The following is a 54,975-nucleotide window of genomic DNA, read 5'->3' on the forward strand; positions in this document are numbered from 1 at the left end:
AACGCTTTCGTCGGCGATCAGCACTTCAGGCCGCATCGCCAGTGCCCGGGCAATGCCGATGCGTTGGCGCTGGCCTCCGGAAAACTGCCGGGGCTTGCGCTTGAGCGCGTCCCGTTTGAGCCCGACCTGTTCCAGCAAATCGCCGGCCTCGGTCCACGCATCCCTGGCTGACAACCCACGCAATTGCGCGGCACGGGCGATGATGTCGCCCACCCGGTGGCGCGGATTGAGCGAGCCGTAAGGGTCCTGGAAAATCATCTGGATGCGCCGCCGGTTGGCCGCCAGGGCCGAGCCGCGCAACGCGAGGAAATCCGTGTCGCCCACCCACACATGACCGCTGTCGCTGTCCACCAGGCGAATCGCCGCTTTGACCAGCGTGCTCTTGCCCGAGCCGGACTCGCCGACGATGGCCAGGGTCTTGCCCCGAGGCAGTTGCAGCGAGACATCTCTCAGCGCCGCCACCGAGCGGCCGCCGACGTTGTAGGTTTTGTTCAGGCGCTCGATGCGCAGCGCCAGTTCACCGTCGGCGCTGGGCACGTGCAGTTCCGGGTGCAGGGCCGGCACGGCGGCGATCAGTTTGCGCGTGTAAGGGTGCGCCGGAGCATTGAGTACCTGGTCGCGTTCGCCGATTTCCACCAGGCGTCCGCCTTCCATCACCGCGATGCGGTCGGCGATTTCCGCGACCACGCCGAAGTCGTGGGTGATGAACAGAATCCCGTGCTGGCCACGCCCGCGCAGTTCACGCACCAGTTTCAGCACTTGCGCCTGGGTGGTGACGTCGAGGGCCGTGGTCGGTTCGTCGGCGATCAACAGATCCGGGTTCATCGCCAGGGCCATGGCAATCACCACCCGCTGGCATTGGCCGCCGGAGAGTTGATGGGGAAAGCTGTTGGCGATCCGTGGCGGGTCCGGCAGATGGGTCGATTCGAGCAGCGCGAGCATGCGTTCGCGGCGCTCGGCGGCGGGCATCAGCGGGGCGTGGATGTCGAAGATTTCCTCGACCTGCTGGCCGATGCGGATCGCCGGGTTCAGCGCCGCCATCGGCTCCTGGAAAATCATCGCGATGCGGTTGCCGCGCAGCTGGCGCAGGACGTTCTCGGGCAGTCGGCAAATGTCGTCGCCGAGAAAATCGATCACGCCTTCGCTGTGGCGCAGGCCCTTGGCGTAGTCGCCCATGATCGCCGCCGAGAGCACCGATTTGCCGGAGCCGGACTCGCCGATCACACAGAGGATTTCGCCCTTGCGCACGTCGAAGCTGATGCCCTGGACCGCGTGGCTGCGGTCGGCGCCAGCGGGCAACTCGATGGAGAGATTCTCCACCTTCAAGACTTGTTGTTGATTCATGCTCAGCTCCTTGCGCCTTTCTGGGCGTGTTCGTCCAGACCGTCCGCCAACAGGCTCAGGCCCAGCATCAGGGTGGAGATGGCAATGCACGGGAAGATCACCAGGTGCGGGAACGCGATGGCCATGCTGCGGCCTTCGTTGATCATGCCGCCCCAGTCCGGGGTGGGCGGTGGCAGGCCGAGGCCGAGGAAGCCGAGGGCGCCGATCATGATCGCGGTGTAGCCGATGCGCAGGCAGAAATCGACGATCAGCGGGCCGCCGCAGTTGGGCAGGATTTCCACCAGCATGATGCGCAGCGAGCCTTCACCCTGGGTGATCGCGCTGAGCACGTAGTCCCGGGAGCGGATGTCGATGGTCAGGGCACGCATGATCCGGAAGATCGCCGGGGCACTGGTGAAGGTCACGGCGATCAGGATGTTCAGTGCCGAAGCACCGAGGGCGATGATGATCACGATGTACAGCACCAGCACCGGGAACGACAGCACGGTGTCGGCGACGTACGACAGGAACGCATCGACCTTGCCGTTGAAGTAACCGGCGCTCAGTCCCATGGCAATGCCCACGGCAAATGCGGTCAGCGTCGCCAGGATCGACCAGAACAACACGGTGCGCGTGCCCCAGACCAGCCGCGAAAGAATGTCCCGGCCAATCATGTCGGTGCCCAGCAGGAAGCTCATCCCGCTGTCATCCGCGGTCATCGGCGTCAGCAGTGGCGTGAAGCTTTCCAGCGGATCATGAGGTGCCAGCCACGGGGCAAACGTGGCGGTCAGGACCCAGCCGCCCACCAGCAGCAAACCGAGCAGGGCCAGGGGATGTTTGAACGAGTGCAGGAAGCTCATTGGCCACCTCCGCCAAGACTGCGCAGGGTGATGCGCGGGTTGAGCCAGGTGTAGGCCAGGTCGGAAAAGATTTTGGTCGCGCCGACCACCGCGCCGCTGATCATCGCGCAGGCTTCGATCAGGTAGACGTCGTGGTTCAGCGAAGCGGTGTACAGCAACGAGCCGAAGCCTTTGTAGGCGAAGAACACCTCGACCACGATCACGTTCGACAGCAGCCACGGGATGTACAGCATGATCACCGTGATCGGAGCGATGAGGACGTTGCGCAAGGCATGGCGCAGCACGATGCGCGAGGTCGATGCGCCTTTGAGGCGAGCGGTGCGGATGTACGGCGCCTGCATGACTTCGACCATCGAGGCGCGGGTGATGCGGGCCAGGTAACCGATGCCGAACAGGCACAGCACCATCAGCGGCAGGGCCAGCTCGGCGGCGTTGAAGCCATCGCTCATGCTGCTCACGCCCGGCAGCCAGTTGAGCCAGAACACGAAGATCGCCGAGACGAACACGGCACTGGCGAAGTCCGGAATCGAGGTGGTGACGATCGACAGGAACGACACCAGGCGGTCGATCGCCGAACCCTGGCGAATGCCGGCCAGAATGCCCAGGGTCAGCGCCACCGGCACTATCACCAGCAGGGCCAGCCCGGCGAGGATCAATGTTTGCCCGAGGTTGGGCAGCAGCAGGTCGATCACCGGCTCGCGAAAGTGCACCGAGGTGCCCCATTCGCCGCTGACGAAATCCTTCAGCCACACCAGGTAGCGCCACAGGAACGGCTGGTCGTAGCCATGTTCCACCAGCCACGTCGCGCGCTGGTCGGCGGCGGAGTAGGGGCCGAGAACGTTGATGGCGACGTCCTCGATGTTCAGTTCTAGGGCGACAAACACGATCAGCGACACCGACAACAGGGTCGCGACCAACGCCAGTAATTTGCGTAACAGAAACTCGGCCATGCTTGCAGGCTCCGGCTAATCAAGGGATGCCGGCCCGCCACACCTTTCGGTGGGCGGGCGCGTGAGAGGCTGCGCGTCAGGCGCTCAGCCAGACTTCATCCATTGGGTAGAAGTGCGAAGGGTGGACCTTGAAGCCCTGGACCTTTTTGCTGGTGGCGGTGAAGTTGTCACCCCAGAACGGCTGCACCATGACGCAGGCGTCTTGCAGGATGCGCTCGACTTCTTCCATGGCCACGGCCCGCTGTTTCGGGTCGACGATGCCCATGGCCTTGTCCAGCGCGTTGTCGAAGGCGGGGTCGCTGTAGTGGCTTTCGTTCCAGGCCGCACCGCTGCGGTAGGCCAGCTCCAGGGACATCACGCCCAGCGGGCGGTGAGCCCAGTAGGTCAGGCTGAACGCTGCTTTGTTCCAGATTGGCCAGTATTGAGTGGCCGGGATCACTTTGAGGTTGATGCGGATGCCGGCTTCGGCGCAGTTCTGTTGCAGGATCTGTGCGCAGTCCTGTTCGTAGCGGCCCTGGGTGTTACCGACGATCAGGTCGACGTCGATGCCGTTCGGAAAACCTGCCTCGGCAAGAAGCTTCTTCGCCGCCGCCACGTCCCGGTTTCGTTTGGGCAGTGCAAAGTATTCCGGGCTCGACGGTGCGACGTGATGGTCTTCGCCGAGCGTGCCCATGCCGCGATAGGCGATTTTCAGCATCTGCGCATTGTCGGCGCAGAGCACCACCGCTTTACGAATGCGCAAGTCGTCGAACGGTTTCTGGTCGCAAGCCATGCGCATGACGACGGTCTGCGCCGATTTGCAGGTCAGCAATTGCGCGCCCGGCAGACGTTTGGCCAGGTCGAGTTCGGCAACGGTCACGCGGTACAGCACGTCCACTTGCCCGGCCTGCAAGGCTGCCAGATGGGAGGAAATGTCGGTACCCATATCGATGTAGCGCAATTCGTCGAGGTTGGCCGGCTTGCGCCAGTAATCGGCGCGCTTGGCGAAGGTCGCCTGCTTGTTGACGGCAAACGACACCAGCTTGAAAGGACCGGTGCAGAGCGGGTTTTTCGCCCAGTCATCACCGGCCTTGAAGCTGCGGTGAACGATGGCACAGGTGAAGGCGTTGAGCATTTCCGGGATCGCCAGGATCGGCCGCTTGAGCACCAGGCGGAACTGGTAGTCACCGAGTTTTTCGAAGGCGCTGATGTCCTGGAACGCGGTGCGGTTGACCGACTTGGAGTCGGCGTCAATCCAGCGCTGGATGTTGTGCTGCACGTCGTCGACGTTGAACGTGTCGCCGTTGCTCCACTTCACGTCCTGACGCAGGTTGAAGGTCCAGGTCTTGAGGTCTTCGGACGGGCTCCAGCTCTCGGCCAGGTACGGGTGGGTGATGTTGTCGGCGTCTACCCAGGTCAGGAATTCCAGGGAGTTGCGCAGCAGGTTCGAGGCTTCGATCCAGGTGATCAGCATCGGGTCCTGGATTTCCTGGATGGCGCAGGCAAAACGCAACGTACCGCCCTGACGTGGCGGGATGGCCTCGGCGGCGTGGGCGGAATTGCCGAGCAGGGCGGAACCGAGGAAGGTGCTGGCGCTGGCGACGGTGATGCCGAGGAGGGCGGCGGTACGCAGGAATTGCCGGCGGTTGATCTCGCCACTGTTGACTTGGGTGCACAGGTCGCTGACTGCTGGATGCGGCTGAGCGCCGTCCAGAGTGATTAGCTCGTCGAGATGGGGCATGGGGCAGCTCTCATGTTGTTTTTATTTGAGATGGCCGCAGTTTTGTCATCGGCGCAAAGATCGACAAACGATAAATTCAACGCGCAAACGTTCGATAAATGCATGTTACTGGCGCGGGGCTATCTCAGAGCCTGAAATAGACAGGCTGGACGCAACCCCTGTAGGAGCGAGCCTGCTCGCGATAGCGGAGTATCTGACACTTAAATATTGACTGACACACCGCTATCGCGAGCAGGCTCGCTCCTACAGAAAAGCGGTTCGCGGTGCCGGGTGGATTGTCCTACACAACACAAATTTGCATGTTACTCAGGAAATTTCCTACAGGGCGTGGGATGCTTGTTACCTGGTCAGCCTTCCACGAGTGCCTTTCATGAAACGCAAAATGCCCGGTCTGAATGCCCTCAAAGCCTTCGAAGTGGCCGGCAGCACCGGCAGCTTCACCCGGGCTGCCGAGTTGCTCAATGTCACCCAGAGCGCCGTCAGCCGGCAGGTGCGCCAACTCGAAGAACAGCTGGGCGAAAACCTGCTGGAGCGGCGTCATCATCACCTCGACCTGACCAGCGCCGGACGGGTGTTGTTGCGGGCGCTGCACCAGTCGTTCGACAAGATCGAACTGACGGTGCGCAGCATCCAGCAGAAAACCCATTCCAATCGCCTGCACATCAACGCGCCGCCAACCTTCACCAACCGCTGGCTGATGCCGCGGCTGGGCCGGCTGCGGGAAAAGCATCCGGAACTGGAGTTGAGCATCACCACCCGTTTGCAGGACAGCCTGGCGGAAGCCAGTACGCTGGATTGCGCGATCCGTTTCGGCAACGGTGAATGGGACGGGCTGGACAGTTCGCTGCTGATCCAGGAACGGCACATCGCGGTGTGCGCGCCGACCTTGTATGCGCGGGAGTGGAGCGAGCAGGGCCTCGACCTCAACCGCCTGACCTTGCTGCACGTACTGGCCCGGGAAGACCAGCGCTACCTGACCTGGAAACACTGGCTGGACGCGGCGCGCATCACCGGGGTCGATACCCAGGGCGGCTACGAATTCGACCTGCTCGACCTGGCCATTCGCGCGGCCGTCGACGGGTTGGGCATCACCATCGCCGATTGGCACATGGTCGCCTCGGAACTGGCCAGCGGGCAGTTGACCCAGGTGCTGAATGTGCACGTGGACGGGCATCAATCGTACTGGCTGGTGACCCGGCCGGAACAAACGGAGATGCCGCAATTGCAGATGTTCAGCGAGTGGTTGCAGGAAGAAATCTGGCTGGCGCAACGACAGCTCGAGCCCTCGACTGCCGCCACCTGAAACACCATCACCCCCTGAAGGAGCGAGCCTGCTCGCGATGGTCGTCAACGATAACGCTGGGTGCCTGACTCCCCGCGGCGTTCTCGAATCCATCGCGAGCAGGCTCGCTCCTACAGGGGATCGCGCCGCTCACAGGGGTAATATGCGTTTTTCGAATGTTGCACCGCTCAATAAATCGTTTGTTCAACCCGCGTCGGATGCCAAGACTGCAAGCACTGGATAAAAACAACGATGGGCGATGCACATGCGACTCGAGCGAAACTTTGTAAACGGTCACTTCATTGAACCTGCCAGCGAAGCGCTGATCGCGGTGTACAACCCCGCGACTGAAGTGCTTTTAGGTCATGTTTCAGCGGCCACCGCCGATGAAGCGACCCACGCGGTCGACGCTGCCGCCACGGCCCAGAAAGTCTGGGGCAAGCTCACCAGCATCGAACGCGCCGAACACCTGCGCTCGTTTGCCGATGCGCTTGAAGCCTGTGCGGAAAACATCGGCAAGGCGCTGGCCGCCGAATCCGGCAAGAGCGTCGCCGACGCCAGCAACGAAGCCCGTTACGCCGCGCAGATCACCCGTTATCACGCCGAATGGGCGCGTCGCATTGAAGGCGAGATCATTCCCAGCGACACCCCGAATGAAAACCTGTTCCTGCACCGCGAGCCGATCGGCGTGGTCGCGTGCCTGATCCCGTTCAACTACCCGGTCTACACCCTGCTGCGCAAAATCGCCCCGGCGCTGATTGCCGGCAACACCGTGGTGGTGCGCCCGAGCAACAACACCCCGACGTCCGCGTTCGAAATCGCCAAGGCGGTGCAGCAATCCGGAATCCCGGCGGGTGTGATCAACATCCTGACCATGGACCACGCCACGGCCGCTGCGGTGTGCACGCACAAGGCCGTCGGTTTGATCACCCTGACCGGCAGCGTCAACGCCGGGCGCATCGTGCTCGATTACTGCAAGGCCAACATCGCCAAGCCGTCCCTGGAACTGGGCGGCAAGACCCCGGCGATCATCGAAGCCGACGCCGATCTGGAAAAGGCCGCCAGCGACATCATCGCGTCGAAGACCACCCACTGCGGCCAGTTGTGCACAGCGGTGGAGCGCGTCTACGTGCAGGAAAGCGTCTACGAACAATTCCTCGCGCTGCTCAAAAGCAAGATCAGCGCCGTGAAATTCGGTGATCGCGCCGCCGACGCCAGCCTGATGGGTCCGCTGGTCAACGCCAGTTCGCAGCAGAACATTCATGCCATGGTCGAGCGCGCCGTCGCCGACGGTGCTGTACTGGAAACAGGCGGTTTCATCCCGCAGGGCAGCGGTCATTTCTACCCGCCAACCCTGCTCAGCGGTTGCCGTCAGGACATGGAAATCATCCAGGAAGAAATCTTCGGCCCGGTGCTGCCGGTGCTCAAGTACCGCGACATCGACGAAGCGCTGGCCATGGCCAACGATCATCAGTTCGGCCTGTCGTCGGTGCTGTACACCGAGAACTACCGCACCACGATGAAAGTCGCCAACGCCATCGAGGCGGGCGAGCTGTACGTCAATCGCACCCCGGCCGACCCGTACCAGGGCTTCCACGCCGGCTGGAAACGCTCGGGCCTGGGCGGCGACGACGGCAAACACGGCATGCTCGAGTTCACCCAGACCCGCCTGGTGGTCATGAAGTATTGATCCACCCGCAACACGCCTCACGCCACACCCATAAAAACAATTATTTGGGGCGCCCGGACCACCGGGCTGCCCGAGGTCACACAGATGTCCAAGCCTGCAACCACTGTTGCCGCTGTTCAGGGTTCGAACGCGGGTTCAAAAAGCCACAGTGACAAGGGAAGTCGTTACGTCCAGCTGATGCTGCTGGTGCTCGCCGCAGGGGCGATCTACCCGATCCTCTATCTGCGTCAGGTCTACCAGACCACCATGCTCGAAGTGTTCCAGATCAACCACAGCGAGCTGGGTTATCTGTACTCGATGCTCGGCACGATTTTCCTCCTGAGTTATCTGCCGAGCGGCTGGCTGGCCGACCGCATCGCCCCGCGTTTCCTGATTTTCTTCTCGCTGGTCGCCACCGGTGCCCTGGGCCTGTGGTATTCCACCGCGCCCTCGATGACCGGGTTGATGATCATCTTCGGTTGCTGGGGTTTGACCACCGGCCTGACGTTCTGGGCCTCGGTGCTCAAGCGCGTGAAAATGATCGCCCACCACACGGAACAAGGTCGCTTTTTCGGCATCCTCGACGGCGGCCGCGGGTTGGTTGAAGCCCTGTTGGCGACCGTTGCGCTGGGCCTGTTCGCCTTCGCCACCGAAACCCGTGGCGAGTCCGCCGCCGAAGGATTCAAGCACGTGGTCTACCTCTACGCCTTCACCTGTATCGCCATCGGTTGTGTGCTGGTGCTGATCAAGGACCCGAAGTCCATGGAAGACACAGCGGCGGTGGAGAAGGGCAAGTACAACCTGCTCAGCGACCTGGCCACCCTGGTGAAAATCCCCGAGCTGTGGCTGGTCACGGCCATCGTGTTCTGCGGTTATCACATTTTCTGGGCCACCTACAGTTTCTCCGATTACCTGCAGGGCGGCGGCATGACCGCGGTCATGGCCGGCACCATCACCACCATCAAGCTGTGGATGCGTCCGATTGGCGGCATCGGCGGCGGCTGGCTCGGTGACAAGTTCTCGAACATCTCGGTGTTGGTCGTTGCCTTGTTGCTGGCATCGCTGGCGATGATCGGCCTGATCGTGTTCCCGGCGCTCAACAGCATGGGCCTGCTGATCGGCACGGTGATTTTCATCGGCCTGATGACCTACGCCATTCGCGGTCTGTACTGGGCGATCCTCGACACCTGCAACATTCCGCTGCGCATTACCGGCCTGGCGATCGGCATCGTCTCGGTGGTCGGTTACTTGCCCGACGCCTTCATTCCCTTGATCAACGGCTACCTCACCGAACATTTCCCCGGTGCCTTTGGTTACAAGCTGTATTTCGGCTACATCGCGTTCGTCGGCCTGCTCGGGACCCTGGCGGCCCTGACCCTGCGTGCCCGAATCAATCGTCAATCTTTGAAAAAAACAGGTGCCTGAGATGAAAATCGTCGCCCTTGAAACCCATATCGTCGCCGTACCGCCACCGCACATCGGCGGCATGTACTGGCTGTTCGTCAAGCTGAAAACCGATTGCGGCATCGAAGGCGTGGGCGAGATCTACGCCGCGACCTTCGGCCCGAAAGCCATGCTGCCGATCATCGAAGACGTGTTTGAACGCTACCTGCTCAACCACGATCCGCATCACATCGAGCGCTTCTTCCGCCAGGCCTATTCGAGCGGTTTCACCCAGCGTCCGGACCTGACCATGATGGGCGTGGTCAGCGGCCTGGAGATGGCCTGCTGGGACATCATCGGTAAAGCGGCGAACAAGCCGGTCTACGAGTTGCTGGGCGGCAAGGTCAACGAGCGCCTGCGTTCCTACACCTACCTGTACCCGGTCAACAGCAAGGGCGAGTACGACTACGACGACCCGGACCTGGCCGCCGAGTGCGCCATCGAGAACATGAACAAAGGCTTCACCGCCGTGAAGTTCGACCCGGCCGGCCCGTACACCGCGTACTCCGGCCACCAGATCTCGCTGGAAGTGCTGGAACGCTGCGAAACCTTCTGCCGCAAGATCCGCGAAGCGGTGGGCGACAAGTGCGATCTGCTGTTCGGCACCCATGGGCAGATGGTGCCGTCCTCGGCGATCCGTCTGGCCAAGCGCCTGGAAAAGTACGACCCGCTGTGGTTCGAAGAGCCGGTGCCGCCAGGCCAGGAAGAGGCCATGGCGCAGGTCGCGGCCAAGACCATCATCCCGATTGCCACCGGCGAACGGCTGACCACCAAGTATGAATTCTTCAAGCTGTTGCAGGCCGGCGGTGCGTCGATTCTGCAGATGAACGTCGCGCGCTGCGGCGGTCTGCTGGAAGCCAAGAAGATCGCGAGCATGGCCGAAGCCTATTACGCACAGATCGCGCCGCATCTCTACAACGGGCCGATTGGCGCGGCGGCGAGTTTCCAGCTGGCCACCTGCACGCCGAACTTCCTGATCCAGGAAAGCATCATGACCTGGGGCGGGTTCCATGCCGAAGTCCTGACCAAGCCGCTGCAATGGGAAGACGGCTACATCATTCCGTCCACCGAGCCGGGCCTGGGTGTCGAGCTGAACATGGACGTGGTGCGCAAGCATTCGCCGTACACCGGCGAGCGTCTGCACCTGCAAATGGCGCCGACCCCGGCAGACGTCAAAGACACATCGCCAGCCCGAGGCTGACGGTAGTGCCTCCTGTAGGAGCGAGCCTGCTCGCGATGGACGTTAACGATGACGAGAACTGCCTGAATCACCGTGGCGCTCGTACGTTTTTCGCGAGCAGGCTCGCTCCTACATTCAGGGGGCGGTGTTTTTTTTGTACAACGACTTACGCGGTAACCGTGCATGACTTACGACTACATCATCGCTGGCGCTGGCGCCGCGGGCTGCATCCTCGCCAATCGGCTGTCGGCTTCGGGCAAATACTCGGTGCTGCTGCTCGAGGCGGGCGGCAAGGACAGTTCCCTGTGGTTCAGGATCCCGGTCGGCTTCGCCAAAATGTATTACAACCCGACGTTCAACTGGATGTATTACAGCCAGCCGCAAAAACAGCTGGGCAACCGCGAAATCTATGCCCCGCGTGGCAAGGTGCAGGGCGGTTCCGGTTCGATCAACGCGATGATCTACGTTCGCGGCCAGGCCCATGACTTCGATGACTGGGCCGCCAACGGCAACGACGGCTGGGGTTTCAAGGATGTGCTGCCGTACTTCCGCAAACTGGAAAACCATCCCTTGGGCGACAGCGAATACCACGGTGGCAGGGGCCCGATCAGCATCACGCCGATGAAAGGCCAGACCCACCCGATCTGCGACGTGTTCCTCAAAGGCTGCGACGAACTCGGCTACCCGCACAGCGACGACTTCAACGGGCCGAAATTCGAAGGTTCGGGCATCTACGACGTCAACACCAAGAATGGCCAGCGCTGTTCAAGCAGCTTTGCGCATTTGCACCCGGCGTTGAGCCGGCCGAACCTGACTGTCGAGCATTACGCCCTGGTGGATCGGGTGTTGTTTGAAGACGGACGTGCGACCGGTATTTCCGTCACCCAGCACGGCGTGGCGCGCACCTTCAGCGCCAGCAAGGAGGTCATTCTTTGCGCCGGTGCCGTGGACACGCCCAAGATCCTGCAATTGTCCGGCGTCGCCGATCAGGCGTTGCTGGCCAAGCACAACATCCCGCTGGTCAAGCACCTGCCGGCGGTGGGGCAGAACCTGCAGGATCACCTGTGCGCCAGTTACTACTACAAGGCCAACATCCCGACGCTCAACGATCAACTGAGCTCGCTGTTCGGTCAATTCAAGCTCGGCCTCAAGTACCTGTTCACCCGCAAGGGCGCGCTGGCGATGAGCGTCAATCAGGCCGGCGGTTTCTTCCGGGGCAATGAACAGCAGGCCAACCCGAACCTGCAGCTGTACTTCAACCCGCTGTCGTACCAGATTCCGAAAAACAACAAGGCCAGCCTCAAGCCCGAACCGTATTCAGGTTTCCTGCTGTGCTTCAACCCGTGCCGGCCGACCAGTCGCGGGCGCGTCGAGATCGCTTCGAAAAACCCGCGTGATGCGGCGTTGATCGACCCGAACTATTTGAGTACGCAAAAGGACATCGACGAGGTGATCCAGGGCAGCCGCCTGATGCGCAAGATCATGCAGGCGCCGGCGCTCAAAGACATTACCGTCGAAGAGGTGTTGCCGGGGCCGGTGGTCGAAACCGACGAACAAATGCTGCAGTATTTCCGCGAAAACAGCGGTTCGATCTATCACCTGTGCGGCTCTTGCGCGATGGGGGCGGACGAACAGGTGGCGGTGGTGGACAAGCGTTTGAAAGTTCACGGTCTCGATGGTTTGCGTGTGGTCGATGCGTCGATTTTCCCCAACGTGACCTCTGGCAATACCCATGCCGCCGTGCTGATGGTGGCGGAGAAGGGGGCCGATTTGATTCTGCAGGACGCCTGATTTTTTGCCCTGATCTGTATCAAAAATGAATTTCCGCCACGTCCGCTGCTCATACCTGTAGGCAGCGGATTTGAGCCCGCGAAATCATCAGGTATTCAGGGAGTGGCAAAGTCATGTGTCCAGTATCGACGGCGGGCGAGAACCTTCCAGGCGGGTTGATTCTTGTGGTCGAAGACGACCCGCTGATCCTGGAGTTTCTTTGCGAAATTCTCCAGGAAGAAGGTTTTGCCGTCGAACCGCAGATCAGCGCGGACGCTGCGGCGGGTTACCTGGAGCAACACGCCGACAAGGTGGCGCTGCTGCTGACCGACATCACCATGCCCGGCACGCTCAACGGCGCCGACCTGGCCAATCAGTTCGGCGACCGTTGGCCGGACAAGCCGATCATGATCATGTCTGGCTTCGAAACACCGCAAACCTCTGGTGTGCGGCACGAAGTGTCCTTTATCAAGAAACCCTGGGCTTTGGGGCAACTGCTCGATTGCGTGGAAGGTGCGTTGAAGTCGAAGTCGGTAGGCTGAGCCCTGCGGCGAGGCTTGAGCTGCGAGGCCTCGCAAATGCTACATTGCTCGGCAAAACCCGCCCGGCTCTTGAAAAAGGACGCTCATCCTTGTCAGCTCACACCTCCGTTTTCAACAAACCCTATCGCGCCTTTCTGTTTGATATGGACGGCACCGTCCTCAATTCTATCGCCGCCGCCGAGCGAATCTGGACCATCTGGGCCTTGCGCCACGGCGTGGACGTCGCGTCTTTCCTGCCGACCATTCACGGCGCCCGGGCCATCGACACCGTCAATCGCCAGGCCTTGCCAGGCGTCGATGCCGAAGCTGAAGCGGCGTGGGTGACCCAGGCGGAAATCGAGGACGTCGAGGGCATTGTCGAGATCGCCAGCGCGGCGAAGTTTCTGAATTCATTGCCGGCCCATCAGTGGGCCATTGTGACGTCGGCGCCCAGGGCACTGGCGCTGCGACGGATGGCGGCGGCCGGGATTCCGGAACCTGGGGTGATGGTTACGGCGGAGGATGTCAGCGCCGGCAAACCTGACCCTGCGGGGTATCGGCTGGCCGCGCGACGGTTGGGCGTTGAAGTGACCGATTGCCTGATCTTCGAGGATGCCACGGTGGGCATTCTCGCGGCAGAGGCGGCAGGGGCGGACCTTTTGATCATCACCTCGACCCACGATCATCCGATCGAAACACCCCACGCGACGTTGGCCAGTTACGAGTCGGTCGCCGTCCAGGTCGACCCCGAAGACCAGATCCGCCTGCTCCCGTCCTGACACACCGCTTACCCTTGTAGGAGCCAGCTTGCTGGCGATGGAGTATCAGCCACATCAATGTCGACTGACACACCATCGCCAGCAAGCTGGCTCCTACAGTAGGGCGGCGGTGTTAGTAGAGACCGGGAACCAACCGCCAGCTCCGGCGGCAATACGCCTCGTACTCACTGCCGAACTGCGCCCGCAACAACGCTTCTTCCGCGTGGATACGCGCAATCAGCGGTATCACCGTCAGCGCGGCCAGCAACAATCCCACGCCCGAACGAAACGCCAGCGCCCAACCCACGGCAATCACCAGCATTCCCAGGTAGCTCGGGTTGCGCAGCGTTCGGTAAATCCCATCCGTCACCAGCGTGTGCCCCGGTTGAATCGCCACCAGTCCGCTGAAACGTTTGCCCAGCACAAACACCGGCCACATCCGCAGCGCACCGCCGACAATGAACACCAACGCCCCGAGCCAGCGCACGCCTTCGACGCCGAAGGTCCAGACGTCGATCCGGTCGGTGTAGGCGGGCAGGAAACCGCTCAGAATCCCGATCACCCCGAAGGCCGGCAACACCCAGCGATTGGCCCGGTCCTCCCGTTCACCGGAGCTGAGATTGACCTCGGTGAACAGCGAAGCAATCGCCATTACCAGAGTCGCCAGGGCAACGACCAGCAACGCGCCATGGGAGAAAAACCGCGCAAACCCGCCAAAACCCCAAATCGCCAGCCAGAGGTAGGCGAGGGTGCTGACGATGGCAAAAAACGCCAGCCGAGCCGAAATTTTCATAAGTCCCCCGATATTGAGTTCACACCTGTAGGAGCCGGCTTGCTGACGATTCAGACGACGCGGTGTGTGGAAAGACGCCATCGCCAGCAAGCTGGCACCTACAGGACCGCGTTTTACCTGACACACCACCGACCCTGTGGGAGCTGGCTTGCCAGCGATAGCGGCATCACGGCCACCACCGAATCGCCAGCAAGCCGGCTCCTACAGGGGTTCACTCCGAGCACTGCGGCGAATCACTTGCGGCGGCTGTCCAAACGCTCGAAGAAACGCCTCGCGCATGCGCCGGCGATCACTGAAACCTGTCTCGGTGGCGATCTGATCCAGCGTCAATCGCCCGCGTTCGAGCATGTGCCGCGCGGCTTCCAGGCGCAGGTTTTCGATGGCTTTGGCCGGCGACTGACCGGTTTCAGCACGAAATGCCCGGCTGAACTGGCGCGGGCTGAGGCTCGCGACGTCAGCCAGTTGTTCCACCGACAGCGTGTCGGCCAGGTGTTCGCGGGCGTAACCGAGCGCGGTCTGGATGCGGTCGGATTTCGGCTCCAGCTCCAGCAACGCCGAATGCTGGGACTGGCCGCCCGCACGGCGATGGTACATCACCAGTTTCTGCGCCACGGAGCGCGCGAGCCCGGCGCCGTGATCCTTTTCCACCATGGCCAGCGCCAGGTCGATCCCGGCCGTCATCCCGGCGGACGTCCAGATCGAACCGTCGACCACGTAGATGCGGTCTTCTTCAACCTTGATTGACGGAAACCGCGCCTGCAACTCCCGCGCGTAAGCCCAGTGCGTGGTGGCCCGCCGTCCGTCGAGCAAACCGGCCTGGGCGAGGACGAACGCGCCGGAACAGATCGACGCCGTGCGCCGCGCGGTTTTCACGCTGCTGCGCACGTACTCCAGCACGCCCGCCGGCGCCTGCTGAAGAATGGAATCGCCGCCGACCACGATCACCGTGTCATACACCCGCGCGCCAAACGCCTCGGTGCCCACACTCAAACCGCCGGACGCATGCAGGTTGCGGCCGTCCTCGGACAGCACGTTCACCTGATAAAGCGTCTCGCCGGCGCTGAAGTTGGCGTACTCGAACACCGGCATGGCCGCCAGCGCCATGGACTGGAAACCCTCAAACACCACAAATGCGACGGAAGTCATCGATAGGCTCTCAAAAGATCATGTCCTGAAAACGTACTTTAAACGTCATTTGAGACAAGCGTCAGCCACTTTATAACTGTTCACACCCGGCGAACACCTCGCCTCACTGTGAAGGAAACTGAACATGGCTCTCTCGTCCAAAGGCACCGCCCTGATCACGGGCGCTTCAACCGGTATCGGTGCAGTCTACGCCGACCGTCTCGCCCGTCAGGGGTATGACCTGATTCTGGTCGCCCGCAGCCAGGGCAAACTGAGCGCCCTGGCCAATCACCTGAGCAATGAAACCGGGCGTGCGGTGGAAGTCGTCGCTGCCGACCTGAAAGACAAGGCTGACCTGCGCCGGATCGAAGACATTCTGCGCACCGACGCCAGCCTCACCCTGCTGGTCAACAACGCCGGTGTCGGTGGCGTGATGCCGCTGCTGGGTAGCCCGGTGGATGACATGGAAGACATGATAGCCCTCAACATCACCGCGCTGATGCGACTGGCCTATGCCGTAGTGCCAGGGTTCGTTGCCCGTGGCACCGGCACCGTGATCAACATCGCCTCGGTCGTCGCGATTGCCCCGGAACTCCTCAACGGCGTGTATGGCGGGACCAAGGCGTTCGTGCTGGGCCTGAGCCAATCCATGCACCATGAACTGGCCGACAAAGGCATTCGCATTCAGGCCGTGTTGCCCGGCGCCACCGCCACCGATTTCTGGAGCGAGGCCGGCAACCCGGTGGAAAACCTGCCGCAGGAAATCGTCATGTCCGCCGGCGAGATGGTCGACGCGGCGCTGGCCGGGCTGGCGAGTGGCGAAGAGGTGACCATTCCTGGGCTGCACGACGGCGAACAGTGGGATCGTTACGAAGCCCAGCGCAAAACCCTCTCGGGCCTCTTCGGCAACTCCACGGCGGCCCCGCGTTATCGCTGAAACGGCCGGCGCGGCAACAGGGTGAACTAAGCTTGGATAAGGGCCGCTCAGCTTGGGGTTACTGAAACTCGACGAGCCGGAGCGCGCCCCAAGGGAGCCCGACATGCTGCATATCCGAACCCCGCTCATCCTGCACCCAGGCCTGTCGACGCCAGACCGGCGCATCTGGCTCAAGCTGGAAAACCTGCAACCCAGCGGCTCATTCAAACTGCGCGGCATGGGGTTGTTGTGCAGCCAGGCAAAAGCCCAGGGCAAACGCAAAGTGGTCTGTCCTTCCGGTGGCAATGCGGGGTTCGCGACGGCGGTGGCCGCAGCCAGCCTGGGATTGCAGGCCTGCATCGTGGTGCCGCACACCACACCGGAAACCACCCGGGCGAGAATCCGTAAAACCGGTGCCGACGTGATCGTTCACGGCAAGGTTTGGGACGACGCCAATCAGCGGGCCAAGGAGCTTTCACAAGGGGCGGACACCGAATATGTGCCCGCCTTCGATCATCCGGTGTTATGGGAAGGGCACAGCACCCTGATCGATGAAGTCCTCGAAGACTGCCCGCAGGTCGATACCCTGGTGACGTCGGTGGGGGGCGGTGGTTTGCTGGCGGGGTTGCTGACCGGATTGATCCGGCATAGGCGAATGGATTGCCGCATCGTTGCTTGCGAAACGGCGGGTGCGGCGTCTTTTTCGGCGGCGATCAAGGCCGGGTATCCGGTTCGTCTGCCACGCATCGACACCGTTGCAACCTCCCTCGGCGCCGCGCAAGTGGCGGCGTGGCCGGTGCAACACCTCCTCGATTTTCCTCACCAATGCGTGGTGCTCAGCGATGACGACGCGATCATGGGCGTGGTGCGTTACGCCAACGATTTGCGCCAGCTGGTCGAACCGGCGTGCGGCGTTTCGTTGGCGATCGGCTACCTGGATCACCCGGAGATTGCCGGGGCCCATGACGTGGTGATCGTGGTGTGCGGGGGCGTCAGCATCAGCGCGCAACTCGTTTCCGGGTGGGCGCGATCCTCCGCTGCAAGCGCAACGTAACCGCTAAGCGAAGCAGGGCTGGAAACGCTATCCAGGTGTCACAAGCCCTACCGCGACTGTTTCGGTTTTCATTGCCCGGCAGCGGCACCGTCCTGGATCAGAATGGCTCTGGCCAGGTCTTCGTCGCTGGCGTTCAGCCCAGGGTTGTCCTTACGGATCTGCTGCATGACCGACTCGAGGTATACGCCGCGAATCGTGCCACCACTGGCGACGAAACTGGAGGCGTCATCCCGGGCGGGGATCATAAGTTTATCGTCCTTGAACGTCGAGTACAGCGAAGCGGAAACCCCCGCCGAGGTGGCGACATCGCCGGCATCCACTTTCGCGAAAGCCGAACCGAAGGGTAAGCACAACACCAGGGAAGAGATAATGAACAGACGGCGCATGAGGGTGTCCTCCGACAGCGTGAAGCGTAAAGGAAGTACCACATCATTTAGGATGCTCGGCGGTCGCCAGGAGTTCCTTGCTGCGTAAACAATCCTTTTGAAAGGGTGCGCGCCCGTGAGATTGCCATCGCCGGCAAGCCGGCTCCTACAGGTTTTGTGTGAAGCCACGATCCCGGACACACCGCAGATCCGTAGGAGCCAGCTTGCTGGCGATGGCGTCCGTGAAATCGCTATCGCCAGCAAGCCGGCTCCTACAGGTTTTGGGTGAGGCCACAAACCCGGATACAGCAGAGATCTGTAGGAGCCCGGCTTGCTGGCGATGGCCTCCGTGAACTTCTGAAACAAATGATTTGTCCGAACCGCGCTGTTTCCTCCCAGGATCCAAGCCGCGCGCGGTGGTAACGTACGGCATTCAAACCATCGGGAGCACGGTCATGGAATTGGGAATCTCGGGGCGCTGGGCGATCGTCTGCGCCGCCAGTAAGGGTCTGGGCCTGGCATGCGCACGCGCCTTGGCGAAGGAGGGCGTCAACCTGGTGATCAATGCCCGTGGCGACGAAACCTTGCAGGCTGCCGCCACGCAATTGCGCCAACTGGCACCGGCCATCGAAGTGCGCACCGTCGCCGGGGACATCAGCGAACCGGCGGTGCGCGAGCGCGTATTGGCGGCGTGTCCTCAGGTCGACATCCTGATCAACAACGCCGGTGGCCCGCCGCCGGGTGACTTCCGCGACTGGCAACGGGAAGACTGGTTGAAGGCGCTGGACGCCAACATGCTCACGCCCATCGACCTGATCAAGGCCTGTGTCGATGGCATGGCCGAGCGCGGTTTCGGGCGCGTGGTCAACATCACTTCCGGCGCGGTGAAAGCGCCGATCGATGTCCTCGGGCTGTCCAACGGCGCCCGCAGCGGCCTGACCGGTTTCATCGCCGGGCTCGCGCGTCAGTCGCGACTGGCCGGGAACAACGTTACGATCAACAACCTGCTGCCCGGTCCGTTCGAGACCGAACGCCTGCACAAAACCCTGAACGCCGCCGCCGAGGCCAATGGCGCCAGCATCGAGCAAATCAGCGAGCAACGCCGAAAAAACGTGCCGGCCCAGCGCTTTGGCCAGCCCGATGAGTTCGGCGCCTACTGCGCGTTCATCTGCAGCGCCCACGCCGGTTTCCTCACCGGGCAAAACCTGTTGCTGGATGGTGGCAGTTACCCCGGGACGTTTTGATTGCTGAGTTGAAAGGGGCTCAATGGCGGTAGCAGCGCCCTTGCCTGTCATTTGTGTCAGTAGTCACAGGTTCGCGAGCGTGTTATTTCAATCCCCATGAACGACTTTGGCGTGGACATCCATACCCCCAAGCTAGCGGTCATTGACCCGCGAGGGCTGCCGGTGCGCGAGGTGGATTACTGCCGTTCCATGGCGACCGAGCCCGCTCAAGCGCATATCTCCCGTCAGGTGTTCGACCCGTTGGGGCGAGAAACGCAGCGCTACGATCCGCGTCTTTGGGCCGAGGGGCGCGGGCCGAATCGGGTGTCGATTCATGCATTGTCTGGCGCTGAACTGCTGACGATCAGTGTCGACGCCGGGTTGGCACTGTCGTTGCTCGGACAGGCTGGGCAGACACTGCAGCGCTGGGACAGTCGTAGCCTTCAGCAGCGCGACTACGATGAGCAGGTACGGCCGGTCGCCATCACCGAGCAGCTTCATGGCGAGGCGTCCCGGGTAGTCGAACGCTTTCTTTACGGCAGCCCGATCGGCAGCACGCGTAACCAGTGCGGGCAACTGATTCGTCATGACGACCCTGCTACCACCCGGCACATGCCCGATTTCGACCTGCTCGGATCGCCGTTGCTGGAGACCAGCCACTTTCTTGAGTCCCTCGAGCCGGTGCATTGGCCGCTGGACATCGAAGCGCGCGATACGCTGCTTGAATCCGCACCGGGCCTGGACAGCCGCTGGACGTATGACGCACTGGGCGAGGTCGTGACACAGACCGATGCCATGCTCAACCGACGGCGTTTCAGCCGCACCTGCGCCGGGCAACTCATCGCCACTTACTTGCAGTGCCAGGGCGCCGAAGAGGTGCAGTTGGTCAGCGAGATCCACTACAGCGCCGGCGGTCTGGTCGAACAGGAGCGGGCCGGCAATGGCGTGATCACCCGCGCGGTGTTCCATCCCGAAGATGCGCGCCTCGAACACTTGAGCGCCGGGTTGCCCGGTCAACCGCTTTTGCAAGACGTGCATTACACCTACGACCCGGTCGGCAATCCCGTAAAAATAGAGGACCGCTCGAAAGCCATCACCCACTTCAAAAACCAGCGCATCGATCCCGCCAGCACTTACACCTACGACAGCCGCTACCGCCTGATCAGCGCCACGGGCCGCGAGGTCTACCATGCCGCCAACGATCCGAACGTGCTGGTCAATTACCGCGAAGAATACGACTACGACGCTGGCGGTAACCCGCTGGAGCTGCGGCATCTCGGCGTGCAACCGTTCACTCGCCGCTGGGTGGTAGACGCGGGGAGCAACCGCAGTGTGATGGTGCAGGATGGCGATCCACCGCCGGATTTCACCCGCGAATTTGATGGCAATGGCAACCAGGCATACTTGCAGCGCGGGCACGCGCTGGCGTGGGATCCGCGTAATCAGCTGAGCGAAGTGTCGCCGGTGACGCGCGATGACGGACCGGACGATACCGAGGCGTATCGCTATGGTGGTGGGGGCAAACGTCTGCGCAAGGTGCGCTGTGCGCTGACCTCAGGTCGCACAATGACCGTCGAGGTGCGCTATTTGCCGGGGCTGGAAATTCATCTCGCCGCCAACGGCGACGAACGTCATGAAGTGGACGCCGAGGCTGGACGAAGCACCGTGCGGTTGCGCCATTGGGTCGGCGCACCACCGCCCGGTGCCGCGAATGATTACTTGAGTTACAGCGTGAACGATCACCTGGGTTCCAGCGTATTGGAACTGGACGAGCAGGGCGCGGTGATCAGTGACGAAGGTTATCTGCCGTTTGGCGGCAGGGCGTGGTGGGTCGAGCATCAGGGGGCCAAGGCGTCGTACAAAACCCGGGGCTATTCGGGCAAGGAGCGGGATGCGACCGGGTTGCTGTATTACGGGTATCGCTATTACGCGCCGTGGCAGCATCGTTGGATCAATCCGGACCCTGCGGGGGAAATAGACGGGTTGAACCTGTACTGTTTTGTCGGGAATTCGCCGGTGCGGTATTTCGATCGGGACGGGCGAGTACGGGAAGAGGAATTGCCGTTTGATCAGCAGGCATTGTTGGGATTTTTTCAAGCATTGGCGCAACGTTCCGACAGCGGCGACCCAAACGCACAAGCATTGGTAGCGACTTTACCTGTAAACGTAGTCCCGAATGAGGGTGAACAACCTGGCGCAGGAGCGCTGGATCAATTTCTGGAAACGATAGAGAGCACCTCCGCAAGCGATAAAAATCGAGAGATGCTGCTGGTTGAAGAACTCACACGTGCCGGGAATGTTGCTGCTCCAGAGCGTTTGCCTGCCGGAGCCCCTATCCCCATGCCCCTCCAAACCGCTGCAGAACCCACCCCCTCGACTTCTGCCGCAATTGATGGGGCCGGAGCAGAGCAGGCGGGTGTGCTAAAAAAATTTTATTGTGGCGTTTGCGGCAAAAATTTTCGCGACAAACGTAATCTGACTGTGCACCTTCGTGTCCACACTGGCGAAAAGCGGTACCGATGCGAGACCTGTGGAGTGGGTTTCGCGGAGAACGCCACATTGAAGCAACACATTCGAGTTCACACTAAAGAAAAACCATATGAATGCGAGACATGCGGCAAAGGCTTTGCGAGCAGATTTGGTCTGAGTACTCACCGATTAGTCCACACCAAAACAAAGGCACATCGCTGCGATATTTGCGGTGTGGCCTTTGCTCAGAGAAGTCAACTGCCAGGGCATTTGCGAACCCATACCGGATTACAGGCTTACCGCTGTGAGATATGCGGCCATGGTTTCGCACGATTTAAAAATTTCAATAGCCATAACCAACTTCATCACAGTTCGTAACCATCGTTAAGCATCACCTCATTCACAAAAAGCATGTTGGTGACCGGTGATCAGCGTTCGCGCGGCCCCACGCCACGCGAACTATGCTTCCCAGTGCGCCCATCGCAATGGGAGAACTACGATGATCAACGTACGCACTGCCCGCATGCTGGCCGATTACAAACGTTGGGCCGATCAGCGCCTGTTCGAGAGCCTGGCCGATCTGCCGCCGGGCGAGGTCAACAAAGCGCGGGTCTCGGTGTTCAAAAACATGATCGGTACCCTCAATCATATCTACGTCGTGGACTGCATCTGGAAGGCCCATCTTGAAGGCCGGGGGCATGGCTTCAAGACTTCCCACGATCTGCTGCATCCCGACCTCTATGACCTGCGCCTGGCGCAAAAGGACATCGACCGCTGGTACTGCGACTGGAGCGAGCGGCAGACTGAGGTGTCGCTGGCCAAGCCGGTCGAGTTCACGTTTGTTTCCGGTGAAAGCGGCACCATGAGCGCCGGCGCGATGCTGATGCACGTGGTCAATCACGCCAGCTATCACCGGGGCTGGGTGATCCAGATGTACTTCGACATCCCGGCCATGCCGCCGATGACCGACATGCCGATCTACCTGCGCGAGCACGATCCCGCCTTCAACGCGATCAAGGCACCGGTAGCGGCGCCGACATGTGTTGGGCAATACGCGAGCGCAACCAACGTTCTGCCGGATCGTTATCGTTGACCCCGTTCCAGACCATGGACAGCTCGGACAGGTTGATGTCGAACGGCGGGTCGTCGGCCCGCAGTTGACTGCTGCCTTCGATCAGCGCACACGCCGCGTAATCCGGCACCGTGGCGAGCATGTCGGTGCCGGCGAGCAAGGCGCGCAGGCCGGCGAATTGCGGCACCGCCAGCACCACGCGGCGGGAGCGGCCGATGCGCGCCAGGTCGTTGTCGATAGCCCCGGTCAGGTCGCCGGAAAACGACACCAACGCGTGGGGGCGTTCGCAGTAATCGTCCAGCGTCAGAGCGCCGGGGCGGTTGTCGCCGCGCAGGATCTTCACGCTCAAGTCGCGCAGTTTTTTGCGCTTGGCATTGGCCGGCAATTCCGTGGTGTAGCTGATGCCGACGGAGATCTCGCCGCTGGCGAGCATAGGTGACATCAGCAAAAAATTCACCCGCCGCACCACAACGACGACGTTCTGCGCCTCTTCGCGAATTTGCTTGAGCAGCGGTGGAAACAGGCCGAATTCGGCGTCGTCGGACAGGCCGATGCGGAACACGTCGCGGCTGGTGGACGGGTCGAAATCCTTGGCCCGGCTGACCGCGCCGGAAATGGTGTCCATCGCCGGCTGCAATTCCTTGAGAATCTGTAAGGCACGCTGGGTCGGCTCCAGCACCCGGCCGTTGCGCACCAGCAGCGGGTCATCGAACAGATCGCGCAACTTGGCCAGCGAGGCACTCACGGCAGGCTGACCGAGGAACAGCTTTTCCCCGGCCCGGGTGAGGTTCTTTTCGAACATCAGCGTTTCGAACACCACCAACAGGTTCATGTCCACGCGGCGCAGGTCGTTGCGGTTCATGGCGGGTACTCACAGGGGCCGGGTCTTTCCAGTAAAGCACCAAACCCAGGGAGGTCGACGATTTCACCCACGAACACAAATCACTGTAGGAGCGAGCTTGCTCGCGAAAACCCCAAAGGCGCCGTTGGGTACCTGTCAGCCCGCGTTATCGTTCACGACCATCGCGAGCGAGCTCGCTCCTACAGTGGGAGGGTGTTGGGTCAGGGGTTATTCGATCGGGTCGAGTTGGTCGAGCGCGCGGTTCACGGACAGTTCACCGAGCATGATGACCTGCGCGATGCCCAGCAGGGTGTTGCGACTGGAGCCGTGCGTGCGATCCGCCAGGTCCATGGTCATGACATGGGCTGAGGCCAGTGATTCGCACGCGTCACCCAACAGGTCTTCGGTGTTGATGGTCGGGTCGATGATGTACATCGTGGTGAGTTTGCGCGGGGTGGCGCGGATGTCGGCGGCGGAGGGGATGCGGTCGGGGTCTGGCGGGGTGGCGGTTGTTGTTGGCATAGATGGAACTCCAGTATTTATAGTTTGGAGCCATCACTCTCGCTACCAAACGAGAGGTGGTGGCCATGCACAGTTTGGTAGACCGGAGTACTGGAACCGGCGCCTTTGAAAAGGCCCTGCGCACGACCACCATAAAAGCCTCGACCTGAAAGGGCGTCAGCATGATGCAGCGTTGTGCGCAGTACTCCGGGCTACCAAACCCGATCGCTGTATTTTTCAGCGACCGACAAACGATAAAACCCGGGCCCAAGGCGCACAAGCCGGCGGATTCTGGCGCAGGCGTAGGCAACGACGCAAGATCCTGTAGCTTTCATCAAGTAACCGACAGCCCCTTTAAACACCGGGTTAAACACGATCCAACTGTGGGAGCGAGCCTGCTCGCGAAAAACTTAAAGGCGCCGTTGGGTACCTGACCGCGCGCGTTATCGTTCACGACCATCGCGAGCAGGCTCGCTCCTACAAGGACGTGGTTCATCCGGTTTTCAGGTGACCGACCCTGGCTCCGTCAGCACTTTCCTGAACGTCTCCACCAACGGCCGCAAATTGATTCGGTGCCACGCCGCCCACAGCGGCGTGGTGAAGGAAATCCACGGTACTTCCCGCAGCACCACACCCGGTGGCGCGTTGCGGCTCAGGCCTTTCTGGATCATCGCGATGCCCAGTCCCGAGGCCACCAGCCCCAGCGCGGTAAACGGCTCGGTCGCTTCCATGCGGATGTCCGGGGTGAAACCGGCGCGGATGCAGGCGCTGATGAAGTCGTCGCGGCTCGCGCAGTTCTGGCGATGTTGCACGCCGATCCATTCCTGATCGGCCAGGTCTGCCGGGCTCAGTGTCGCCTGGCGGGCGAGGGGATGATGCTCGGGCAGCGCCAGCAACATCGGGTCATCCAGCACCTGAAAGCCCAGCAGATCGGGGTCGTCTGCGACGGGCGGCTCACTGACCAGGGCGATATCCAGACTACGCTGACGCAGGCCTTCGAGTTGTTCGGCCGAGCTGAGGTTGTACAGCGCGACGTGCACGTTCGGCCGGTCGACCCGCAGCACGCGCAGCGCATTGGGCAACACGCCGGCATGCATGGCGTTTTCGATGTAGCCGATGCACAAGCCGCCTTCTTCACCGCGACCAAGGCGTTTGCCCAGGGATTCGAGGCGATTGGCATGGGTCAGCAGGGCGCGGGTTTCGGCGAGGAAGGTCTGGCCGTCGCGGGTCAGGCGGATGCGTTGCTGGCTGCGCTCGAACAACGTCAGGCCCAGGCGCTCTTCGAGCTGGGCGATCTGCCGGCTCAATGGCGACTGGGAAATGTGCAGGCGTTCGGCAGCGCGACCGACGTGTTCTTCCTCGGCGACGGCGACGAAGTAGCGCAATTGGCGAATGTCGATCATGTAAGACCTATAGGGACTCAAGTGCTGCGCATTATGTCTTGGACGGTCCGAACGCCGCAATCTACGATCTGCTCAACGGTTAAGCAAACACCGCTCTTTTGTAGGAGCCAGCTTGCTGGCGATGGCGTCTTTTCAGAGACACCGCGTCGTTTTAATCGCCAGCAAGCCGGCTCCTACACAGGTTTACGACATTTGAGAGGATTGAATCATGAGCTTGAAAGACAAACTGCCCGGCGCGCTGGGCTTCGGTACGGCCCCTTTGGGCAACATGTTCCGCGCCATCCCGGAAGAAGAGGCGCAAGCCACCGTGCACGCCGCCTGGGATGCCGGCGTGCGTTACTTCGACACCGCCCCGTTTTACGGCTCGGGTCTGTCGGAAATCCGCCTCGGCACCGCGCTGTCCCGCTACAACCGCGATGATTATGTGCTGAGCAGCAAGGTCGGCCGGGTGATCCTCGACGAAGTCGAAGACGCCGCCGCCCGTGATCTCGGCGAGAAAAGTGGGGTGTTCGAACACGGCCGCCCGAACAAGATCGTCAATGACTACAGCGCCGACGCGACGATGCGATCGATCGAAGACAGCCTCAAACGACTGCAAACCGATCGCCTCGACATCGTCTGGGTGCACGACATCGCCCAGGATTTCTACGGCGATCAATGGCTGGAATACTTCAACCAGGCCCGCACCGGCGCCTTCAAAGTGCTGACCCGTCTGCGCGAAGAAGGCGTGATCAAGGGCTGGGGCCTGGGCGTGAACAAGGTCGAGCCGTGCGAACTGACCCTGGACCTGAGCGAAGCCCAACCGGACGGCTTTTTGCTGGCGGGTCGCTACACTCTTCTCGACCATGATCGCGCCTTGCAGCGTCTGATGGACGCGGCGCTGGCGCAGAACGTCGAGATCGTGGTCGGCGGTCCTTACAGTTCGGGGATTCTGGCCGGTGGCGCGCACTTCGAGTACCAGAAAGCCAGCCCGGCGATCATCCATAAAGTCGAGCAGATCAAACGTATTGCCGCGGCCCACGGTGTCAGTGTCAAAGCGGCTGCGTTGCAGTTCTCCCTGGCCAACCCGGCGGTGGCTGCGGCGATTCCAGGGGCCAGCCGTCCCGAGCGGATTGCCGAAGATGTTGCCGCATTGTCGGAGGTGATTCCCGCCGCTTTCTGGCAGGCACTGCGCGACGCGAAGCTGGTCTCCGAGCGTGCCCCATTACCCATCATTGGAGCTTGAGCATGAAAATCGATCTGAGTGGAAAACTGGCGATTGTCAGCGGCAGCACGGCCGGCATTGGCCTGGGCATCAGCAAGGCGCTGGCCGAATGCGGCGCCACGGTGGTGGTGATCGGTCGCGATTCGGCCAAGGTCGAGCAGGCGCTGGCGAGCATTCGTCAGCAGGTGCCCGGTGCTCAACTGCGAGGGCTGACGGCCGACCTCGGTACGGCTGAGGGTGCAGAGAAGCTGTTCGCCGCCGAACCTCGCGCCGACGTCCTGGTGAACAACCTCGGGATCTACAACGACGTGGACTTCTTCGAGACCCCGGACAGTGAGTGGACGCGCTTCTATGAAGTCAACGTGATTTCGGGCGTACGCCTGGCCCGGCATTACGTGCCGGACATGGTCAAGCAGGGCTGGGGGCGGGTGATTTTCCTGTCTTCGGAATCCGGCGTGGCGATCCCCGCCGAGATGATCAACTACGGCGTGACCAAAAGCGCCAACCTGGCGGTTTCCCATGGCCTGGCCAAGCGCCTGGCGGGCACCGGGGTGACGGTCAATTCGGTCCTGCCGGGTCCGACCCTCACCGACGGTGTGGAAGAGATGCTCAAGGATGCCATCGCCGCCTCCGGTCGCAGCGTTCGCGAAGAAGCCGACGCGTTCGTGCGTAAGGCCCGGCCGAGTTCGATCATCCAGCGTGTGGCGGATGTCGAGGAAGTGGCCAATCTGGTGGCGTACATTGCATCACCGCTGTCATCGGCCACGACCGGCGCCGCGCTTCGCGTTGACGGCGGTGTCGTCGACAGCCTGGCGATCTGAATTTTTTGATTGAGAGAGAGGATTACATGGCAACAGCATCAGCGTTTATCGACATCCCGGCTTCGGCTGACACCGTTTGGCAATTGATCGGCGGCTTCAACTCGCTGCCGGACTGGCTGCCGTTCATTCCGAAAAGCGAACTGAGCGAAGGCGGGCGCGTGCGCAGTCTGCAAACCGCGGATGGCGCGGTGGTGATTGAACGGCTGGAGTCGTTCGATAACGCCGGGAAGACCTACAGCTACTCGATTCTGCAGGCACCGTTCCCGGCAACCGATTACCTGGCGACGATTCGTGTTGAAGCCCAGGGCGAGGGTGCGCGGGTGACGTGGTCGGGGCGGTTTGCGCCGGTGGGCGTGACCGAGGAAGAAGTGTCGGCGCTGTTTGCCGGTATCTACCAGGGCGGCCTCGACGCCCTGCGCGCCAACTACCCCGCGTAAACCGATGCCCTGTAGGAGCCGGCTTGCCGGCGATGGCGTCCGTGAGATTGCCATCGCCAGCAAGCTGGCTCCTACAGGTTTTGCGTCAAGCCGATATCGTGAGCATTCCCCAATTCCGTAGGAGCCGGCTTGCCGGCGATGGCGTCCGTGAGATCGCTATCGCCAGCAAGCCGGCTCCTACAGGTTTTGCGTCAAGCCGATATCGTGAGCATTCCCCAATTCCGTAGGAGCCGGCTTGCCGGCGATGGCGTCCGCGAGATCGCTATCGCCAGCAAGCCGGCTCCTACAGGTTTTGCGTCAAGCCGATATCGTGAGTATTCCCCAATTCCGTAGGAGCCGGCTTGCTGGCGATGGCGTCCGTGAGATTGCCATCGCCAGCAAGCTGGCTCCTACAGGTGGGTGGTGTCTGTTCAGGTCGGGGGGATCAGGCTTTGCTGGCAATCCAGGACGAGCCGCGCACCACCCAGTTCGCTGTCGCCCACTTCCAGGGTAAACCCGTGCAGGCTGACAATCGCTGCCACGATCGACAGGCCCAGGCCGAATCCGCTTTGCTGATTGCCGCCCTCGGCGCGGTAGAAACGCTGGAACACCGCTTCACGTTCGGCAGGCGGAATACCGGGGCCGGAATCGAGCACTTCGATCCGCGTGCGTCCCCCTTCATTGATTCCACGCAACACCACCTCGCCACCCGGCGGTGTGAATTTGATCGAGTTGCTCAACAGGTTCGCCACCGCTTCGAACAGCAACGCCCGGTCGCCATTCAGCGGCGGCAGGGTGTCGGGCAATTGCAGGGTGAAGGTCAGCTCGCCTTCCTCGGCCAAGGGCAGATAAAAATCGTGCAGTTCCTGCAGCAGCGGCACCGGGTCGAGCTGCACGAAACCGGAGCGCCGCTGCCGGTCTTCCAGTTCGGAGATCCGTAGCAACCCGCGAAACCTCGCCATCAGGGTGTCCGCTTCACCCAGCACGGAATCCAGTTGCGCCGCTTCCGGCGTACCTTCGCCCGCCTGTTGCTGCATGCGATAAAGCTGCGCCCGCAAGCGCGTCAGCGGCGTGCGCAGGTCATGGGCGATGTTGTCGCAGACGCCCTTGACCTCGTTCATCAAGCGCTCGATGCGTTCGAGCATGGCGTTGACGATGGCGGCGAGCATGTCCAGTTCGTCGCGGCGATTGGACAGCGGCAGTCGGCGAGTCAGGTCGCCCGCAACGATGGCTTCTGCGCTGGCCTGGATCCCGCGAATGCGCCGCAGCGGTCGGCGCCGCAACAGGTGCCAGCCGACGATGCCCGGCAGAATCGTCAGGGTCACCCCCCAGAACAGCGCATGCAGGATGATCCGGGTCACGGCGAACAGCGAGCCGTTGTCGCGGACCAGGATCAGCCAGCGACCGTCGCGGGTCTGGGTGGCAACCGCATCGCAACTGTCGCTCGGCAGGGTGGGGTCGTCCGAGTCGGCGCAGTCGCTGAGCATGTGAATTTTGCCGTCCAGCGGCAGGCTTTGCGGCATGTGGCGCAGTGCGCCGCTGAGGTAGCGATGCTGGGCGTCGAACAGGCCGTAGGCGTCGATGCCGCGAATGTCGAAGGTCATGCTGACGGCGAGGGCGTCCACCAGCTGCTCGCCGGAAAACCGCGAGAACAGATGCTGACGTTGCATCAGCGAATGCTTGGCCAGGTTGTCGAGGTACGCGGACACTTCGTAGTACATGACCCCCATCAGAATCCCGCTCCAGAGCACGAACAGCGAACTGTAGAGCGCCAGCAAGCGGCTGCTGGAGGAGCGCCAGCCTTTAGACGGGTTCGGCAATGACATAACCCGAACCTCGCACAGTCCGAATCAGTGGGACGTTGCCGGGCGGGTCGATCTTCTTGCGCAGGCGGCCGATGTGCACGTCGATCAGATTGGTGCCGGGGTCGAAGTGATAGCCCCAGACCTCTTCGAAAATCATCATCCGCGACAGAATCTGCCCGGTGTTGCGCATCAGGAATTCCAGCAATTTGTATTCGGTGGGCAACAGCGTCAGCAGTTGTCCGTCGCGGCTGGCTTCGTGGCTGATCAGGTTCAGCTCCAAGTCCGCCACCCGCAGCGTGGTGGCCTGGGCGCTCACGGTGTTCTGCCGGCGCAGCAGCACTTCGACCCGGGCAGCCATTTCATCGGTGGCGAAGGGTTTGGTCAGGTAATCGTCACCGCCGGCGCGCAAACCGCGCACGCGTTCATCGACATCGGAGAGGGCGCTGATCATCAGGATCGGCGTCGCCACGCCCATGGTCCGCAGCGTCGTGACGATCGCCAGGCCATCGAGCTCGGGCAGCATGCGGTCGAGGGTGATCAGGTCATAGTTGCCGCTGACCGCGCGCTCCAGGCCTTCGCGGCCATTGTCGACCCAATCCACGTCGAGGCCGTGGCTGCTCAGTTCGGCGACGATTTCCCGGGCGGTCACGGCGTCGTCTTCGATGGTCAAGATGCGGGTCATAGGGTTGGCCTGAGTAGAGTTCACAACGGTGTGCGGCATTTTGCCAATAAATGATCGCAGGCTTTCTAAATAAAACTTCATATACCTGCAAAAGCGCTTAACCGGCAAATGACCACGAATCTTTTGTAGGAGCCAGCTTGCCGGCGATGGCGTTCTTTCAGACACACCGCAGCGTTTTGATCGCCAGCAAGCCGGCTCCTACAAGGCCAATGCATAAAACCCGCTGATATCGTGTGTTTGTTGCAATTTGCATGGTTTTCGGAAGTTCAAACTTTGTAAGGCATTGAAATACAGCTATTTATTGAAATCTGGCGACTGGCACGTTGACTGCAATTCCTCACCTGACGAGTTGTAACAACATCTTTCCTGCCTGGAGCGACATAACAATGAATAGATCCTCTGATGGTTTCTATCCTGCCGCGGAAGAATCAAGCACGCTGTCGGGCGTTTCCTGGGGTGCGATTTTCGCCGGTGCCGCGGCTGCGGCGGCGTTGTCGCTGATCCTTGTGCTGCTCGGTTTCGGCCTGGGTTTTTCCGCCGTTTCCCCATGGGCCCATGAAGGCGTCAGCGCCAAGGGCCTGGGCATTTCCACCATTATCTGGCTGGCCGTGACGCAAATCGTTGCTTCGGGCCTGGGTGGTTACATCGCCGGTCGCCTGCGGGTGAAGTGGGCGAACATGCATGGCGATGAAGTCTACTTTCGCGACACGGCCCACGGCTTCCTGGCCTGGTGCGTGGCGACCCTGGTGACGGCGACGCTGGTCGTCGGTTCGGTCAGCAGCATTGTCAGCGGCGGGGTGCAGGCCAGTGCGAGTGTCGTCGGCGGTGCTGCATCTGTGGCGACTCAAGCCGCCGGTACCGCTGCCGGGAATACCAATAGCGACCAGTACGGTTATTTCGTCGACAGTCTGTTCCGTGATGACCGTCCCGCCGCCGTCAGCGATGACGCCGCTCGCGGCACCGTGACCCGCATCTTCGTGCGCTCCCTGAGCAACGACGGTCAACTGGCAGCCGAAGACCGTACCTACCTGGCGCAACTCGTGGCCCAGCGGACCAACCTGACTCAGGCTGACGCCGAGCGTCGTGTCGATGAAGTCTATGCCCGCACCCAGAAAGCCGTCGCCGACGCCAAACTGGCTGCCCAGCAAGCCGCCGACACCGCTGCCAAAGTCGCCGCATGGACCTCGCTGTGGATGTTCATCGCGCTGTTGATCGGTGCGTTTTTCGCCAGCCTTGCCGCCACCTTCGGCGGTCGTCGTCGGGATGCCGTGGTGTATCTGGAAACCGACACCTACGTCACCACCGCACCTGTTCGCTAACCCAGGAGAATTCTCATGCGCTCATTACTGCTGTTCTTTCTCGGTGTGCCTATCCCGATCATTATCCTGATCGCCCTGTTCATGCATTGATCCTGTGAGGCTCATGCCTCTGCCGCTTCTGCCTTGAGCAGAAGCGGCTTTTTTGTTTTGAAGGGAAACGCAACGGTGGGAGCGAGCCTGCTCGCGAAGGCGGCAAGTCAGGCGCAGCCAATCCGTCTACTCCATCGGTGTATTCACAAACGCTTCAAGTCCCTCGGCATAAGCAGTAAACGCGCTGATGCGCGGGAACTGCGCTGCCGTCACCTGATCCGGCACGACCAGAAGCGTGAAGCTCCAGGCCACCGCCAGCGTAATCCCTTCCTGGTCAATCGAGCCGTCGGTCTTCAGCGGTTCTTTCTCCAACTCGCGCTCCAGCGCCGAATACGCTGCCGCCAATTGCCCTTCGACCCTTTCCACCCAAGGCTCATATTGAATCTCCGTCGGCCGCAGGTTGCGCTCGTAATAAAGCTGCACCGACTTTTCGCACGCCGCCAGCGCCAGGCCGATCAGGCGCAACGAGCGCAAGCGCTGCTTCAGTTTGGCGGGCATCAGGCTGCTGCCGGCCAGCGCTTCCAGATAATCGATGATCAACGTCGAGTCGATCAGCACTTCGCCGTTATCGAGCACCAGCGTTGGCGCCTTGACCACCGGGTTGATCTGCTGGAACCGCTCGAAATGGCGAAACACCGACACCGGTTCGTGATCGAGGTCGATGCCCAGGCGTTTGGCCGAGATGGCGACCCGTCGCACATAAGGCGAATCCAGCATGCCAATCAGTTTCATTGCACCGCTCCTTCAGATGACCGTGTGGGGATGGACAACCTTAGCTGAGGTTCCATCGGCTGCAAACGCGGCGAGGATCCGGCTCATCAACTGTCACATGCGGTCGATAACCTCCCGTGCCGAAGCCGTTTGTCTTCTATATACAGCCGCTCGGTTGAATTTCTTGCTATAAACGCACTCCGATAACCACCGCAAAGGCTGCCATAGAGCAGTTTCAGGGCTTTGTCGGACAAATTCGCTGTCTTTTCAGTTGCTGAGGCCTCAAGTCGGCCTTAGACTGCCGCCCCTCGTAAATTGAGTGCCGGGTGGCGCTTGGAATAAATGGCGCCTTTCCGATGGCCAGACCCGGTCTGCCGGAACGCTCCCTAATTCGCCTTAATGCACGTTTTTTTATAGAGATATCAATGACAAAGGACAAGTTGCTGGCCATGCCGGCGGATGACTACATGAATGCCGAGCAGCATGCTTTCTTCTCCGCGCTGTTGCAGAACATGAAAGTCGAAACCCATGAGCGCATTGAACAGAACCGCATCGCCATCGAGAGCCTGGACACCCCGGCCGATCCGGCTGACGCAGCGTCTGTCGAAGAAGAGCGCACCTGGCTGGTGAACGCGATCGATCGCGACCAGCGCATGCTGCCTCAATTGGAACAGGCACTGGAACGTATCAAAGAAGACAGCTTCGGCTGGTGCGACGACAGCGGTGAGGCCATCGGCCTGAAACGCCTGCTGATCAGCCCGACCACCAAGTACTGCATCGAAGCACAAGAGCGTCACGAACAGATCGACAAGCACCAGCGTCAGGCCTGATTTCGCAGCGCCCCGCATCGCGGGCAATCCCGCTCCCACAGGATTTCATTGAACCTGCAGGAGCGAGCTTGCCCGCGATGCTTTTTTTCGTCCGCGAAAAACTCCGGCCTTCTTATTGATCTGCTGCAACGCCCACGACTAAAGGACCATGGATAATGGCCTTGTAGTGGCGTTTAATGCGGAGACAACAATTAGAAGTGACCTGGGGTGATAAAGATGACGAGAGATGGATCTCTGGTCGGGCCCGTGCCCGCACCAGTACTGTTGCCGCAAAACCGCTGGCTGGCGCCCACCCTGCAAAGCATCGCCCTGATGCTGTTGCTGTGCGGCATGACGCTTGGCGGCTGGTCGCTTTACCTTGGCCTGCCGTTGACCATGCTGATTGTCTGGCTGCCCCGGCTGCGATCCCGCGCCATTCCCGAGGTTGCCTCCGTCGACAGTCACGGCGCCATTGCCGAGCTGACTCGCGACCTTTCCCACACCACCAGTCACAACGCACTGTCCGCCGCCGGCGTGGCCTATGCGGTCAAGCAACTGGCGGACAAACTGCAATCACAACTCGGTGCTGCGGCGCAGATCGTCAGCAACGCCGAAGTGATGATCGCCACCGAGAAAGCCACCTCGGCGCTCAGCCGAACCGCGCTCGACGCCGCCAGCGAGGCTCACCAGAGCAGCGCGGCAGGGCGCACGGAGCTGATCGAATCCATCAGTCGCATGCACCATCTCAGTCTGCGCGCGAGCAACAGCCGTGAATTGATCGAAGCCCTGAGCCTGCGCAGTGACGATATCCAGCGCGTCACACTGGTGATCCAGTCCATCGCCAGCCAGACCAATCTGCTGGCGTTGAACGCGGCGATCGAGGCGGCCCGGGCCGGGGAGCACGGGCGCGGGTTTGCGGTGGTCGCCGATGAAGTCCGGGGCCTGGCCGCGCGCACGGCGACGGCGACCGGCGAAGTCGGCGAGATGGTTGCCGATATCCAGCAACGCACGGCGCAGGTGGTTGAGCAGATCCGACAGTTGTCCAGCGACCTCGACATTGGCGTCGCGCAAGTCGAGCACACCGGGCAGCACCTGGAGAACATTGCGCGACTGGCGGCGGGTGTCGAAAGTCAGGTCGGCGACATTGCCAAAGGTGCCGAGACCAACCGTGAGCAACTCGACAGTTTGTTCCATGCCATCGAGCAGATGCGCGGCGACCTGGCGATCAGCGATCAACAGACCCAGCGTCTGGCCCATGCCGCCGTACAGATGGAAGGGCAGGCCGAAACCATCAGCGAGCGTCTCGCCGAAGTCGGGCTGGATGATTATCACCAGCGGATTTATGACCTGGCGCGTGAAGGTGCGAGCCAGATCGCGGCGCGTTTTGAAGCCGATATCGATCAGGGGCTTGTCAGCCTCGATGATTTGTTCGACCGCAATTACCAGGCGATCCCCAATACCAGCCCGGCCAAGTTTCAGACTCGTTTCGACCGCTACACCGACAAGGTACTGCCGGCGATCCAGGAGCCGTTGTTGCCGCGTCATGAAGGCCTGGTGTTCGCCATTGCCTGTACGCAGCAGGGGTATGTGCCGACCCATAACAAAGTGTTCAGCCAGCCGCTGACCGGGGATGTGCAGGTCGATACCGTGCAGAACCGCACCAAACGCAAATTTGCCGACCGGACGGGGATTCGCTGTGGCAGCCATCAGCAGGCGGTTTTGTTGCAGACCTATACGCGGGATACCGGGGAGCTGATGCATGATCTTTCGGTGCCGATCATGGTCAAGGGGCGGCATTGGGGTGGGTTGCGGTTGGGGTATAAGCCGCAAGGGTTGCGGTGATTTGATTTGATTTGATTTGATTTGATTTGATTTGGGGGGCATATCCGTTTTTTCGGTTGCGGCGGCTGGCGGTTTCGCCCTTACGGCGAGTTACTTGGAAGAGCGCCAAGTAACCAAGCGCTTTTGCCCCTGTCGTTCGGTGCCTCGCTAATGCTCGGCATGCCCTCGTTCCGGTCCTGCTCCGTGGGCCCGCCGCGATCGGCCATCCATGGCCGTGCGCGGCTAACCCGGCATCCATGCCGGGTTGCCCACTACGCAGAACCTCCACTCGGCCTCTCGAGGGGGCGACCATCGCCACAGCCGCCGAGGCGGCCTTAAAGCCGACCTGGCTCTCTTGTGTTCGCGTTTCCCTGTGGGAGCGAGCCTGCTCGCGATGGACGTCAACGATAACGGGTGCTGCCTGGATGAACGCGGTGTGTTGGCGTTTTTCGCGAGCAAGCTCGCTCCCACAGGGCATCGGGTTTTCTGATCGAGCGCATTTCACTGTGGGAGCTGGCTTGCCAGCGATGGACGTCAACGATGACGCGGGCTGTCTGGATGAACGCGTTGCCCGGTCAATTTTCGCGAGCAGGCTCGCTCCCACAAGGATCGCGTTCGCTTTTGATCTTGCCGCAAGGGCGGAACCAATAGCCGCCGTTACCGTAGCAACGGATATGTACACCAACACCCCCCAGCATTATTACGATTCCAGCAACTGATCTGTGCACCCACTCGCTGTTTCCCCACCGACGAACTCATTACCATATCCACATAGTTAGGTTGCTAATGAAAAACGAGAGGTCAGCATGCAAAGCAAAGTCGATGTCGCCGTGATGATTGGCAGCGGTGTCCCCGCCAGTTTGCGTGCGACGGGCAAAAGCGTCTGCTGGGTGGTATTGCTCAACGGTGAACGCCGCGGAACAGCGTTCTCCAGTCGCGATGAAGCGGAGGAGTGCAGGGCTGCCTGGCTGGCGCAATTAAGTGCCGAAACCCCCGACAGCCTGCATTGATTCAATGAACCTGATGCATCCGCAGGTTCAGGTCGTCGACCACCCGCGCCCAGTCGGCGTCTTCACGCAATTGCTCCTTCAGGAAACCGGCTTGTTGCGGCGTCCAGAACTCGGCGTCGATCAGTTTTTTATCGTCGGGTAGCGGGGAATGGCTGGCGATGAAATCGTCGATGGCTTTTTCGCTGGAGTCCAGGCCGAGCTGGTCGAACAAGCCTTTGAGGTCGTGTATAGGTGAATCCATCTTCATCTCCTTGCTGGTCGCGCGGGTGCGAGATCTGAGAGCGGCTGCATAGCATCTGAGAGAGCCGCGCCTCAGGAGTTCGATAGCGTTCTTCGAAAGCAGGGATGAGCATAGACGGCGAACCGGCGATCAGGCTTTCAAGGCACCCTGATCCACGGCGAGCTTCAGAGCCTGGGCCGCTTCACGGGCTGCGACGGCAGCGACGTCCGAGGTTTTGAACCAGCGATCTTTCTCGACCTGGTGATAGGTCACGGTCTTCAGCGGCGGTTTGGCGCGCATGATGATGACGGCCTGGAATTCGCCCTCGACTTCTCTGGCTTCGCCCCGGATAAAAAATTCACCAATATCAAATTCCGTCACGTGGCAGCCTTCCCTTGGAAATGTATTGTTGTATTGAACGCCGTCCGACGTGGGAACGGGTTTCATGGGTGAGGCAGTATGGCAGTAGTTGCCCGCCGACGGCTGAGTTAAGTCGTCGGCATGACGAAACGTCTATTGGAATGGAAGAAGCACACGCTTAGGGACGTAGTTCAAGTGCGCGGGCAAGTGCGCAGGCTTCGTTATGGTCGCTGCGGAAACCTCTTACATGGCCCGTGGAAATTTCCTTGATATGGAAGAAGGCATTACCCGCCAGTACCACCTGAAAGCGCGGTGCGGCGGGCTCCGCAGGGTGAAACACCGTGCGCGGAAACATTGCCAGGGGCAACGTCGATGGATGATTTGTATGAGGCGTGAAGTGTGTCAGGGTGCACATATGAAGTCCTTTTCATGATTTTGCCGACGTGTGTACGTCGTTTTGGGTAGTCTCGATGAGCATCGCTGCTCTAGAATCACCGCCACGGGTGGGCGATTGATGTTCATCTAAAGCAATTTTTTGCGAGTGATATGTCGGAAAAATGCTTTTTTTGCAGCGTTTTTTCCCTAAGGTTGGTAATCCTTCTTTTCTGGCGCACAGAAGGGCTTTTTCCTTCAACTTCTGACGACGGCCAGGCAAGACGACGCGAGTGACATTCCAGTAGTCTTTTCATGTCTCGCAATGGATGAGCCCTCCGCTCGTTTCCGGCTTCGCCCCGGACCCTTTGGCTACATATTTCGGCATTGCCGCTTTTTTCTGCTGTGCGCTGTCTGTCTGCGTGCAGCATCATTTTCAGATGTGGGGATGTTTCCTTGGCAGTAAGTAATCTCGATATGCACGCTTTGTTCGTGCTGGGCGATCTGCGCGCAAAGCTGGTTAAACAGTTCCAGTCACGTTTTGTTTATGTCACCGAACAGAACGCCGAAGGAATTTACATTGCTGAACTCGACACCGAAGCCGCGCTGGTGGTGGACGACAAGCCGGGCCTGAAACTCAAGGTCGGCGATCATTTCAGCGCGTCGGTACTGCCCAGCCGTGAAGGCGGCAAACTGGACATCAAATTCCGCGAAATCAAACTGACCGTGTACGGCCTCGGCGATTACGCGTTCGTGACCACGGCCGACGGGCACGGGATCGTGTTCAAGGAAGGTCACAGCGTGGTGATGGTGTTTGCCGCTCATGAACAGTTGCAGGAAGGCCTGACCAAGACCCTCAAAGCCGTGACGGCCAAGGCAGCCAAGTGGCGCAAGGGCGAACTGGTGACGTTCAAGGCCAGCGAGTAATGAGCCTGACCCGCGCCGATTTCCACGAACAGAACCTGGTCAGCGCTCAAACCGAAGCGCGCCGGCTGTTCGAGCAGAAGGCCATCCTGCAGGGTGCCTGGCTGGGGTGGGTGGCGTCGCAAATCTACACGTTGCGCCCGGCGGAGTACGCCAGCATGGTCAGAAGAGAGCTCGCGCGTTTGCAGGAAATTTCCGAAAAATAATCCACGCCCCTCGAAAGCAGGAACCTCTACTACAGTCAGTTGACTGAGTATTTTGAGGCTTGCGGTCTTTATCAGGCCATCCTGCTATTGCTGTGAACAGCACGAGGTGCAAAAGCATGTACGGATTTCGACGTTTGTTGACCGCTGCCCTGGTCGCTTTCGGTCTGACGGGTTCGCCCGTTCCGCTATTCGCCGCCCAGGCGCCCATCCACTTCGCCGACCTGAACTGGGAAAGCGGCAGCCTGATCACCGATATCCTGCGGATCATCGTCGAGAAGGGCTACGGGCTGCCGACCGATACCTTGCCGGGAACCACCATCACCCTGGAGACCGCACTGGCCAACAATGACATCCAGGTCATTGGCGAGGAGTGGGCCGGTCGTAGCCCGGTCTGGGTCAAGGCTGAGGCCGAAGGCAAGGTCGTCAGTCTCGGCGATACGGTCAAGGGTGCAACCGAAGGCTGGTGGGTCCCCGAGTACGTGATCAAGGGCGATCCGGCGAAGGGCATCAAGCCGCTGGCGCCGGACCTGCGCAGCGTCAGCGACCTGCCCAAATACAAGGGGGTGTTCAGCGATCCGGAAAGCCCGGGCAAGGGGCGTTTCCTCAACAGCCCGATCGGCTGGACGTCGGAAGTGGTCAACAAGCAGAAACTCAAGGCTTATGGCCTGGACGACAGTTATGTGAACTTCCGTAGCGGTTCGGGGGCGGCGCTGGATGCGGAGATCAGTTCATCAATCCGTCGCGGCAAACCGGTCCTGTTCTATTACTGGTCGCCGACGCCGTTGCTCGGGCGCTTCAAACTGATTCAGCTGGAAGAGCCGCCATTCGATGCCGAGGCCTGGAAAACCCTGACCGACGCCGACAACCCCAATCCCAAGCCGACCCGTTCCCTGGCCTCGAAGCTGTCCATCGGCGTGTCCACGCCATTCCAGAAACAGTACCCGCAGATCGCCGAGTTTTTCAGCAAGGTCGATTTCCCTATCGATCCGTTGAACAAGGCGCTGGCCGAAATGAGCGAGAAACACACGCCGCCACGGCAGGCAGCGGAGGCGTTCATGAAGGCGCACCCAGACGTGTGGCAAGCCTGGGTGCCGAAGGAGGTGGCGGACAAAGTTGCCGCCGAGCTGAAGTGACGGGGTGCAGCTGACACCACCAAACTGTAGGAGCCGGCTTGCCGGCGATGGCGGCCTCGAAATCGATGCATCACTCAAGGGCCTCATCGCCGGCAAGCCGGCTCCTACAGGGATTGTGTTGGAGTACTAAAACCGTGTTTGGACGGCCAATTCAAAAGTGCGCGGCGTACCTAGGTAATACGCCGGTGACACATGCGCAAACTCGGCATACACCTCGTTGGTCAGGTTGCGCACCCGGCCGGTGACGGTGGTGTGGTGGTCAACCTTGTAACTGAGGAACGTGCCGTACAGCGTGTACGACGGCACGGTCATGGTGTTGGCGCTGTCGGCAAACACCGAGGCCACGTAGCGCGCGTCGACACCCCCTTGCCATTGCGGCGCAAAATCATAGGTCAGCCACAGATTGCCGACCCGATCCGGCACGTTGGTCGGTGTGTTGCCCTTGCGCGACACCACCACGCCCGCCGCATTCTTCTCGGTGAATTCATCGTATTGCGCGTCGACCCAGGCAAAGTTGCCTTCGGCCAGCAGCTTGTCGGTGATTCGCAACGAGCTGGACAGTTCGATCCCTTTGGAGGTCTGCTGGCCCACGGGAATGCTCAAGGTCGGGTCCAGCGGGTCAGTCGCCGCAAAGTCTTTGCGTTCAATGGTGTAAGCCGCCAACGTCGCCGAACCGCGACCGTCCAGATAATCGAACTTGCTGCCAACCTCCCACTGTTTACCGGTAGAGACATCGAAGTCCTGCGTGCCGTTGGGCTGTTCGGCCGCAGTGCTGTATTGCACGTAGACATTGGCCTCGGGAATGAACTGGTAGGTCAGGCCGACGCGGCCGGTCAGCGGTTCCCAGCTGCGCTTGAGGTGCCGGGGATTGCTGGCGGTCACTTCCCGGTGGTTGGTCACGTCCAGGTCGATGTCGTCGTAACGCAGGCCCGTCAGCAGCGACAGCTTGTCCGTCAGCGCCAGGCGGTTTTCGGCAAACAGCGCCTTGGTGGTGACCTGGTTGGTCTTGTCGCTGACAAACCCCGGCCGGGTGCCCGGGATGTCGTAGAAATGTCCCGGCTGATAGTTGTTCGGGTCGACGGTGTTGGCACCTTTGACGTTCAGCGGCGAGTTGGTGGTCTGGTTGACCTTGTACTCGAAGCCGCCGGACCAGGTGGTGTCCAGACCGAACAGGGTGTTGTCGTGGCGCAGCTCGAACTGGTTGCCGTTCTGTTCACCCTGATGCCGGACCTGATACGCCGTTGAACGGTTCACCAAACGGTTGTCGGCGCTGTACTGGTAGGTTTCCAGGTTGCGGTAATCGCGCTGGCTGTCGAGGTGGTAAAGGGTGTTGCGCAGGGTGGTGCGGTCGTTGATCCGGTAGTCGATGATCGAACGCACCCAGACCGTGCGCTGTTCGTAACGCCCGTCCTCGACGTTGTAGTTGTTGAAGCGGTTGTGTTTGTCGATCTTCAGTTCGCCAGCCTTGGGGTTAAGCACCGGCGTGCCCCAGTACGGACTGTCTTCGTGTTCATCCTGGTATTCCAGGGCCAGGGTGTGGGACAGGTTCGGTGTCAGGTCACTGAGTAGCGAGAACGCCACGCTCCAGGCATCCCGCTCCTGGCGATCGATGTAGCCGTTGCCGGTGTTGTGGCTGACGTCGAGCCGCGCGTAGTGCTGCACGTCCGCGCCGGCTTCAGTCAGCGCGTGGTTGAGGCCGAACGCGGTCTCGGTGGTGTCGTAAGTGCCATAGCTGACCCGGCCTTCGGCAGCTTGCTCTTCGCGGGTCGCCAGTTTGGTCACGTAATTCAGCGAACCGCCCACGGAGCCGGCGCCATTGATCAGCGACGACGGGCCACCCACCAGTTCGACCCTATCGTAGATCCACGCATCCACCGGCCGGGCAAGGCCACCGGAGACGTTGACGCCATTGAACATCTGGGTGATCTGGCTGCTGGTGAAACCTCGGTAGGAGACAAACCCGCCAAAGCCCGGCGGTGCACTGGCATTCACGCCTGGCAAGGTGTTGGCGGCGTCCTGGAAGTTCTGCGCGCCGTGGCGTTCAATGTCGTTGCGATTGGCGATCGCCACCGAGGCCGGGGTTTCCCGCACGCTCAAGCCGAGGCGCGAAGCCATGCCGCTGGATTGGTCGAGGCTCAGGCCCGGCTCGGCCGTGGCGTCGCCATCAATGGTGATGGGGGCGAGATCAAGTGTGGCCTGGGCCCAGGCGTTAACGGACAGGCAGCCGAACAGGCTGGCCAGCAAAGAAATGGTTTTCATCGATGAATCCTGAAGGCTTGCTAGGAAACAGCGCACAGGCGAACGCCTCGCGTTGGCGAAGTGAGCTGATTAAGGGCGAAGGGATTCAGGCGAACGGCGGGGCGCGGGGATTGGCCGACGGCCAGGTGAAGCGAGCAGGGAGGTCAGCGTTGGCAATGACTGCCAACGGCGGGCTGTGTTGTTCCGGGAGGATCGCCAGGGTCAGGCTGGAGTTGAGCGCCGGGCCCATGCCGCCGGTGGAGCACAGCGGGCAGCCGAATGCCTTGGACAGACTCGGCAGCTGCTCGTCGGAGGTGTTTGAGGAGGCTGGCGCTTGAGTGCGCGGGTCAACCGTACAGAACTGGCCACCGAGGCCGTTGAGTTGCGCGCCGACCATTTGCCCGTGGCCGATACTGCAGGCGAACACATTGAACAGGACGCAGCAATAAAGCATCCATGCAATGAGCGAGCGATCGGTTCGGGTGAGTTTCATGGGGCGGCACTTTATCATCGTTGATCATCCATGCACTTCTAAAAATGCCGACTAGGATGATTTGTTCAGATCCCTTTTCAGGATTCTCGACCATGACATTTGTGTTGGCTCAATGGCTGGTGACGATCTTCGCGGTGATCAGCCTGATACATGTCTACTGGGCGATGGGTGGCCAGTGGGCTGCCGTGGCGGCAGTGCCACAGGTGCCCGAAGAGGGCGGCGCGAGGTCGCTGCCCGCGTTCAAGCCTTCGGGGTGGCTGACGCTGCTGGTGGCGTTCGGATTGCTGTTGATTGCTGCGCTGGTGTGCTTGCGAGTCGGCTGGTGGCTGCCGGCGGTGACCCATCGATCGCTGCAATGGGTGATCAGCGCCATCGCCCTGCTGATGTTCGCCCGGGCGATTGGCGATTCGAACCTGGTGGGTTTTTTCAAGGAGGTCAAGGGTTCGAGATTTGCGCGGCTGGATACGTGGGTGTATTCGCCGTTGTGTGTGGTGTTGGGGGCAGGGTTGTTGGCGGTTGCCTGGGTTTGAGGTCTGCCGGGCTTCAGGTGTCGGCTGATCTGGCCTCATCGCTGGCAAGCCAGCTCCCACAGGATTTGTGCCTTACACAAAACCTCTGACTCAACACAACACTTGTGGGAGCTGGCTTGCCAGCGATGAGGCCCGAACAATCAACACAACTCCCCGGACTCAACTCCCGCTCTCAGTCCGCCGACTACTCACCTCAGCCGGCACATCATCCCCGGCCATGCGTTTGCGGAACAGCGCCGCCCGCGCCAGCAGCAACGTCGTCACCGGCACCGTGATCGCCAGCAGAATCGGGATCAGCCAGGCATGCAGCACCGGCCCGGATTTGAGCGCCGAAAAGTAGATGATCGACGCCAGCGCCACGCACCATGCGCCCAATGTCGAGGCCAGGGCCGGCGGGTGCATGCGCTGGAAGTAATCCTTCATCCGCACCAGGCCGATCGCGCCGATCAACGCGAACACGCTGCTGAGTACCAGCAGAATCGCCACCGGAATTTCCACCCACAGAGACAGTTCAGCGTTCATTCGATCACCTCGCCACGCAGCAGGAATTTCGCCAGGGCAAACGAGCCGACGAAGCCGAACAGCGCAATCAGCAGCGCCGCTTCGAAGTAGGTGTCACTGGCATAACGAATACCCAGCGTGAGCATCATCAGCATCGCGACGATGTACAGGTAGTCCAGCGCCAGAACCCGGTCTTGCGCCGACGGCCCCTTGAACAGGCGAATCAGGGTCAGCACCATCGCCACGGAAAAAATGAACAGGCTCAACAGAATCGCGTTCGACAGCAACGGGCTCATTCGAAGATCTCCATCAACGGGCGCTCGTAGGTCGCCTTGAAATGCTCGATGAACAGCGCTTCGTCCTCCAGATCGAAGACGTGCAGCAACAGGATGCTGCGGTCCAGCGCCAGTTCCGACCAGACTGTGCCGGGGACCACTGTGCAGATCATCGCCAGCGCCGCGAGGCCATTGGCGTCGCGCAGGTCCAGCGGCACTTTGACAAACTGCGAGCGCGGCGCCTTGCGACCGGCGTTGAGTACACCCCAGGCCACGGCAAGGTTGGACGCCAGCACATCGCGCCCGACGATGAAGAACAAACGGAAAATCACCCCCGGACGCCGAATGCGGATCGGCAGCGGGCGCAGCTTGCGCATCATCAGCGGCGCACAGAACCCGAGCACGGCGCCCAGCAGCAGATTGCCCGGGCTCATCGACAGGTTCAGCACCAGCCACAACAACCACAGCGCCAACGACAACCACGGCGCAGGAAACAAGCGCGTCATGGTTGCACCTCCGCGACGGCTGCCCTGGCTTCCGGACTCGGAATCGCCCGGGTACCCAGCACCGCCATCACGTATTGCTGCGGGTTGTTCAAAGCCTGGGCGGCTGCCTGGGTGTAACGCAGCAGCGGCTCGGCCTTGAAGGTCAGCAGAATGCTCAGGCCCAGCAGCGCAATGATCGGCACGCATTCCAGGCGTCGCAGCAACGGCGACGGTCGTTCTTCAGGCGTCCAGAAACGCTGGATGCCCAAGCGCGAAAAGGCAATCAGCGACGCCAGCCCGGAGAGAACCAGCAATGCCAGCAAGCCCCACGCGGCGTATGACACCGGTTCATCCGCGCCATTGCCCAGGCCCAGCGGGTTGAGCAGGGCGTGCAGCAAACCGAGTTTGCCGATAAACCCGGACAGCGGCGGCATACCAATGATCAGCAGCGCGCAGGCGATGAAACTAAGACCGAGAAACGCCATGGTCCAGGGAATCACCTGGCCGACCACGGCTTTCTGTTCGTCATCGAGGTTGATGCCCTTGGTCGGTTGCTGGGGCTCCTGCGGACGCGCAATCAGGTCGGCGTCATCGAACAGCGGCATTTCAGTAGCCGAGCGCGAACGTTCGATCAGCTCGGCCAGCAGGAACAGCGCGCTCAACGCCAGGGTCGAGCTGACCAGATAGAACAGCGCCGCGCCGATCAGGTTTGGCTGGGCGAAACCGATGGCCGACAGCAGGATTCCCGCCGACACCAGAATGCTCAGGCTGGCCATGCGCTCCAGTCGTTGTGCGGAAAGAATCGCCACGGCGGCGCAGACGATGGTGGCCATGCCGCCGTAGATCAGCCAGTCGCCGCCAAAGTACGCCGACGCGCCGGCCTGGCCGGAGAACAGCAAGGTCCATAGGCGCAGCAGCGTGTAGACGCCGACCTTGGTCATGATCGCGAACATCGCGGCCACCGGGGCGCTGGCCGAGGAATAGGCTGGCACCAGCCAGAAATTCAGCGGCCACATCCCGGCCTTGGCCAGGAACGCCACGGCGAGAATCGCCGCGCCGGCATGCAGCAAGCCACGATCGGCTTCCGGCACCAGCGGGATTTTCAGCGCCAGGTCGGCCATGTTCAACGTGCCGGTGACGCCATAGATCAGCGCCGCGCCAATCAGGAACAGCGACGAGGCCAGCAGGTTGATCGAGATGTAATGCAACCCCGACGACACCCGCGCCCGGCCCGAGCCGTGGAGCATCAGGCCGTAGGACGCCGCCAGCAGCACCTCGAAAAACACGAACAGGTTGAACAGGTCGGCGGTCAGGAACGCGCCATACAGGCCCATCATCTGAATCTGGAACAGCGCGTGGAAGCTCGAACCGGCGCCGTCCCAGCGGGCCATGGCGAACAGCAGGGCGCTGACGCCGATGATCCCGGTCAGCACCAGCATCAGCGCGGACAGGCGATCGACCACCAGGACGATACCGAACGGCACTTGCCAGTTGCCCGGCAGGTACACGCCGATGGAACCGGGCACGCCGGTGGTTTGCGTCCATTGCAGCAACAGCACGGCAATGCCCAGGCCCAGCAGGCTGGACAGCAGGTTGATCCGGGCCTTCAGCGGCCGGTGTTTCTCACCGAGCATCAACATGATGGCGGCGGTCAGCAGCGGCAGCAGAATCGGCGCGGCGATCAGGTGCGTCATCCAATTCATTCTTTAGGCTCCCGGCCATCCACATGGTCGGTGCCGGTCAAACCGCGCGAGGCCAGCAGTACCACGAGAAACAGCGCGGTCATGGCGAAGCTGATCACGATGGCGGTCAGCACCAGCGCTTGCGGCAGCGGGTCGGTGTAATGCAACAGGTCTTGCGGCACGCCGTCCTTGATGATCGGCTCCTTGCCGATGAACAGGCTGCCCATGCTGAAAATGAACAGGTTGACGCCATAGGACAGCAGGCACAGGCCCATGACCACCTGGAACGTCCGTGGCCGCAGCACCAGCCAGACGCCGGACGCAGCCAGTACGCCGATGGCGATTGCGATGACTTCTTCCATCAGACGGCCTCCTTCATGGCAACGGGTTTGGGCTGGGCAGCGGTCTTGTGGCCCCGGACCGATTGGTGGGCGAGGGCAGTGAGGATCAACAGCGTCGAACCGACCACCACCGAGTACACGCCGATGTCGAAGAACAGTGCGCTGGCGATGTGAATGTCACCCAGCACCGGCAAGCCGAAATGCCAGGTGTGGGTGGTCAGGAACGGATAACCGACGGCCATCGCCCCGAGCCCGGTGGCCGTGGCGAAGAGCAGGCCGGTGCCCATCCAGCGCAGCGGTCGCAGGCTCATTTGCGCCTCGACCCACTGCGTGCCGGCAACCATGTATTGCAGGATGAACGCCACCGACATCACCAGCCCTGCAACGAACCCGCCACCCGGCTGGTTGTGGCCGCGCATGAACAGGTAGACCGAGACCACGAACGCAATCGGCAGCAGCAGGCGCACCAACACCGCCGGCACCATCATGAAACCGAGCGCGGTGTCGCTGGCGTGACGCGGGTTGACCAGGTCAGTGACCACGTCGGGCGCGAGCAGTCGCTGTTGGGCCGGCAGTTGCAGGCTTTCTTTCGGCGGGCGGAAACGTCGCAACAGGGCGAACACGGTCAGCGCCACGGCCACCAGCACGGTGATTTCACCGAGGGTGTCGAAGCCTCGGAAGTCCACCAGCATCACGTTGACCACGTTGCTGCCGCCGCCTTCCGGCAGGGCGCGGCTGAGGTAGAACGAAGAAATATCGTTGGGCGTCTGGCGCGTCAGCATCGCGTACGACAGCAGCGCCATGCCGCCACCGACGGCGATCGACAGCAGCAAGTCGCGCAGACGGCGGATACGCGCCTTGCGCAGACTGCTCGGCAGCGGCGACACCTCTTCGATCCGTCGCGGCAACCAGCGCAGGCCCAGCAGGATCAGCACCGTGGTCACCACTTCGACCACCAGTTGCGTCAGCGCCAGGTCCGGCGCGGAGAACCAGACAAAGGTGATGCAGGTCATCAGGCCGCAAACGCTGACCATGGTCAGGGCCGCGAGCCGGTGGTACTTGGCCTGCCACGCTGCGCCGAGGGCACAGGCAATCGCCAGCAACCACAGGGTCACGAACACGATGGAGCCCGGAATCTTCGGTCGGTCGCCCCAACTGAGGCTGCTGTGGAGCATCGGGATCAGCCCGGCCAGCACGGCGGCGAGCACCATCAGGAACAACTGGGTCTGCAGGCGTTTGGTGCTGATCCGCCGCTCCAGGCGACGGGCCAGGCGCATCATGATCACCAGGCTGCGCTCGAACAGGCGCTTGCCGTTGAACAGGCCAACCACTGGCGGGTATTTGAAGCGGCCGTGCTTGAACTGGTTGCGCAGCAGCAGGTACAGCACGATGCCGCTGGACATGGCGATCAGGCTCATGATCATCGGCGCGTTCCAGCCGTGCCAGATGGCCAGGCTGTATTCGGGCAAGGTGCCGCCGACGACGGGCAGGGCGGCGGCAGCGAGTATCGAGCCGACCACTTGCGCCGGGAAGATCCCGACGATCAGGCAGGCGAATACCAGCAGTTCCACCGGCGCGCGCATCCAGCGCGGCGGCTCGTGCGGGGTGTGCGGCAAGTCGGTGGCGGTCGGGCCGAAGAACACATCGACGGTGAAGCGCAGCGAGTAGGCGACGCTGAATGCACCGGCGATGGTCGCGACAATCGGCAGGGTCATCTCGACCCAGGCCGTCGCGTTGATGAACACGGTTTCGGCGAAGAACATTTCTTTCGACAGGAAGCCGTTCAACAGCGGCACGCCAGCCATCGAGGCGCTGGCGACCATGGCCAGGGTGGCGGTGAACGGAATCAGCTTGATCAGGCCGCTGAGCTTGCGAATGTCCCGGGTGCCGCTTTCGTGGTCGATGATCCCGGCGGCCATGAACAGCGATGCCTTGAAGGTGGCGTGGTTGAGAATGTGGAACACCGCGGCGACCGCGGCCAGCGGGCTGTTGAGGCCCAGCAGCAGGGTGATCAGGCCGAGGTGGCTGATGGTCGAGTAGGCCAGCAGGCCCTTGAGGTCGTTCTGGAACATCGCGCAATACGCGCCGAGCAACAGGGTGCAGGCCCCGGCGCCGCTGACGATGTAGAACCATTCTTCACTGCCGGACAACGACGGCCACAGGCGCGCGAGCAGGAAAACCCCGGCCTTGACCATGGTTGCCGAGTGCAGATAGGCCGAGACCGGTGTCGGCGCCGCCATCGCGTGGGGCAGCCAGAAGTGGAAGGGGAATTGCGCGCTTTTGCTCAGGGCGCCAATCAGGATCAGGGGGAGCAGAACAGGGTAGAGGGCATGTGCGCGAATCAGATCGCCGGCGGCCAGGACCTTGTCCAGGTCATAGCTGCCGACCACATGGCCGAGCAGCATGACCCCCGCCAGCAAACACAAACCGCCCGCGCCGGTGACCATCAACGCCATATAGGCGCCGCGTCGCGCATCGGCGCGGTGGTGCCAGTAACCGATCAACAGGAATGAAAAGAGGCTGGTCAGCTCCCAGAAAAATACGATCTGGATCAGGTTGCCGGAAATAACCAGACCCAGCATGGCGCCCATGAACGCCAGGAAAAACGCGAAGAAGCGCGGCACCGGATCGTCCGGCGACATGTAGTAGCGAGCGTACAGCGACACCAGCGTGCCGATGCCCAGCACCAGCATCGAGAACAGCCAGGCGAACCCGTCCATGCGCAGAACGAAGTTCAGGCCAAGGCTGGGCAACCAGAAAAATTCTTCGCGAATGACCCCGCCATTGGCGATCTGCGGGTACAGGAGGGCAACCTGGAGAGTGCCGATCAGGGCGACCACACCAGCCAGCAGAGATTCGGTATTACGTGCATTGTGCGGCAGCAAGGCCGCGACACAGCTGCCGACGAAGGGCAGAAGCAGTAGAACTATCAGGGACATAGGCTTCTAATCTGCGGAAGTTTGTGAAGCATCATACGTGCCAGTCCCCGGATCACCAAACGGCAAGCTGTCGCAGAATCCTACAAGGTAGACGGAAAAAGCCGGATTCACATTGTTTCAGAAGAATGGGTTCAGCAGGTCTGGCCCCTTCGCGAGCAGGCTCGCTCCCACATGGATTCTCAGTGAACACAATTGTTGTGTACGACGCGAATTCCTTGTGGGAGCGAGCCTGCTCGCGATAGCGATCTATCAAACACCACAGATTGAGTGGCTTAACCCTCAGTTTCCCGCTCCAACGCTTCTTCCGTCGCAGCCGCCTTACCCTTGGTCTTCAACTCACTCACAATCACCGCCGCCACAATCAACCCCGCGCCCAGCAACGCAATCGCCGGCAGCCGCTCCCCGGCGATCCGCCCGACGATCCCGGCCCACACCGGTTCACCGGCATAGATCAAGGTTGCCCTGGTCGGCGAAACGCTTTTCTGCGCCCAGTTCATTGCCACTTGAATGGCCGCGCTCGCCGCGCCGAGGCCCAGGGCGCTGCACAGCAGCAGCCAGGAGAAGTCGGGAATCACTTCCCGGGTCGGCACCACCATCAGGAATGACAGCACCGAAGTGGTCGCCAATTGCACCACCGTGACCCGCCGCACATCGACCTGTCCCGCGTAGGTGCTGATCAGGATGATCTCGGCGGCAATCGCGATGGCGCTGATCAGCGTTGCGATCTCGCCGGGGCTGAAGTGGAACGAGGCGCCCGCCGGCCCGGACAGCAGCATCAGCCCGGTGAATGCCAGCATGATGCCGACGCTCGGCATCAAGCCCGGGCGACGTCCCAGTACCAGCCATTGCAGCAACGGCACGAAAGGCACGTAAAGTGCAGTGATAAACGCCGACTGGCTGCTGGGAATGCTCTGCAAACCGACGGTCTGCAAGCCGTAGCCCAGCATGATCGCCACGCCGATGAACGCGCCGGCCTTGAGTTCGAACAGAGTCAGGTCGCGCAGTTGGCGCCAGGAGAACAGGGCGACGATGCACGCTGCCGCCGCGAAGCGCAGGCCGACGAAGAACATCGGACCGCTGACCGTCATCGCGTGCTGCACCAACAGGAAGGTACCGCCCCAGACCATGGTAATCAGCACCAGCACGCACTCGGCTTTGCTGAACTTACGGGAAGAAACCGGGGAGGAGTTCAACGACGTCATGACCTTGCGCGCTACCTGAGGGCGACGCACAATGCGCCAAATGTTGCGCAGTATACTGCCCAACCCCACCAAGCGAGCAATATAGTGCACAAAGATTCAACACAACGGGCTTCGGTCCTTCAGCACGTCAGTTTGAACGTTCGGCGCCTGCGTCACGCCGCCGACATGAGCCAGACCGCGCTGGCGGAAAAGTCCGGTGTCAGCCGCCGGATGCTGGTGGCGATCGAGGCCGGCGAGAAGAACGTCAGCCTCACCACTCTGGACCGCGTTGCCGAAGCGCTGGACGTCGCCTTCAGCGACCTGATCCAGGCCCCGGATGCCCGCGACCCGAGCCGCATCAACGAAGTGGCCTGGGCCGGCAAGATTCCCGGCAGCAAAGCCGTTCTGCTCTCAAAAGCCATTGCCACCCGCGAAGTGGAGCAATGGGAATGGTGCCTGCAACCGGGGGAAATTTACCCGGCGCATGCGGATCCAGAAGGCTGGAGCGAACAGATCTTCGTCTTCGAAGGTTGCCTGACCCTGATGTTGGGTGACACACCCCATGAGATTGCCGCCGGCGAGTTCTACATGTTCGCCAGCGACCAGCGGCATGCCTATCGCAATGATGGGGCGGTGGCGGCGCGGTTTGTCAGGAACGTGGTGATCTAACTGTTCGCCGATCAACACTGAATAGACACTTTGCTGTTTTGAAGCTGCGTAGTTTTCTCGGATAGATCATCAAGTTATTGAAATAAAACAGATTTAATTTCAGGCACGACTCCTGCAAAAGCTCTGGTGCATTCACCAGAATCCCGGAGTCGGCCCATGACAGCCTCTGCCCAAACCCCTCGCACCGCCCATGTGATCCGCTCGGACGCCGAGGCGATTGCCGTCGCTCACAAGCTCGCTGCACGGTTCGCCGTCGAGGCCAGCGTGCGTGATCGGGAGCGACGATTGCCGGTCGCCGAGCTCGACGAGTTTTCCGCCAGCGGCCTCTGGGGCATCACCGTTCCCAAGGAATACGGCGGCGCCGGCGTTTCCTACGTGACCGTCGCGGAAGTAATCAAGATCATTTCCGCCGCCGACTCGTCCCTCGGCCAGATTCCGCAAAACCACCTTGGCGTGCTCGACATCCTGCTGCAAACCGCCACTGAAGAGCAGAAACGCTATTACTTCGGCAAAGTCCTGCAGGGTTACCGGTTCGGCAACGCCTTCTCTGAATCCAAGAGCAAAAACGCCGGGGCCTTCGAAACCCGAATTCGTTTCGACTCAGACACCGCGCAAATTGACGGCGAGAAGTTCTATTGCACCGGCGCACTGTTCGCACACATCGTCCCGGCCGTTGCGGTCAACGAGCAGAACCAGGCCTTCATCGCGTTTATCGAACGGGACAATCCCGGTTTGACCGTGATCGACAGCTGGGACGGTTTCGGCCAGCGCACAACGGCCAGTGGCGGTGTCACGTTGAACGCGGTGAAGGTGCCGCTCAGTGCGGTGATTCCGGCGCATAAAGCGTTCGACGAACCCACCGCCGACGGCCCGATTTCGCAAATCATTCAAGCGGCGGTGGACACCGGCATTGCCGTCGGCGCGCTGGAAGAAACCAAGCGCTACGCCCGCGAGTCGCGGCCCTGGATCGACAGCGGCCAGGATCACGGCTGGCAGGACCCGTTCAGCATCTCCGCGATTGGCGACCTCGAATGGCGGGTGCATGGCACCGAGGCGATCCTGAAAAAGGCCGGTCAGGCCATCGACGCCGCGTTGCTCAATGCCAATGAAGACACCGTGGCCCACGCCTCGGTGGTGGTCGCCCAGGCCAAAGTCCTCTCGGCCGAAATCGCCTTGCTCGCCAGCAGCAAACTGTTCGAACTGGCCGGCACCCGCTCGGTGCTCGGCAAGTACAACCTCGACCGCCACTGGCGCAACGCCCGGACGCACACCTTGCACGACCCGGCGCGCTGGAAATACCACCTGATCGGCAACTACCTGCTCAACGGCGTGAAGCCCGCGCGCCACGCCTGGAACTGAGGAGCCCACCATGAACGCCTTGACCCAACCGATTGCGGCCACGCAACCCCTGGCCAAAAGTCAGCATGACCTGCACAACGCCCGCAGCCTGCTCGACGCGACCCTGCGCGCTGTCCGCCAGCAGGCCAACGCCACGGACGATCCTTACGTCATCAGCCGTTTCGGCGATGTGCACATTCGCATCGAGGTCGCCGCTGCGCTGCTTGAGCGTGCCGAAGATTTCCTGAATGGCCACGAAGACGACACCGAGATCAGCGTCGCCATCGCCGAGTCGCACCTGGCCAGCGCCGAGGCGCTCAACACCGCGAGCAACACTGAATTCGAACTGACGGGGCAACGCACAGCCTTGCACGGTTCGCTGCACGATCCGCTGCGCTGGAAACTCCACCTCATCGGTAACTTTCGCCTCAACGGCATTCATCCCCCAAGCTTCAGGAGCGCCGTTTGATGGCCCGTGAAATTCGTCTCAACGCCTTTGACATGAACTGCGTCGGCCATCAGTCGCCGGGGTTGTGGGCCCATCCGCGGGATCGCTCGTGGCAATACAAGGACCTGGAATACTGGACCGATCTGGCGAAAATCCTCGAACGCGGCAAGTTCGATGGCCTGTTCATCGCCGACGTGCTGGGCATCTACGACGTCTACAACGGCAACGGTGACGCGGCGATTCGCCAGGCCGCGCAGGTGCCGGTCAACGACCCGCTGCAACTGATTCCGCCGATGGCGCTGGTCACCGAACACCTGGGTTTTGGCCTGACCGCGTCGCTGTCGTTCGAGCATCCGTATCCGTTCGCCCGGCGTCTCTCGACCCTCGATCACCTGACCAAGGGCCGGGCCGGCTGGAACATCGTGACCTCGTACCTGGAAAGCGGCGCGAAGAACCTCGGGCAGAAAAACCAGGCCGAGCATGACGCTCGCTACGACTTTGCCGAAGAGTATCTGGAGGTTTGCTACAAGCTCTGGGAAGGCAGCTGGGAGGAGGGCGCGATCCTGCGTGACCGCGAGCGCCGGATCTTCAGTGATCCCAGCAAAATTCATGAGATCCAGCACGTCGGCAAACACTTCCAGGTGCCGGGCATTCACCTCTGCGAACCTTCGCCGCAACGCACCCCCGTGCTGTATCAGGCTGGCGCGTCGAGTCGTGGCAAGCAGTTCGCTGCCGAGCATGCCGAATGCGTGTTTGTGGCGGCGCCGTCGAAGGTGCTGTTGAAAAAGACCGTCGCCGACATCCGCCGTCGCGCCGCCGAGGCCGGGCGCGATCCGAAGAAGATCCTGATTTTCAACCTGCAGACGGTGATCCTCGGCGAGACCGATGCCAAGGCCAAAGCCAAGTTCGAGGAATACAAAACCTGGGTCAGTTATGAAGGCGCAATGGCGTTGATTTCCGGCTGGACCGGAATCGACTTCAGCCAGTTCAAGCCGGATGAACCACTCAAGCATGTGCACACCAATGCCATTCAATCGGCGGTGGAGGCGTTCTCCACGGCGGATCCGAACAAGGTCTGGACGCCGAACGAACTGGCCGATTGGGTCGGGATCGGCGGGTTTGGCCCGCTGTTTGTCGGCAGCCCGGAAACCGTTGCCGACCTGTTGCAGGAATGGGTTGAAGAGACCGATGTCGATGGCTTCAACCTCGCGTATGCGCTGACCCACGAAACCTTTATCGACGCCGTGGAGTTGCTGGTGCCGGAGTTGCAGAAGCGCGGGGTCTACAAGACCGAATACGCGCCGGGGACGTTGCGCGAGAAGTTGTTCGGGGAAGGACCGCGGTTGCCGGAGATTCATCCGGGTGCGGGGTATCGGGACCTGGCGGGGTTGCGGCAGCAGGAGAAAAAGGTGGTGTCGGCGTAGACGCCATCGTCGGAACGCCGGCTCCCACAGGTTATGTGTCTCAGCGGAATTCGTGGACGACACAAAACCCTGTAGGAGCGAGCCTGCTCGCGATGAGGCCGGCACATCCGGCATTGATGTCGACAGTGAAACCGCCATCGCCGGCAAGCCGGCTCCTACAGGGGACGATGGTGTTTTAGAGATTTTGGCCCAGCGGACCACCGCACGCTTTTGCCCATGAACAGGAGGTCACCCATGAGCGTGCATGAACTTAAACGTCCGCCAATCGAGGACACCGCCGAGTGGCGGGTCGATCTGCCCAAGGCGCTGGAGCAACTGCGCCACTGGGCTCAGGTCAGCCCGTTGCAACCGGCGTTGCGCCACAAGCGCCATGGCCAGTGGTTTGTCTGGCGCTGGATCGATGTCTTGCGCGATGTCGAGCGCCTGGCGGACGGTTTGCGCCAGCAAGGTTTTACCGAGGATTCGCGCCTGGCGCTGAGCGGTGCATTCGAGCCAGACCTGTTGCTGTTGGCCCTGGCCGCCCAACACGTCGGCGGGCAACTGCTGACGCTGGTGGACACCCTCGACGCCGAATCCCTGCACAAGGCCCTGTGGCGCAGTCGCCCGACCCATGCCTTCATCCAGGGCCGGCAGACCCAGCAACTCTGGCTCAATCAGGGCCAGACCCTGCTGAACTTCAGCGATCTGCTCGGCCCGGTGGACTCCCCGCAACGGCTCAGCCGCTGGCACAAAGGCCCGCAGCTGTGGAGCGAAGAGGGCACGCATTGGCAGAACGGCCTGCGCGTACTGCTTGAGCAATGGCTCACCAGCGGCCACGCCCTGGCCTTCCCGGAAAGCCCCGGCAGCGCCCGCCGCGACCGTCGCGAAGTAGCACCCTCGGGCCTGCTGCTGTCGGCCGAGCGCCTGCAACTGCTGGCCGCCGAAATAGAAAGCCGTCTCGCCCCCCAAGGCACCTGGCGCCGGCGTCTGTGCGACTGGGCCATCGCCCATCCGGAAAAGGGCTTGCAACGGCTGATCAAAAATCGCGTTCGCCGCCTGCTCGGCTTCCACAACCTGCATTACATCTGGCAAGCCACGCGCACCCCGGACGCTCAACCGGCGCCGAACTGGCTCGCCGAATTCAAACGGGACATCGCATGACTTCGACCGATTCCATTCTGCAAGTCAGCGGCATTTCCCTGTCCTTCAAAGGCGTGAAAGCGATCAACGAACTGTCCTTCGACGTGCGCCGGGGCGAGATCTGCGCGCTGATCGGCCCCAACGGCGCGGGCAAGAGTTCGCTGCTCAACG

General features: G+C 61.4%; 54 protein-coding genes (2 of these 54 cut by a window edge). 29 read left to right on the forward strand and 25 right to left on the reverse strand.

Annotated features, from left to right (window positions below):
- From ACF6ZU_RS24850 to ACF6ZU_RS24865, 4 genes are all read right to left on the reverse strand, one after another.
- On the reverse strand, nucleotides 1-1,344 hold the 5' portion of the coding sequence (locus tag ACF6ZU_RS24850) for a dipeptide ABC transporter ATP-binding protein (RefSeq protein ID WP_392887906.1). The gene continues 303 nt to the left of window position 1, outside the view; the window shows 1,344 of its 1,647 coding nt (coding positions 1-1,344); it begins with the start codon at nucleotides 1,342-1,344; the stop codon falls past the left edge of the window.
- Nucleotides 1,345-1,346: 2 nt separating this feature from the next.
- Entirely contained in the window at nucleotides 1,347-2,183 is an 837-nt protein-coding gene (locus tag ACF6ZU_RS24855; RefSeq protein ID WP_392887907.1) for an ABC transporter permease, read from the reverse strand.
- A complete protein-coding gene (locus ACF6ZU_RS24860) occupies nucleotides 2,180-3,133 on the reverse strand; it encodes an ABC transporter permease (RefSeq protein WP_392887908.1) in 954 nt (317 codons plus the stop codon). Before ACF6ZU_RS24860 ends, ACF6ZU_RS24855 begins: the two co-directional genes overlap by 4 nt.
- A gap of 76 nt (nucleotides 3,134-3,209) precedes the next feature.
- A complete protein-coding gene (locus tag ACF6ZU_RS24865; RefSeq protein ID WP_392887910.1) occupies nucleotides 3,210-4,853 on the reverse strand; it encodes an ABC transporter substrate-binding protein in 1,644 nt (547 codons plus the stop codon).
- 370 nt (nucleotides 4,854-5,223) lie between these two features.
- Here ACF6ZU_RS24865 and ACF6ZU_RS24870 point away from each other — a divergent pair, with 370 nt between their 5' ends.
- The 7 genes from ACF6ZU_RS24870 to ACF6ZU_RS24900 all read left to right on the forward strand — a co-directional run bounded on the left by ACF6ZU_RS24870 (nucleotide 5,224) and on the right by ACF6ZU_RS24900 (nucleotide 13,497).
- Nucleotides 5,224-6,156, forward strand: a complete 933-nt coding sequence (locus tag ACF6ZU_RS24870) for a LysR substrate-binding domain-containing protein (protein WP_392887912.1) — start codon at nucleotides 5,224-5,226, stop codon at nucleotides 6,154-6,156.
- A 244-nt stretch (nucleotides 6,157-6,400) separates the two neighbouring features.
- The gene (gene aldA, locus ACF6ZU_RS24875) at nucleotides 6,401-7,825 is read left to right on the forward strand and encodes an aldehyde dehydrogenase (RefSeq protein ID WP_392893915.1); all 1,425 of its coding nucleotides are present in this window, start codon (nucleotides 6,401-6,403) and stop codon (nucleotides 7,823-7,825) included.
- Between the two features lie 84 nt (nucleotides 7,826-7,909).
- On the forward strand, nucleotides 7,910-9,229 hold the full coding sequence (locus tag ACF6ZU_RS24880) for a nitrate/nitrite transporter (protein ID WP_392887915.1): 1,320 nt from the start codon (nucleotides 7,910-7,912) through the stop codon (nucleotides 9,227-9,229).
- Between the two features lies 1 nt (nucleotide 9,230).
- Nucleotides 9,231-10,448, forward strand: coding sequence for a mandelate racemase/muconate lactonizing enzyme family protein (locus ACF6ZU_RS24885; RefSeq protein WP_392887917.1), 1,218 nt, complete (start codon nucleotides 9,231-9,233; stop codon nucleotides 10,446-10,448).
- A 162-nt stretch (nucleotides 10,449-10,610) separates the two neighbouring features.
- Nucleotides 10,611-12,218, forward strand: coding sequence for a GMC family oxidoreductase (locus ACF6ZU_RS24890; protein WP_392887919.1), 1,608 nt, complete (start codon nucleotides 10,611-10,613; stop codon nucleotides 12,216-12,218).
- Between the two features lie 113 nt (nucleotides 12,219-12,331).
- Nucleotides 12,332-12,739: a response regulator gene (locus ACF6ZU_RS24895; protein ID WP_392887921.1), complete on the forward strand. Its 408-nt coding sequence runs from the start codon at nucleotides 12,332-12,334 to the stop codon at nucleotides 12,737-12,739.
- 89 nt (nucleotides 12,740-12,828) lie between these two features.
- The gene (locus tag ACF6ZU_RS24900) at nucleotides 12,829-13,497 is read left to right on the forward strand and encodes an HAD-IA family hydrolase (RefSeq protein ID WP_392887923.1); all 669 of its coding nucleotides are present in this window, start codon (nucleotides 12,829-12,831) and stop codon (nucleotides 13,495-13,497) included.
- Nucleotides 13,498-13,609: 112 nt separating this feature from the next.
- Here the strand turns inward: ACF6ZU_RS24900 and ACF6ZU_RS24905 are convergent, their stop codons facing one another.
- Nucleotides 13,610-14,269 (reverse strand): methyltransferase family protein, encoded by a 660-nt coding sequence (locus ACF6ZU_RS24905; protein WP_392887925.1) that lies wholly within the window; start codon nucleotides 14,267-14,269, stop codon nucleotides 13,610-13,612.
- Between the two features lie 201 nt (nucleotides 14,270-14,470).
- Complete coding sequence (locus tag ACF6ZU_RS24910) at nucleotides 14,471-15,415, reverse strand: GlxA family transcriptional regulator (RefSeq protein WP_392887926.1); 945 nt, start codon at nucleotides 15,413-15,415, stop codon at nucleotides 14,471-14,473.
- 124 nt (nucleotides 15,416-15,539) lie between these two features.
- Here ACF6ZU_RS24910 and ACF6ZU_RS24915 point away from each other — a divergent pair, with 124 nt between their 5' ends.
- A complete protein-coding gene (locus ACF6ZU_RS24915) occupies nucleotides 15,540-16,331 on the forward strand; it encodes an SDR family NAD(P)-dependent oxidoreductase (protein ID WP_392887928.1) in 792 nt (263 codons plus the stop codon).
- Between the two features lie 103 nt (nucleotides 16,332-16,434).
- On the forward strand, nucleotides 16,435-17,364 hold the full coding sequence (locus ACF6ZU_RS24920) for a pyridoxal-phosphate dependent enzyme (protein WP_392887929.1): 930 nt from the start codon (nucleotides 16,435-16,437) through the stop codon (nucleotides 17,362-17,364).
- 68 nt (nucleotides 17,365-17,432) lie between these two features.
- Here ACF6ZU_RS24920 and ACF6ZU_RS24925 read toward each other — a convergent pair whose 3' ends face one another.
- Complete coding sequence (locus ACF6ZU_RS24925) at nucleotides 17,433-17,750, reverse strand: DUF2388 domain-containing protein (RefSeq protein ID WP_392887930.1); 318 nt, start codon at nucleotides 17,748-17,750, stop codon at nucleotides 17,433-17,435.
- Between the two features lie 434 nt (nucleotides 17,751-18,184).
- On the opposite strand from ACF6ZU_RS24925, the gene ACF6ZU_RS24930 reads away from it, so the two are divergent.
- From ACF6ZU_RS24930 to ACF6ZU_RS24940, 3 genes are all read left to right on the forward strand, one after another.
- Nucleotides 18,185-18,973 carry an SDR family oxidoreductase gene (locus ACF6ZU_RS24930; RefSeq protein WP_392887931.1) on the forward strand — a complete coding sequence of 263 codons (789 nt, stop codon included), beginning with the start codon at nucleotides 18,185-18,187 and terminating at the stop codon, nucleotides 18,971-18,973.
- Between the two features lie 111 nt (nucleotides 18,974-19,084).
- Nucleotides 19,085-21,799, forward strand: coding sequence for a C2H2-type zinc finger protein (locus ACF6ZU_RS24935; protein WP_392887933.1), 2,715 nt, complete (start codon nucleotides 19,085-19,087; stop codon nucleotides 21,797-21,799).
- A gap of 121 nt (nucleotides 21,800-21,920) precedes the next feature.
- Nucleotides 21,921-22,514: a DinB family protein gene (locus ACF6ZU_RS24940; protein ID WP_392887935.1), complete on the forward strand. Its 594-nt coding sequence runs from the start codon at nucleotides 21,921-21,923 to the stop codon at nucleotides 22,512-22,514.
- Here the strand turns inward: ACF6ZU_RS24940 and ACF6ZU_RS24945 are convergent.
- The 3 genes from ACF6ZU_RS24945 to ACF6ZU_RS24955 form a co-directional block, all read right to left on the reverse strand.
- Complete coding sequence (locus ACF6ZU_RS24945) at nucleotides 22,435-23,355, reverse strand: LysR substrate-binding domain-containing protein (RefSeq protein WP_392887937.1); 921 nt, start codon at nucleotides 23,353-23,355, stop codon at nucleotides 22,435-22,437. The two genes, ACF6ZU_RS24940 and ACF6ZU_RS24945, sit on opposite strands and share 80 nt — an antisense overlap.
- A gap of 207 nt (nucleotides 23,356-23,562) precedes the next feature.
- Nucleotides 23,563-23,856 (reverse strand): DUF6124 family protein, encoded by a 294-nt coding sequence (locus ACF6ZU_RS24950; RefSeq protein ID WP_392887939.1) that lies wholly within the window; start codon nucleotides 23,854-23,856, stop codon nucleotides 23,563-23,565.
- A gap of 482 nt (nucleotides 23,857-24,338) precedes the next feature.
- On the reverse strand, nucleotides 24,339-25,238 hold the full coding sequence (locus tag ACF6ZU_RS24955; RefSeq protein WP_392887941.1) for a LysR substrate-binding domain-containing protein: 900 nt from the start codon (nucleotides 25,236-25,238) through the stop codon (nucleotides 24,339-24,341).
- A gap of 208 nt (nucleotides 25,239-25,446) precedes the next feature.
- Between ACF6ZU_RS24955 and ACF6ZU_RS24960 the strand changes: the two genes are divergently transcribed.
- From ACF6ZU_RS24960 to ACF6ZU_RS24970, 3 genes are read left to right on the forward strand one after another with little or no spacing between them, the layout of a single operon-like run.
- On the forward strand, nucleotides 25,447-26,463 hold the full coding sequence (locus ACF6ZU_RS24960) for an aldo/keto reductase (protein WP_392887943.1): 1,017 nt from the start codon (nucleotides 25,447-25,449) through the stop codon (nucleotides 26,461-26,463).
- 2 nt (nucleotides 26,464-26,465) lie between these two features.
- Nucleotides 26,466-27,263, forward strand: coding sequence for an SDR family NAD(P)-dependent oxidoreductase (locus ACF6ZU_RS24965; protein ID WP_392887945.1), 798 nt, complete (start codon nucleotides 26,466-26,468; stop codon nucleotides 27,261-27,263).
- 26 nt (nucleotides 27,264-27,289) lie between these two features.
- Entirely contained in the window at nucleotides 27,290-27,700 is a 411-nt protein-coding gene (locus ACF6ZU_RS24970) for an SRPBCC family protein (protein ID WP_392887947.1), read from the forward strand.
- A gap of 410 nt (nucleotides 27,701-28,110) precedes the next feature.
- On the opposite strand, the gene ACF6ZU_RS24975 is transcribed toward ACF6ZU_RS24970, so the two are convergent.
- Nucleotides 28,111-29,505 carry a sensor histidine kinase gene (locus tag ACF6ZU_RS24975; protein ID WP_392887949.1) on the reverse strand — a complete coding sequence of 465 codons (1,395 nt, stop codon included), beginning with the start codon at nucleotides 29,503-29,505 and terminating at the stop codon, nucleotides 28,111-28,113.
- Nucleotides 29,483-30,166, reverse strand: a complete 684-nt coding sequence (locus ACF6ZU_RS24980; RefSeq protein WP_392887952.1) for a response regulator transcription factor — start codon at nucleotides 30,164-30,166, stop codon at nucleotides 29,483-29,485. The genes ACF6ZU_RS24975 and ACF6ZU_RS24980 overlap by 23 nt, the downstream gene beginning before the upstream one ends.
- Before the next feature lie 386 nt (nucleotides 30,167-30,552).
- Between ACF6ZU_RS24980 and ACF6ZU_RS24985 the strand changes: the two genes are divergently transcribed.
- Nucleotides 30,553-31,485, forward strand: coding sequence for a hypothetical protein (locus ACF6ZU_RS24985; RefSeq protein WP_392887954.1), 933 nt, complete (start codon nucleotides 30,553-30,555; stop codon nucleotides 31,483-31,485).
- A 216-nt stretch (nucleotides 31,486-31,701) separates the two neighbouring features.
- Here ACF6ZU_RS24985 and ACF6ZU_RS24990 read toward each other — a convergent pair whose 3' ends face one another.
- Nucleotides 31,702-32,307, reverse strand: a complete 606-nt coding sequence (locus ACF6ZU_RS24990; RefSeq protein WP_392887957.1) for a glutathione S-transferase — start codon at nucleotides 32,305-32,307, stop codon at nucleotides 31,702-31,704.
- Nucleotides 32,308-32,711: 404 nt separating this feature from the next.
- On the opposite strand from ACF6ZU_RS24990, the gene ACF6ZU_RS24995 reads away from it, so the two are divergent.
- The 3 genes from ACF6ZU_RS24995 (at nucleotide 32,712) to ACF6ZU_RS25005 (ending at nucleotide 35,926) form a co-directional block, all read left to right on the forward strand.
- Nucleotides 32,712-33,116: a TraR/DksA C4-type zinc finger protein gene (locus tag ACF6ZU_RS24995; RefSeq protein WP_236485158.1), complete on the forward strand. Its 405-nt coding sequence runs from the start codon at nucleotides 32,712-32,714 to the stop codon at nucleotides 33,114-33,116.
- Between the two features lie 597 nt (nucleotides 33,117-33,713).
- Nucleotides 33,714-34,937, forward strand: coding sequence for a methyl-accepting chemotaxis protein (locus tag ACF6ZU_RS25000; protein WP_392893917.1), 1,224 nt, complete (start codon nucleotides 33,714-33,716; stop codon nucleotides 34,935-34,937).
- 785 nt (nucleotides 34,938-35,722) lie between these two features.
- Nucleotides 35,723-35,926, forward strand: coding sequence for a hypothetical protein (locus ACF6ZU_RS25005; protein WP_392887960.1), 204 nt, complete (start codon nucleotides 35,723-35,725; stop codon nucleotides 35,924-35,926).
- A 1-nt stretch (nucleotide 35,927) separates the two neighbouring features.
- Here ACF6ZU_RS25005 and ACF6ZU_RS25010 read toward each other — a convergent pair whose 3' ends face one another.
- The 3 genes from ACF6ZU_RS25010 to ACF6ZU_RS25020 form a co-directional block, all read right to left on the reverse strand.
- Complete coding sequence (locus ACF6ZU_RS25010; RefSeq protein ID WP_392887962.1) at nucleotides 35,928-36,167, reverse strand: DUF2789 domain-containing protein; 240 nt, start codon at nucleotides 36,165-36,167, stop codon at nucleotides 35,928-35,930.
- A gap of 129 nt (nucleotides 36,168-36,296) precedes the next feature.
- Nucleotides 36,297-36,527, reverse strand: coding sequence for a hypothetical protein (locus ACF6ZU_RS25015; RefSeq protein WP_392893919.1), 231 nt, complete (start codon nucleotides 36,525-36,527; stop codon nucleotides 36,297-36,299).
- Between the two features lie 157 nt (nucleotides 36,528-36,684).
- Nucleotides 36,685-36,921 carry a hypothetical protein gene (locus ACF6ZU_RS25020; protein WP_392887964.1) on the reverse strand — a complete coding sequence of 79 codons (237 nt, stop codon included), beginning with the start codon at nucleotides 36,919-36,921 and terminating at the stop codon, nucleotides 36,685-36,687.
- A gap of 413 nt (nucleotides 36,922-37,334) precedes the next feature.
- Here ACF6ZU_RS25020 and ACF6ZU_RS25025 point away from each other — a divergent pair, with 413 nt between their 5' ends.
- From ACF6ZU_RS25025 to ACF6ZU_RS25035, 3 genes are all read left to right on the forward strand, one after another.
- Nucleotides 37,335-37,805: a hypothetical protein gene (locus ACF6ZU_RS25025; RefSeq protein ID WP_392887966.1), complete on the forward strand. Its 471-nt coding sequence runs from the start codon at nucleotides 37,335-37,337 to the stop codon at nucleotides 37,803-37,805.
- Nucleotides 37,805-38,008, forward strand: a complete 204-nt coding sequence (locus ACF6ZU_RS25030; RefSeq protein ID WP_392887968.1) for a hypothetical protein — start codon at nucleotides 37,805-37,807, stop codon at nucleotides 38,006-38,008. The genes ACF6ZU_RS25025 and ACF6ZU_RS25030 overlap by 1 nt, the downstream gene beginning before the upstream one ends.
- Before the next feature lie 116 nt (nucleotides 38,009-38,124).
- Nucleotides 38,125-39,141 (forward strand): ABC transporter substrate-binding protein, encoded by a 1,017-nt coding sequence (locus tag ACF6ZU_RS25035; protein WP_392887970.1) that lies wholly within the window; start codon nucleotides 38,125-38,127, stop codon nucleotides 39,139-39,141.
- Between the two features lie 126 nt (nucleotides 39,142-39,267).
- Here ACF6ZU_RS25035 and ACF6ZU_RS25040 read toward each other — a convergent pair whose 3' ends face one another.
- The gene (locus ACF6ZU_RS25040) at nucleotides 39,268-41,400 is read right to left on the reverse strand and encodes a TonB-dependent receptor (protein WP_392887972.1); all 2,133 of its coding nucleotides are present in this window, start codon (nucleotides 41,398-41,400) and stop codon (nucleotides 39,268-39,270) included.
- An 85-nt stretch (nucleotides 41,401-41,485) separates the two neighbouring features.
- The gene (locus tag ACF6ZU_RS25045) at nucleotides 41,486-41,872 is read right to left on the reverse strand and encodes a DUF2946 domain-containing protein (protein ID WP_392887975.1); all 387 of its coding nucleotides are present in this window, start codon (nucleotides 41,870-41,872) and stop codon (nucleotides 41,486-41,488) included.
- A gap of 92 nt (nucleotides 41,873-41,964) precedes the next feature.
- On the opposite strand from ACF6ZU_RS25045, the gene ACF6ZU_RS25050 reads away from it, so the two are divergent.
- On the forward strand, nucleotides 41,965-42,402 hold the full coding sequence (locus ACF6ZU_RS25050) for a DUF3995 domain-containing protein (RefSeq protein WP_392887977.1): 438 nt from the start codon (nucleotides 41,965-41,967) through the stop codon (nucleotides 42,400-42,402).
- Nucleotides 42,403-42,561: 159 nt separating this feature from the next.
- On the opposite strand, the gene ACF6ZU_RS25055 is transcribed toward ACF6ZU_RS25050, so the two are convergent.
- From ACF6ZU_RS25055 to ACF6ZU_RS25085, 7 genes are all read right to left on the reverse strand, one after another.
- A complete protein-coding gene (locus tag ACF6ZU_RS25055; RefSeq protein ID WP_084323645.1) occupies nucleotides 42,562-42,924 on the reverse strand; it encodes a Na+/H+ antiporter subunit G in 363 nt (120 codons plus the stop codon).
- Nucleotides 42,921-43,199: a K+/H+ antiporter subunit F gene (locus ACF6ZU_RS25060; protein WP_392887980.1), complete on the reverse strand. Its 279-nt coding sequence runs from the start codon at nucleotides 43,197-43,199 to the stop codon at nucleotides 42,921-42,923. Before ACF6ZU_RS25060 ends, ACF6ZU_RS25055 begins: the two co-directional genes overlap by 4 nt.
- Nucleotides 43,196-43,684 carry a Na+/H+ antiporter subunit E gene (locus tag ACF6ZU_RS25065; protein WP_392887983.1) on the reverse strand — a complete coding sequence of 163 codons (489 nt, stop codon included), beginning with the start codon at nucleotides 43,682-43,684 and terminating at the stop codon, nucleotides 43,196-43,198. Before ACF6ZU_RS25065 ends, ACF6ZU_RS25060 begins: the two co-directional genes overlap by 4 nt.
- Nucleotides 43,681-45,366 carry a monovalent cation/H+ antiporter subunit D gene (locus ACF6ZU_RS25070; protein WP_392887986.1) on the reverse strand — a complete coding sequence of 562 codons (1,686 nt, stop codon included), beginning with the start codon at nucleotides 45,364-45,366 and terminating at the stop codon, nucleotides 43,681-43,683. Before ACF6ZU_RS25070 ends, ACF6ZU_RS25065 begins: the two co-directional genes overlap by 4 nt.
- Complete coding sequence (locus tag ACF6ZU_RS25075) at nucleotides 45,363-45,707, reverse strand: Na+/H+ antiporter subunit C (RefSeq protein WP_003202835.1); 345 nt, start codon at nucleotides 45,705-45,707, stop codon at nucleotides 45,363-45,365. Before ACF6ZU_RS25075 ends, ACF6ZU_RS25070 begins: the two co-directional genes overlap by 4 nt.
- Nucleotides 45,707-48,625, reverse strand: coding sequence for a monovalent cation/H+ antiporter subunit A (locus ACF6ZU_RS25080; RefSeq protein ID WP_392887993.1), 2,919 nt, complete (start codon nucleotides 48,623-48,625; stop codon nucleotides 45,707-45,709). Before ACF6ZU_RS25080 ends, ACF6ZU_RS25075 begins: the two co-directional genes overlap by 1 nt.
- 272 nt (nucleotides 48,626-48,897) lie before the next feature.
- The gene (locus tag ACF6ZU_RS25085; RefSeq protein WP_392887995.1) at nucleotides 48,898-49,917 is read right to left on the reverse strand and encodes a DMT family transporter; all 1,020 of its coding nucleotides are present in this window, start codon (nucleotides 49,915-49,917) and stop codon (nucleotides 48,898-48,900) included.
- On the opposite strand from ACF6ZU_RS25085, the gene ACF6ZU_RS25090 reads away from it, so the two are divergent.
- The 6 genes from ACF6ZU_RS25090 to ACF6ZU_RS25115 form a co-directional block, all read left to right on the forward strand.
- Entirely contained in the window at nucleotides 49,912-50,475 is a 564-nt protein-coding gene (locus tag ACF6ZU_RS25090; RefSeq protein ID WP_392887997.1) for a helix-turn-helix domain-containing protein, read from the forward strand. The two genes, ACF6ZU_RS25085 and ACF6ZU_RS25090, sit on opposite strands and share 6 nt — an antisense overlap.
- Nucleotides 50,476-50,631: 156 nt before the next feature.
- Nucleotides 50,632-51,834, forward strand: a complete 1,203-nt coding sequence (locus ACF6ZU_RS25095) for an SfnB family sulfur acquisition oxidoreductase (protein ID WP_392887999.1) — start codon at nucleotides 50,632-50,634, stop codon at nucleotides 51,832-51,834.
- A 10-nt stretch (nucleotides 51,835-51,844) separates the two neighbouring features.
- Nucleotides 51,845-52,282 carry an acyl-CoA dehydrogenase gene (locus tag ACF6ZU_RS25100; protein WP_392888001.1) on the forward strand — a complete coding sequence of 146 codons (438 nt, stop codon included), beginning with the start codon at nucleotides 51,845-51,847 and terminating at the stop codon, nucleotides 52,280-52,282.
- Complete coding sequence (locus ACF6ZU_RS25105; RefSeq protein ID WP_392888003.1) at nucleotides 52,282-53,685, forward strand: LLM class flavin-dependent oxidoreductase; 1,404 nt, start codon at nucleotides 52,282-52,284, stop codon at nucleotides 53,683-53,685. Before ACF6ZU_RS25100 ends, ACF6ZU_RS25105 begins: the two co-directional genes overlap by 1 nt.
- Before the next feature lie 234 nt (nucleotides 53,686-53,919).
- Nucleotides 53,920-54,825 (forward strand): AMP-binding protein, encoded by a 906-nt coding sequence (locus ACF6ZU_RS25110; protein WP_392888005.1) that lies wholly within the window; start codon nucleotides 53,920-53,922, stop codon nucleotides 54,823-54,825.
- On the forward strand, nucleotides 54,822-54,975 hold the beginning of the coding sequence (locus tag ACF6ZU_RS25115) for an ABC transporter ATP-binding protein (protein ID WP_392888008.1). Its footprint extends 623 nt past the window's final position; only the first 154 of its 777 coding nucleotides appear in the window; its start codon is at nucleotides 54,822-54,824; its stop codon lies off the right edge, out of view. Before ACF6ZU_RS25110 ends, ACF6ZU_RS25115 begins: the two co-directional genes overlap by 4 nt.

The sequence above is a fragment of the Pseudomonas migulae genome, from assembly GCF_043225285.1.
Lineage (GTDB): Bacteria > Pseudomonadota > Gammaproteobacteria > Pseudomonadales > Pseudomonadaceae > Aquipseudomonas > Aquipseudomonas migulae_C.

What these genes read in the sequence shown, in the direction of transcription:
- ACF6ZU_RS24910 (WP_392887926.1), bottom strand. Translation starts at nt 15,415, where the DNA reads ATGACTTCCGTCGCATTTGTGGTGTTTGAGGGTTTCCAGTCCATGGCG.
- ACF6ZU_RS24930 (WP_392887931.1), top strand. Translation starts at nt 18,185, where the DNA reads ATGGAATTGGGAATCTCGGGGCGCTGGGCGATCGTCTGCGCCGCCAGT.
- ACF6ZU_RS24925 (WP_392887930.1), bottom strand. Translation starts at nt 17,750, where the DNA reads ATGCGCCGTCTGTTCATTATCTCTTCCCTGGTGTTGTGCTTACCCTTC.
- ACF6ZU_RS25100 (WP_392888001.1), top strand. Translation starts at nt 51,845, where the DNA reads ATGAACGCCTTGACCCAACCGATTGCGGCCACGCAACCCCTGGCCAAA.
- ACF6ZU_RS25070 (WP_392887986.1), bottom strand. Translation starts at nt 45,366, where the DNA reads ATGAATTGGATGACGCACCTGATCGCCGCGCCGATTCTGCTGCCGCTG.
- ACF6ZU_RS24955 (WP_392887941.1), bottom strand. Translation starts at nt 25,238, where the DNA reads ATGATCGACATTCGCCAATTGCGCTACTTCGTCGCCGTCGCCGAGGAA.
- ACF6ZU_RS24975 (WP_392887949.1), bottom strand. Translation starts at nt 29,505, where the DNA reads ATGTCATTGCCGAACCCGTCTAAAGGCTGGCGCTCCTCCAGCAGCCGC.
- ACF6ZU_RS25000 (WP_392893917.1), top strand. Translation starts at nt 33,714, where the DNA reads ATGATCGCCACCGAGAAAGCCACCTCGGCGCTCAGCCGAACCGCGCTC.
- ACF6ZU_RS24860 (WP_392887908.1), bottom strand. Translation starts at nt 3,133, where the DNA reads ATGGCCGAGTTTCTGTTACGCAAATTACTGGCGTTGGTCGCGACCCTG.
- ACF6ZU_RS24870 (WP_392887912.1), top strand. Translation starts at nt 5,224, where the DNA reads ATGAAACGCAAAATGCCCGGTCTGAATGCCCTCAAAGCCTTCGAAGTG.
- ACF6ZU_RS25095 (WP_392887999.1), top strand. Translation starts at nt 50,632, where the DNA reads ATGACAGCCTCTGCCCAAACCCCTCGCACCGCCCATGTGATCCGCTCG.
- ACF6ZU_RS25105 (WP_392888003.1), top strand. Translation starts at nt 52,282, where the DNA reads ATGGCCCGTGAAATTCGTCTCAACGCCTTTGACATGAACTGCGTCGGC.
- ACF6ZU_RS24970 (WP_392887947.1), top strand. Translation starts at nt 27,290, where the DNA reads ATGGCAACAGCATCAGCGTTTATCGACATCCCGGCTTCGGCTGACACC.
- ACF6ZU_RS24865 (WP_392887910.1), bottom strand. Translation starts at nt 4,853, where the DNA reads ATGCCCCATCTCGACGAGCTAATCACTCTGGACGGCGCTCAGCCGCAT.
- ACF6ZU_RS24855 (WP_392887907.1), bottom strand. Translation starts at nt 2,183, where the DNA reads ATGAGCTTCCTGCACTCGTTCAAACATCCCCTGGCCCTGCTCGGTTTG.
- ACF6ZU_RS25005 (WP_392887960.1), top strand. Translation starts at nt 35,723, where the DNA reads ATGCAAAGCAAAGTCGATGTCGCCGTGATGATTGGCAGCGGTGTCCCC.
- ACF6ZU_RS25040 (WP_392887972.1), bottom strand. Translation starts at nt 41,400, where the DNA reads ATGAAAACCATTTCTTTGCTGGCCAGCCTGTTCGGCTGCCTGTCCGTT.
- ACF6ZU_RS24905 (WP_392887925.1), bottom strand. Translation starts at nt 14,269, where the DNA reads ATGAAAATTTCGGCTCGGCTGGCGTTTTTTGCCATCGTCAGCACCCTC.
- ACF6ZU_RS24880 (WP_392887915.1), top strand. Translation starts at nt 7,910, where the DNA reads ATGTCCAAGCCTGCAACCACTGTTGCCGCTGTTCAGGGTTCGAACGCG.
- ACF6ZU_RS25030 (WP_392887968.1), top strand. Translation starts at nt 37,805, where the DNA reads ATGAGCCTGACCCGCGCCGATTTCCACGAACAGAACCTGGTCAGCGCT.
- ACF6ZU_RS24895 (WP_392887921.1), top strand. Translation starts at nt 12,332, where the DNA reads ATGTGTCCAGTATCGACGGCGGGCGAGAACCTTCCAGGCGGGTTGATT.
- ACF6ZU_RS25010 (WP_392887962.1), bottom strand. Translation starts at nt 36,167, where the DNA reads ATGGATTCACCTATACACGACCTCAAAGGCTTGTTCGACCAGCTCGGC.
- ACF6ZU_RS25050 (WP_392887977.1), top strand. Translation starts at nt 41,965, where the DNA reads ATGACATTTGTGTTGGCTCAATGGCTGGTGACGATCTTCGCGGTGATC.
- ACF6ZU_RS25080 (WP_392887993.1), bottom strand. Translation starts at nt 48,625, where the DNA reads ATGTCCCTGATAGTTCTACTGCTTCTGCCCTTCGTCGGCAGCTGTGTC.
- ACF6ZU_RS24940 (WP_392887935.1), top strand. Translation starts at nt 21,921, where the DNA reads ATGATCAACGTACGCACTGCCCGCATGCTGGCCGATTACAAACGTTGG.
- ACF6ZU_RS24950 (WP_392887939.1), bottom strand. Translation starts at nt 23,856, where the DNA reads ATGCCAACAACAACCGCCACCCCGCCAGACCCCGACCGCATCCCCTCC.
- ACF6ZU_RS24945 (WP_392887937.1), bottom strand. Translation starts at nt 23,355, where the DNA reads ATGAACCGCAACGACCTGCGCCGCGTGGACATGAACCTGTTGGTGGTG.
- ACF6ZU_RS24960 (WP_392887943.1), top strand. Translation starts at nt 25,447, where the DNA reads ATGAGCTTGAAAGACAAACTGCCCGGCGCGCTGGGCTTCGGTACGGCC.
- ACF6ZU_RS25045 (WP_392887975.1), bottom strand. Translation starts at nt 41,872, where the DNA reads ATGAAACTCACCCGAACCGATCGCTCGCTCATTGCATGGATGCTTTAT.
- ACF6ZU_RS24980 (WP_392887952.1), bottom strand. Translation starts at nt 30,166, where the DNA reads ATGACCCGCATCTTGACCATCGAAGACGACGCCGTGACCGCCCGGGAA.
- ACF6ZU_RS24915 (WP_392887928.1), top strand. Translation starts at nt 15,540, where the DNA reads ATGGCTCTCTCGTCCAAAGGCACCGCCCTGATCACGGGCGCTTCAACC.
- ACF6ZU_RS25065 (WP_392887983.1), bottom strand. Translation starts at nt 43,684, where the DNA reads ATGACGCGCTTGTTTCCTGCGCCGTGGTTGTCGTTGGCGCTGTGGTTG.
- ACF6ZU_RS24885 (WP_392887917.1), top strand. Translation starts at nt 9,231, where the DNA reads ATGAAAATCGTCGCCCTTGAAACCCATATCGTCGCCGTACCGCCACCG.
- ACF6ZU_RS25060 (WP_392887980.1), bottom strand. Translation starts at nt 43,199, where the DNA reads ATGAGCCCGTTGCTGTCGAACGCGATTCTGTTGAGCCTGTTCATTTTT.
- ACF6ZU_RS24990 (WP_392887957.1), bottom strand. Translation starts at nt 32,307, where the DNA reads ATGAAACTGATTGGCATGCTGGATTCGCCTTATGTGCGACGGGTCGCC.
- ACF6ZU_RS24965 (WP_392887945.1), top strand. Translation starts at nt 26,466, where the DNA reads ATGAAAATCGATCTGAGTGGAAAACTGGCGATTGTCAGCGGCAGCACG.
- aldA (WP_392893915.1), top strand. Translation starts at nt 6,401, where the DNA reads ATGCGACTCGAGCGAAACTTTGTAAACGGTCACTTCATTGAACCTGCC.
- ACF6ZU_RS25075 (WP_003202835.1), bottom strand. Translation starts at nt 45,707, where the DNA reads ATGGAAGAAGTCATCGCAATCGCCATCGGCGTACTGGCTGCGTCCGGC.
- ACF6ZU_RS25020 (WP_392887964.1), bottom strand. Translation starts at nt 36,921, where the DNA reads ATGTGCACCCTGACACACTTCACGCCTCATACAAATCATCCATCGACG.
- ACF6ZU_RS25055 (WP_084323645.1), bottom strand. Translation starts at nt 42,924, where the DNA reads ATGAACGCTGAACTGTCTCTGTGGGTGGAAATTCCGGTGGCGATTCTG.
- ACF6ZU_RS24890 (WP_392887919.1), top strand. Translation starts at nt 10,611, where the DNA reads ATGACTTACGACTACATCATCGCTGGCGCTGGCGCCGCGGGCTGCATC.
- ACF6ZU_RS24985 (WP_392887954.1), top strand. Translation starts at nt 30,553, where the DNA reads ATGAATAGATCCTCTGATGGTTTCTATCCTGCCGCGGAAGAATCAAGC.
- ACF6ZU_RS24920 (WP_392887929.1), top strand. Translation starts at nt 16,435, where the DNA reads ATGCTGCATATCCGAACCCCGCTCATCCTGCACCCAGGCCTGTCGACG.
- ACF6ZU_RS24995 (WP_236485158.1), top strand. Translation starts at nt 32,712, where the DNA reads ATGACAAAGGACAAGTTGCTGGCCATGCCGGCGGATGACTACATGAAT.
- ACF6ZU_RS25110 (WP_392888005.1), top strand. Translation starts at nt 53,920, where the DNA reads ATGAGCGTGCATGAACTTAAACGTCCGCCAATCGAGGACACCGCCGAG.
- ACF6ZU_RS25035 (WP_392887970.1), top strand. Translation starts at nt 38,125, where the DNA reads ATGTACGGATTTCGACGTTTGTTGACCGCTGCCCTGGTCGCTTTCGGT.